This window comes from Massilia sp. 05N420, from assembly GCF_056397205.1.
On the sequence record NZ_JBFTMX010000046.1, the window covers coordinates 1 to 41972 of the forward strand.

Sequence of the window (41972 nt, forward strand, 5' to 3'; positions counted from 1 at the left end):
GGGCGGTGCGGGCGGTGCCGGCGGCGCGGGTGGGGAGAGGAGGGAAGTCGGCGCCGGCCGCGCGGCCTTGGCCGGTACCGCGGCCGGCACGGCTGGTGTTGCCGGAGCAGGCGGTGCGGCCGGCGGCGCCAGGGCTGCGGCTTCGCGTTCGCGCTGCAGGCGTTCCAGCTCGCGCGCGATCCACTGGCGCCGGCCGTCCGGCGCGGGCAGGAAGCGCCAGTCGCCGTGGCCGCGGTACTGGCGTGCCAGCGCGCCGGACAGCTCGTCGAGGCGATCGAGTTCGATCCCGACGGCGTAATCGCCAAAGCCCGCCAGCACGTTCTGGCGCAGCAGATAGACGGCACCCGCCGCCACCGCGAGGATCGCGAGCAGGACGGAGGCGAACAGGCGATGGCCGATCGAGATTTTCAAGGCGTTAAAAAAGGTTGGCGACAGTTCATTCTAAGGCAAGCATCAATCCCCGTCGTCCCCGCTTTCGCGGGAATGGCGAGTCGTCGGATTCGATTGACGGCAAACCACCCGCTCATTAGCATCGATGAGCCGCTACCTGGTGAAGATTGACGCGGCACAGGCCGCACGCCATTGAAGCCGGGCCTGCCCGCGCACGCGTGACAAAGCACGCATTTTCGGACAGTGAAATTTGTTACTGTGCCAGTCGTTCAATTTGACCATGACGGGGGAATGATGAAGCGGATCGTTGGCTTGCTCTTGATGATGTGCCTGATGGCAGCGTGCAGCGATCCGGACCAGGGTCCGCCACTGGGTCCGTTCGCGGCCATCACCAAGAAGGAAACCGATCCGGCTTTCGACATCGTGCCGCCGTCCTCGCGGAGCCCGGCCGCCTTTACTTTCACCAGCAGTAACGCCGCGGTCGCCACCATCGCCGGCACCCTGGTGACCATCAAGGGCCCGGGCGAGACCACGATCACCGCCTCCCAGCCGAGCATCGGCAGCTTTGGCCCGACCTCGGCGAGCACCACGCTCACCGTCAGCAAGGTCGATTGCGGCGCCGGCAGCGCGGTCGTCAACGGCGCCTGCGCCGTGGTGCCGACCTGCGTCGCGCCGGCGGTCCTGAGCAACAACCAGTGCGTCCCGCCGACGTCGGGCGCTGCCGTGGTGCATTTCGGCGGCTTTGCCTGGATGGGCGTGAGCAACGTCGACAACTTCAGCAATGCGGGCAATTTCTGCACCACGTCCACGATCGGCGGCGCGACCGGATGGAAGCTGCCGACCGCGGACCAGCTGATCGCCCTGCAGCAGTCCGGCGTCCTCGCCGGGCAGGGCTGGAGCCTTGGCGCCACCTGGTCATCGGCCATGCCCACGAGTTCCACGACCGCAAGCCACATGGTGGTCGACCTGTCCACCGGCGTGGCAACCGACCGGCCCGACGTCGGCATCGCCTACGTCAGCTGCGTGCGCTGAACGGACCAGCCGCAACAAATAGTGCATTGTGACAATTGGCGTAATTTAAGCGCCATGCATTTGCTATCGTGACGGGCTGTTCAGTAACTCCGCCCAGCCCTTCATGATCTTCCAGCATCGCCGTCTCGCCGCCGCCGTCCACCTCGCCTTGTCGACCCTGCCGGCCGCCGCGCTGGCCCAGACCGCGGCCCAGCCGGCCATATCGACGCAGACTGCGGCCGAACCTGTGCCCGCCAAGGAGGCGCCACCGAAAAAGGACGGCAAGATCTCGACCGTCGAGGTGAAGGGCGCGGCCAGCGACTACGATCCGCGCCGCGACGACACGGCCAGCAAGACCGTCATGAACGCGGAGGAGATCCGCAAGTACGGCGACGACAATATCTACGACGTCCTCAAACGCGCGCCCGGCGTGACCGTGACCGGCAAGACCCTGCGCATGCGCGGCCTGGGCGCCGGCTACACCCAGATCCTGGTCAACGGCGACCGCCCGCCGCCAGGCTTCAACATGGATGCGCTGACGCCCGACCAGATCGAGCGCATCGAGATCATCCGCGCCGCCAGCGCCGAGTATTCGACGCAGGCAATCGCCGGCACCATCAACATCGTGCTGAAGAAGGTGACCTCGAAGGCGGTGCACGACCTGCGCCTGTCAGGCTTCCGTTCGCAGCAAAGCCGTAACGCGAACGTCGGCATGAACCTGGCCGACAAGATCGACAAGCTCTCGTATTTCACCTACATCGGCCTGTACGGCGGCGACAACGACAATCATTCGACCGGCAGCGAGCTGTTCACGCTGCCGTCCGGGCAGGTGACGCAATCGCGCACCTCGCGCTACGACGGTGGCGGCAGCTACCGCGGCGCCGTGCTGTCCCCGCGCCTGAACTGGAAGTTCCCGGATGGCGACGAGCTGAACCTGTCGGGCATGGTGCATGCGAATCGCATGAACTGGGGCGGGCGCAGCCTGAACGACAACCTGGTCGGCAGCTTCGGCAATCCGGACTATGTCGAGACCCTGAGCGCGACGCCGTCGGGCGGCTGGATGGGACAGATGGAGCTAGGCTGGATCGCGAAGATCGCCGGCGGCAAGCTGGACCTCAAGGTATCGGGCGAGCGCAGCCGCAACTACAGCGATTCGCTGACCGACCTGTACACCGCCGGTCACGCCGGGAGCCTGCTGCGCGATTGGAACACCGTCAATCGTGGCCGCCGCACCAGCCTGCGCGGCAAGTACACGCGCTCGCTGTTCGACGGCCACTCGCTGGCGGCCGGCCTGGATACGAGCGTGCAGGCCAGCGACGAAGTCCGCAACCGCAACGACCGCCTGAACCAGGACGCACCGACCCACAGCGTCGAGACCTTCGAACCGAAGATCACGCGCCTGGCCGGCTTCGTGCAGGACGAGTGGAGCATCGACAAGCAGCTCTCGGTCTACCTCGGTGCGCGCTGGGAAGGCGTGCAGACCGACAGCGAAGCCACCGAGCCGGGCACCGGCAGACTGTCGACGAAATCGCGCAACCACGTGCTGAGCCCCGTGGCCCAGACCTTGTATAAATTCCCCGGCGACAGCGGACGCCAGCTGCGCCTGGCCCTGACCCGCACGTATAAAGCGCCGGAGGTCGGGCAGCTCACCGCGCGCCGCTTCGAAACCCCGGTCAACACCCGTTTCGACGCCGACTCCGGCGGCAATCCGGACCTGCGTCCCGAACTGGCGAACGGCATCGACCTCAGCTACGAGCACTTCCTGAAGGACGGCGCGATGTTCTCGGCGAGCGTGTCGCGACGCGCCATCTCGGACTATATCCGTACCCGCCTTGACCTCGATGCGGACGGACGCTGGGTCTACCGCCCGGTCAACGACGGCGACGCTCTGGTGCGCTCGCTGCAGCTGGAAGCCAAGGCCCCCGGCAAGCTGCTGGCCGCCGCCCTCGGCGGCTTCGACCTGCGCGCAAGCTTCAGCCGCAACTGGTCGCACGTTTCTGCCGTGCCCGGCCCCGGCAACCGCCTCGACGGCCAGACCCCGATGTCGGCCACCGCAGGTATCGACTACCGCAAGGGCGACCTGACCATGGGCAGCAGCCTGTCCTGGCAGAAGGGCGGCTGGGTGCGCATCTCCGACGGCCAGTTCCAGTACCAGCAGTCGCGCCGCGACCTCGACGCCTACCTGCTGTACAAGTTCAATCCGCGCTACCAGCTGCGACTGTCGGCCAACAACATCCTCGGCCAGGACAGCGCCTCGGACCGCTACTACCGGGATGTATCGGGCACCTCGCGCCAGACCAGCTTCAATCCGGCGTCCGTGCGAGTGGGGGTGAATCTCGAGGTGAAGCTATGAACGAAACGGCGCCGCCGCAGGACTCCCGCTGGATCGCGCGGCGCGCGGGCTGGTGCGTCATCGGACTCGGCATCGCCGACCTGGCCTACGGGGGCCTGTCTGCCCCGCCGGGCATGATCAATTTCAGGATCGTCGGCATCCTGGCCGGACTCCTGATCCTGTTCGGCGGCCTGAAGGTGCATGCCGTCGTGCGCTGGCTGGCGCTGCTGGTGATCGGCGGAATGCTGCTTGGGCCGATCCTGCCTTTCGTCGTCGTCCCCGCCAGCCTGACGCTCACCCAGATCCGCCTGTACCCGATTCCGTTCGCCCTGAGTTGCATTCCATGGCTGCTCTGGATGGCGATGATGGGCGTCGCGGCGGGCGCCCTGAGCCACCCCTTGCTGCTGGCGGCACGGGTACGCGCCGGCCGGCCCGTGCACAGCGCGCGCATCCCGCTGGTCATCGGCATCGTCCTCGCGGCGGGCGCCGCCGTGGTCCAGGTGCGCGTCCTGGACGGCGAAGCCGGCCGGAAGGCCAGCCGGCTGGTCGCGGAGCGCCTGGGCCCGGGATACCGGTACTACACCCAGACGCTGCAGTACACGAGGCCGATCACGGCGGCGTCCGCGAAGCCGGCGGTGGTGTCCGCGATGGTCCAGGCGTGGAACGAGCGCGAAGTGCTGAACGTTCCCGTCAGGTGGGAAGAGTAGGACGAAAAGTCAGCTTGTTGGCACGTGATTGGCCCCGCCGCACGTGACAAAGCGCGCATTTCGCGCCGCCGCGTCCTGATAAGCTTGTCCGGATTCCAGGCTGATAAGGATAGGGACATCATGGGTATTTCGCTGGCGTGGGTCGCGGTCAAGGGACTCGATGCGGACACCATCCTGGCCAGGCTCGACCTGGCGCCGACGGGGAGAGACTGCGACATCCTCGAGACCGATATCGCCGCGCATCCCCTGGCCGGCGGCGCCCAGATGGTCGCGGCCCTCGACTGCGCGCACCGCATCATCGAGGCCGACAGCATGGCCCGGCTGTCGGCGGGCTGCGAAGCGCTGGCCTGCTCGGTCGAGGAGCACGTGTCCTGGGCGATGTCCGAACTGTGGCGGGACGGCAGGCGGATCTGGCAGGTCTATTTTGCCGGCAGCGAAGACCCGTACGAGTTCGGCCACGAAGGCGAGCTGCCGCCGCGCTTCCAGGAACTGCTGGCGAACGTCACGCCGGAAGACAGCGAGGACCTGGACGGCTACTTTTTGGCGGACATCCCCCTGATCCTCGCGAAGGAGTTCGGCGGCTTCCACTACGCCGAGACCGACGCCGCATTCGATGCGGTCCCGTTCCAGGAGCTGAAGGACCTGCGGGCCAGGCCGAAGACCGGCTGGTGGAAAAAGCTGTGGGCCTGAGCGCCCGATATAGCGCTCAGTACACGTCGCGCCGGTAGCGGCCGTCGGCGCCCAGCTGCTCGAGCAGCTCCTGGCCGAGAATGCCGCCGAGCGCGTCGTGCACGCCGCCCGCCATGCCCTGCAGGCTGCCGCACACATAGATCGCCGCGCCGCGTTCGATCCACTCGCGCACGAAAGGCGCCTGGGCGCGCAGCGCGTCCTGCACGTACAGGCGCTCCTGCTGGTCGCGCGAAAACGCCAGGTCCAGCTTCTGCAGCCAGCCGGATTCGCGCCAGCCTTCCAGTTCGCCGCGCAGCAGGAAGTCGTGGGCGTTGTTGCGCTCTCCGAACAGCAGCCAGTTTTCCCTCACGCCGAGCTTGACGCGGGCGCGCAGCAGGCCGCGCAGGCCGGCCAGGCCGCTGCCGTTGCCGATCAGGAGCATGGGCCGGCGCGCGTTGTCGCCGAGGCGGAAGCGCGCGTGTTCGCGGATGCGCAGGCGGATCGCATCGCTGGACGCCGCGCTTTCGCACAGCCAGCCGGAAGCGGCGCCGGGGCTGCCGTCCTCGTGCCTTTGCAGGCGCACCAGCAGTTCCAGGCGGCCGTCGGATGGGATGGATGCGATCGAGTATTCGCGCGGGTGCCCGGGGTCGGCCGGGGCGCTGACCTGGGCCAGGTCGCCGGCTTCCCAGGCGGGCAGCTGGCCGTCCACGGGCGCCAGCGCCAGGCGGTACAGGGGAGCGCCCAGGCTGCCTGGATTCAGCAGCTCGCGTTCGGTGATGCGCCAGTCGGCGTAGGCCGGCGCTTCCCAGTCGGGGGCGTCGATGGTGCCGGCCAGGCGGCCGAGGTGGTGCTGCCAATCTTCCAGCGCCTTCGCGGCGCCGCGGTCGACCTCGATGCGGTCGAACAGCGGCGTGGCGCCGGCCTGCGCCAGCCAGGCGTCGAGGGCGCGGCCGAAGCCGCAGAAGTTGGCGTAGCTGCGGTCGCCCAGGGCCAGCACGGCGTAGTGCAGGTGGGGCAGATCGACGCCCTCGGCCATCAGGCGGGCGGCGAAACGGGCGGCGGTGTCGGGGGCGTCGCCTTCGCCGTAGGTGCTGGCGATGAACAGGATGCGCGTCGCGCCGCGCAGGCCTGCTTCGTCGAGGCTGGAGATGCAGGCCGCGCGCGCCGCCAGGCCGCCGGTGGCGAGCAGCTCGGCGCTGCGGCGCGCGAGGACTTCGGCGCTGCCGGTCTGGCTCGCGTAGACGACCAGCCAATCGGCCGGCGCGGCGCTTGCCCTGGTGCGGGCGCGGGCCGCGCGGAAATACGCGGCGCACATCGCCAGGTAGCCGCTGGACAGCAGCAGGGCGCTGCCCCAGCGCAGCGGTTCGATCGTCATCATGTTCATTGCAGCAGCGCGCGCCAGGCCGGCGTGTCGATTTCGCGCAGGCCCTCGTCGGTGCGCAGCAGGAAGCTGGCCGCCAGGCCGCGCTGTTCGGCGTAGGGCAGGCCGGCCGCAAGGCCCATCACGGTCAGCGCCGTCGAGAGGGCGTCGGCCGCCATGCAGGTCGGCGCCAGCACCGTCACCGAGGCGACGCCGTTGTCGATCGGGACGCCGGTGCGCGGATCCAGGGTGTGCGAGGCGCGCCGGCGCGCATGGTGAAAGTAACGGCGATAATCGCCGGACGTGGCGACCGCGAGCCCGTGCAGCGCCACCACCGATTGCGCTACGTTTGCGCCGGCGCCGGCGGTATCGGGCACGCCTTCCAGCTCGACCCACCAGGGCTGGCCATCGGCCTTGACGCCGGCGCCGCGCAGTTCTCCGCCGACTTCGACCAGGTAGTGGCGCACGCCCAGCGCTTGCAGGCGCTGCGCCAGGCAGTCGACCGCGTAGCCTTTCGCCACCGAGGACAGGTCGAGGATGGCGCCGCCCGGCTGGTACAGGCGCCGGCCTTCGCGGTCGAGCCGCGGCTGCTGGTCCCGGCGCCGGGCGATCACGGCGGCGACCGCTTCGTGGGCCGGGGCGTAGAAGCCGGCCTGATCGTAGCGGCCGGTCGGGCCGAAGCCCCACAGGTTCACCAGCGCGCCCGCGGCCGGGTCGTAGGCGCCGCCGCTGTCCTCATGCACCGACAGCGCGTAGTCCATCACCGCGAAGAATTGCTGCGGCAGCGGATGCCAGCTGCCCGCCGGCGCGCGGTTGTAGCGCGACAGCAGGGAGCCGCCGTCCCAGTGGCTCATCTGCGCGACGATCTCGTCCAGCTCCTGCTGCAGGACGCCCCGCAATTCGGCATCGACGCCGGGAGGCAGCAGCATCCGGGCCGACCAGTCGGTGCCCATCGAGGTGCCGGCCAGCCCGTGCGGGCGGCTGCCGGCTTCGGGCAGGACCGGGTCGATCTCCAGCGGAACGAGAACGGCGCGCATGCTGGACCGCTTACTCCGGCAGGACTTCGAGGGTCGCCGAGTAGCTGTAGCGCTTGGCGTCCGCCGGGCCTTCCGCGCCCGGGCCGCGCGGCGCATTCGCCGGCTCAGTTGCCGGATACTTGGCGCTGAGCCAGTACATGTTCGGCGCCGGCAGCGTGAAGCTGGCTTCGCCCTTGGCGTCGGTGCTCAGGCGCGCTTCGTTGATCGTGCCGCGGTACTTGACGCCGCCGGGGATCAGGCTGAAGGGGAAGTTCGGCAGCGGCTTGCCGTCCAGCTGGAAGCGGAAGGTGGCTTTCTCTCCGGCGCGCAGCTCGGTCGGATTGGTGACGGCCACCATTTCGAGGCCGGTGCCCAGCGGCTTGAGGGCGCCGTTGCTCGGCTTGTTCAGGGTGACGAAGGTGTCCTGGCGCTGGACCATGGTGGTGCGCTTGACCTCGGTGGCGCCGGCCGGGATCTCCTTGTCCGCCGTCTGTTCGGTGGCGCGGAAGCGCTTCATCTCGCCGTTCAGCTTGTAGCTGCCCATGACGTTGGTCGCGGCCAGGGTGATGCGGTAGGTGCCGTCCTTCGGCAGCTTGAGGTCGACGCTGGAGCGGAACTTGCCGACCGTGGCGGCCGGGGCGGGCGCGGTCTGGCCGTCCGGATCGGTGACGGTCAGGCCATCCATGCGCAGCGGCATGTGGTCGACGTTGAACAGGCCTTCCGAGACGGCGCCGTCGATCGTGACCCAGGCTTCGCGCTCGGTCTCGATGAAGGTGCTGGTCGGCAGCATCCACGGACGGTGGGCCTGGGCGGCGCAGGCGATGCCGGCGAGGGCGGCGGCGATGACGAACTGTTTCATGAATCGGGCTTGCATGCTGCCTCCTTATTGGACCGAGATCGATACCGCGCCCAGCTCTTCCTTGCCCGAGCTGCTCGCGGCCAGCTTGCCCTTGGCGGGCCAGGTGAAGGGCACGCGCACCAGTTCGCGGCCGCCGGCTTCGCGCGCGGCCTCGATGACCAGCTTGTAGTCGCCGGCCGGCAGCTTGTCCAGGCCGGCCCTGGCGGTCGAGAAGTTCATGGTCTGCAGGCCTGCCGGGCGGGTCGCGCCGGACACGCCATCCATCGGCAGCTCGACGTCGCGGCCGGCCTTGCGCCACCAGGTGCGCAGGTCCTTGACCCATTTGGTGCCGGCGTTGTCCTTCTTCTTGACGTCGTACAGCACCGCCAGGGGCGAGGCCACGCCCTGGTCGGCGCGCTCGATCCAGATCGCTACATAGGGCTTGTGGTACTCGGCCACGTTCAGCTGCGGCAGTTCGAACTTGACGGTCAGGTCGGCGGCCATCGCGCCGTTCGATACCAGGGGCAGAGCCAGCGGCAGCGTCAGCGCGAGCGATCGGGACAGTTTCATGGACTTTCTTTCGTAGTTGGTAGGAAGCAAACTCAGTGAACGAACAGCAGGGCCAGCACGATCGGCAGGACGATGCCGAAGCCGATCACCGGCCAGGTCGAGGGCCGGTTGGCGGCGTGGTATTTCAGGATCAGGAAACCGGTGATGCAGAACACCAGGCAGGCGCCGGCGAAAATGTCGATGAACCAGCTCCACACGGCGCCGGCGTTGCGGCCCTTGTGCATGTCGTTGAGCCAGGAGATCCAGCCGCGGTCGGTCTTCTCGTATTCGGCCTGGCCGTCGACGCCGATGCGCAGCCAGGCGTCGCCGCCCGGGCGGGGCAGGGCGACGTAGGCGTCCTCTTCGCTCCATTCGGCGTCCAGGCCGCGCACGTCGACCGGGAAGGCCTGGTTGGCCCAGCGTGCCACCTCATCCGGCAGCGGCAGCTTGGCGTCGGCATGGCTTTCGGCGAAGGCTGCCAGGCGTTCGCGCAGCGGGGCCGGCAGCGCGGCTTTCTGGCGCGTGACCTGCGGCTTCGCCTCGATCTGCGAGGCGTGGTTCAGTGTGAAGCCGGTGATGCTGAACAGGAGCATCGCCATCAGGCAGATGGCGGAACTGATCCAGTGCCATTGGTGCAGCTGGCGCAGCCAGACTGCGCGGCCGGGGCCGGGAAGGGAGGCGGATGGCTGGCTGGATTGAGGAGAGCTGGTCGTATGCATGGGCAAATGATAACGATTATCATTTAGCTGGTCAACTCGGCCGCTGAGATGGCACACTCGATGCCACACAGTAACAAATAAAAACAACTCTCCTCGCTGTCGTGCTGGGCCGCTTGCGTTACAATGTCGTGCGCAAATTGGCAGCACGCGGCGATGATCTGCTGCATTGATCCACCGCAAATGTCCCGCTTGTAGAGTCCTTCCCCCACAACTTGAGTAGTAAGTGCGATCCGCTAACCGGTCAGGCCGTGTCGCGGAAGGTTAGACTAACCCGCCCCAAACTCGCGAAGCGCGAAGAAAGGTGAGCAAGAATGATGCAACAATACGAAGCCAACTCGTATCTGTTCGGCGGTAATGCGCCGTACGTTGAAGAGTTGTACGAAGCATATTTGAACAACCCGGGCTCGGTGCCGGATAACTGGCGCGCCTATTTCGACGCGATGCAGCACATGCCCGCCGTCGACGGTACCGCCAAGCCGGACGTGGATCACTCCTCCGTGATTGCCTCCTTCGCCGAACGTGCCAAGCAAGGTCCGATCCGCACCGTCAGCGCCTCCCCGGATGCCGAACTCGGCCGCAAGCGCGTGTCGGTCACCCAGCTGATCGCCGCCTACCGCTACCTCGGTTCCCGCTGGGCCAACCTGGACCCGCTGCAGCGCCAGGAGCGCCCGCCGATCCCGGAGCTGGACCCCGCCTTCTACGGTTTCACCGAAGCCGACCTCGACACCAAATTCAACATCAGCAACACCTACTTCGGCAAGGAAGACGCATCGCTGCGCGACCTGCTGAACATGTTGCGCGATACCTACTGCCGTTCGATCGGCGCTGAGTTCATGTACGTCAGCGACCCGACCGAGAAGCGCTGGCTGCAGGAAAAGCTGGAATCGCTCCGTTCGACCCCGAGCTTCACCGCAGAAAAGAAAAAGCACATCCTCGAGCGCCTCACCGCGGCCGAAGGCCTGGAGCGTTACCTCCACACCAAGTATGTCGGCGCCAAGCGTTTCTCGCTGGAAGGCGGCGAGTCCTTCATCGCCTCGATGGACGAAGTCATCCAGCGCGCCGGTGAGCAGGGCGTGCAGGAAATCGTGATCGGCATGGCCCACCGCGGCCGCCTGAACGTGCTGGTCAACACCCTGGGCAAGGCCCCGTCCGAGCTGTTCGAAGAATTCGAAGGCAAGCACGCCGACGACCTGCCGGCAGGCGACGTGAAATACCACCAGGGCTTCTCGAGCGACATCTCGACCCCGGGCGGCCCGGTCCACCTGTCGCTGGCGTTCAACCCGTCGCACCTGGAAATCGTGAATCCGGTCGTGGAAGGCTCCGTCAAGGCGCGCATGGAACGCCGCGGCGACCGCAAGGGCAAGGAAGTGCTGCCGATCCTGGTGCACGGCGACGCCGCATTCGCCGGCCAGGGCGTGGTCATGGAAACCCTGAACCTGGCCCAGACCCGCGGCTACGGCACCGGCGGTACCGTCCACATCGTCATCAACAACCAGATCGGTTTCACCACCTCGGACCCGCGCGACGCCCGTTCGACCATCTATTGCACCGACGTGGTCAAGATGATCGAAGCACCGGTGCTGCACGTGAACGCCGACGATCCGGAAGCCGTCGTGCTGGCCACCCAGATCGCGATGGACTACCGCACCGAGTTCCATAAGGACGTCGTGGTCGACATCGTCTGCTACCGCAAGCTGGGCCACAACGAGCAGGACACCCCGGCCCTGACCCAGCCGCTGATGTACAAGAAGATCGCCAAGCACCCGGGCACCCGCAAGATGTACGCGGACAAGCTGGCTGCGCAGGGCACCATCGCCGCGGACGGCGGCGACCAGCTGGTGGCCGAGTACCGCAACGCCATGGACGCCGGCAAGCACACCATCGATCCGGTCCTGACCGACTTCAAGAACAAGTACGCCGTCGACTGGGCGCCGTTCCTGAACAAGAAGTGGACCGACGCCGCCGACACCGCCGTGCCGCTGACCGAGCTGAAGCGCCTGTCGCAGCGCATCACCACCGTGCCGGAAAACTTCAAGCTGCACTCGCTGGTCGAGAAGGTGCTGGGCGACCGCGCCAAGATGGGCCAGGGCGAGATGAACCTCGACTGGGGCATGGGCGAACACCTGGCGTACGCTTCGCTGCTGTCGTCGGGCTACGCCGTCCGCCTGTCGGGCCAGGACGCCGGCCGCGGCACCTTCGTGCACCGCCACGCCGTGCTGCACGACCAGAACCGCGAGCGCTGGGACCAGGGTATCTACCTGCCGCTGGCGAACGTGTCGGACAACCAGGCCAACTTCACCGTCATCGACTCCGTGCTGTCGGAAGAAGCGGTGCTGGGCTTCGAATACGGCTACTCGACCGCCGAGCCGAACACCCTGACCATCTGGGAAGGCCAGTTCGGCGACTTCGTCAACGGTGCCCAGGTCGTGATCGACCAGTTCATCGCGTCGGGCGAAGTCAAGTGGGGCCGCGCCTCGGGCCTGGTGCTGATGCTGCCGCACGGCTACGAAGGCCAGGGTCCGGAGCACTCGTCGGCACGCATCGAGCGCTTCCTGCAGCTGTGCGCAGACCACAACATGCAGGTCGTGCAGCCGACCACCGCCGCCCAGATCTTCCACCTGCTGCGCCGCCAGATGGTGCGCCAGTTCCGCAAGCCGCTGGTGATCTTCACGCCGAAGTCGCTGCTGCGTAACAAGGACGCCGGCTCGCCGCTGACCGACCTGGCCAAGGGCGGCTTCCAGACCGTGATCGGCGAACTGGACGACAAGATCGACGCCAACAAGGTCAAGCGCGTGCTGGTCTGCTCGGGCAAGGTCTACTACGACCTGGTCAACACCCGCAAGACCCGCAATGCGAACGACACCGCGATCGTGCGTATCGAGCAGCTGTATCCGTTCCCGCACAAGGCTTTCGTCGCCGAACTGAAGAAGTTCCCGAACGCGACCGAAGTGGTGTGGGTCCAGGACGAGCCGCAGAACCAGGGCCCGTGGTTCCAGATCCAGCACAACCTCTTCGAAAGCATGGAATCGGGCCAGCGCCTGTCGTACRCCGGCCGTCCGGCTTCCGCGTCGCCTGCCGTCGGTTACGCCGACAAGCACGTGGCGCAGCAGAAGGAACTGCTGGAAACCGCGTTTTCGAAGCTCAAGGGCTTCATTTTGACCAAGTAATAGATCGGTAGATCGCAAGCCCATGAGCACCCCGCGCCGTTTCAGACGGCGCGGGGTTTTCGCAAAGAATAAATAACGGAGTTTTAAATGGCACAAATCGAAGTCAAGGTCCCCCAACTGTCGGAATCGGTTGCTGAAGCGACCCTGCTGTCCTGGCACAAGAAAGTCGGCGAAGCCGTTTCGCGCGACGAGAACATGATCGACATCGAAACCGACAAGGTGGTCCTGGAACTGCCGGCCCCGAACGCAGGCGTGATCGTGCAACTGATCAAGGCCGACGGCGCCACCGTCGTCTCGGGCGAGACCATCGCCATCATCGATACCGAAGCATCGGCCCAGACCAGCCCGATCGGCATCAGCTCGACGCCGGTCGCCAACGCACCGGCCGCCGCACCGGCACCGCAGGCTTCCGCATCCACCGGCTCGAAAGGCGACGTCGCCATGCCGGCCGCCGCCAAGATCCTGGCCGACAACAACATGAGCACCGCCGACGCCACCGGCACCGGCCGTGACGGCCGCGTGACCAAGGGCGACGCCCTGGCCGCCGTCGCCAACAAAGGCGTTGCGCCGGCCGCTCCGGCACCGCTGCAGCAGCAAGCCGCCAAGCCGGCCCTGCAGCAAGTCGCTGCCCCGGCCCCGGCCAACCTGGGCGACCGTGCGGAAGAGCGCGTGCCGATGAGCCGCCTGCGCGCCCGTATCGCCGAGCGCTTGCTGCAGTCGCAGTCGACCAACGCGATCCTGACCACCTTCAATGAAGTCAACATGAAGCCGGTCATGGACCTGCGCGCCAAGTACAAGGACAACTTCGAGAAGCAACACGGCGTCAAGCTGGGCTTCATGTCCTTCTTCGTCAAGGCCGCCGTGCACGCGCTGAAGAAGTACCCGATCCTGAACGCCTCGGTCGACGGTAACGACATCATCTATCACGGCTACTTCGACATCGGTATCGCCGTCGGTTCGCCGCGCGGCCTGGTGGTGCCGATCCTGCGCAACGCCGACCAGATGTCGATCGCCGAAATCGAGAAGAAGATCGGTGAATTCGGCCAGAAAGCCAAGGAAGGCAAGCTGACCCTGGAAGACCTGACCGGCGGTACCTTCTCGATCTCGAACGGCGGCACCTTCGGTTCGATGCTGTCGACCCCGATCATCAACCCGCCGCAGTCGGCGATCCTGGGCGTGCACGCGACCAAGGACCGCGCCGTGGTCGAGAACGGTCAGATCGTGATCCGTCCGATGAACTACCTGGCCATGTCCTATGACCACCGCATCATCGACGGCCGCGAAGCCGTGCTGGGCCTGGTGGCCATGAAGGACGCGCTGGAAGATCCGGCCCGCCTGCTGCTGGACCTGTAATCACCCGCGGGTCGGAAAGGGCCGAAGGCCCGGTGTATTTTGTGCTGTTGAATGATGGAAGGGAGTCACCATGATTGCCGATGAAATCAAGCGCCTGCACGAGCTGCACCAGGCCGGCGCCCTGACCGACGCCGAATTCGAACAGGCCAAGGCGAAGATCCTGTCCTCGTCGACGGTGAACCTGAACAAGGGCACCGCATCGAGCGGCAACGGCAGCTTCGCCGACGAGCTCAACACCCTGCGCCGCTCGCGCACCGACCGCTGGATCAGCGGCGTATGCGGCGGCCTGGCCAAGGCCTCGGGTGTGGAATCGTGGGTGTGGCGGCTGGTCTTCGCGCTGTTCACCCTGACGTTCGGGTTCGGGGCGGTGATTTACCTGCTGCTGTGGATCTTCGTACCGGAAGAATAATTGCCAGCTCGTCGTCCCCGCGAAGGCGGGGATCCAAGTTTGTATGCGTATCGATAGTTCAAGCAGAACTTGGGTTCCCGCCTTCGCGGGAACGACGGATGAGTGGCCAATAAAAGGATTGAATAATGAGCACCGAAAAACAATTTGACGTCGTCGTGATCGGCGGCGGCCCCGGCGGCTACGTGGCCGCCATCCGCGCTGCCCAGCTGGGCTTCAAAGTCGCCTGCATCGACGAGGCGCAGAACGCCAAGGGTGGTCCGGCCCTGGGCGGCACCTGCACCAACGTCGGCTGCATCCCGTCGAAAGCGCTGCTGCAATCGTCGGAACACTTCGAGCACGCCGGCCACGCCTTCAAGGAGCACGGCATCAACGTGCAGGGCCTGGAGCTGGACCTGGCCCAGATGCTGAAGCGTAAGGATGGCGTGGTCAAGGCCAACAACGACGGCATCGTCTACCTGTTCAAGAAGAACAAGGWCACCTTCTTCCACGGCCGCGGCACCCTCGCCGGCAAGGCAGGCGAAGGCTTCACGATCAACGTCACTGGCCCGACCAACGACACCATCACCGCCAAGAACGTGATCGTCGCCACCGGCTCGAACCCGCGCGAACTGCCGGGCACCCCGTTCGACGAGAAGCTCGTCCTGTCGAACACCGGCGCACTGGCCATCGACGCCGTCCCGGCCAAGCTGGGTGTGATCGGCGCCGGCGTGATCGGCCTGGAAATGGGTTCCGTGTGGCGCCGTGTCGGCGCCAAGGTCACCGTGCTGGAAGGCCTGCCGGCCTTCCTGGGCGCGGTCGACCAGCAGATCGCCAAGGAAGCGCAGAAGGCCTTCGCCAAGCAGGGCCTGGACATCCACCTGGGCGTGAAGATCGGTAACATCACCAAGGGCGACAACAGCGTCACCGTGGAATATGCCGATGCCAGCGGCGCCGCACAGACCGCGACATTCGACCGCCTGATCGTCTCGATCGGCCGCGTGCCGAACACCATCGGCCTGGGCTTCGAGACCGTCGGCCTGCAGCTCGACGAGCGCGGCTTCGTCGCCGTCGACGACGAGTGCCGCACCGGCGTGCCGGGCATCTGGGCAGTCGGCGACGTCGTGCGCGGCCCGATGCTGGCGCACAAGGCGGAAGAAGAGGGCGTCGCGGTTGCCGAGCGCATCGCCGGCCAGCACGGCCACGTCAACTTCAACACGATTCCGTGGGTGATCTACACCTCGCCGGAAATCGCCTGGGTCGGCCGCACCGAAGAGCAGCTGAAGAAGGATGGCGTGGCGTATAAAGCCGGCACCTTCCCGTTCATGGCCAACGGCCGTGCGCGCGCGCTGGGCGACACCACCGGCATGGTCAAGGTGATCGCCGACGCGGCCACCGACGAGATCCTGGGCGTCCACATCGTGGGCCCGGTCGCTTCCGAGCTGATCTCGGAAGCCGTGGTCGCGATGGAGTTCAAGGCATCAAGCGAAGACATCGCCCGCATCTGCCACGCTCACCCGACCCTGTCCGAAGCGACCAAGGAAGCCGCGCTCGCCGTCGACAAGCGTTCGCTGAACTTCTAAGCAATACACGTGACGTGGGCACGGCTGCCCACCCTGCATGCCGGCCGTCGGCATCCGTAGGGTGGGCACTTTGCGCTTCGGGCATCTAGCCCGAAACGCTGCCCACGCTGCGTTAATCCACCGGTATTCCATGAACGTCCAAGAGTATTACCAGCACGCGCTGACCGAGCGCGGTTTCAAGTCCGATGCGGCCCAGCAGCGCGCGGTAGACCGGCTCCAGCAGGCGTACGACGACTGGGTCCACTACAAGGCCCAGCGGTCGTCCGCTTTCAAGCGCCTGATCAACCGTCCCGACGTCCCGCAGGGCGTGTACATGTGGGGCGGGGTGGGGCGCGGCAAGTCCTTCCTGATGGACAGCTTCTATTCGGTGGTACCGGTGGTGCGCAAGACCCGCCTGCACTTCCACGAATTCATGCGCGCCGTGCACCGCCAGCTCGACGAGCTGAAAGGCATGGAAGACCCGCTGATCGAGGTCGCCAAGCGCATCGCCAAGAAATACCGCCTGATCTGCTTCGACGAATTCCACGTCAACGACGTCGCCGACGCGATGATCATGTACAACCTGCTGTCCGCCTTGTTCGCCAACGGCGTGTCCTTCGTGATGACCTCGAACTACGATCCGGACAAGCTGTATCCGGACGGCCTGCATCGCGACCGCATGCTGCCGACCATCGCGCTGCTGAAGGACAAGCTGGACGTGATGAACGTCGACGCCGGCATCGACTACCGCCACCGCACGCTGGAGCAGGTGCAGGCCTATTACACGCCGCTGAACGCGGCCAGCGACCACGCACTGCGCGAGACTTACGCGAAGATCGCCGACACCGCCGACGAAAGCCCGGTGGTGCACATCGAACAGCGCGAGCTGCGCGCACTGCGGCGCGCGGGCGGCGTGATCTGGTTCGATTTCGCGACCCTCTGCAACGGCCCGCGCTCGCAGAACGACTACCTGGAGCTGGCCAGCCAGTTCCACACCGTGATCCTGTCCGGCATCCCGCGCATGTCGGCGTCGATGTCCTCGGCGGCGCGCCGTTTCACCTGGCTGATCGACGTCTTCTACGACCACAAGGTCAAGCTGATCATGTCGGCCGAGGTGGCGCCGGAGCAGCTGTACACGGAAGGCGCGATGGCGGGCGAGTTCCATCGCACGGTGTCGCGTATCATTGAGATGCAATCGCGCGAATACATGGTGGCCGAGCGCCGCGGCGCTGCCGACTCGCTCGCCTAAAGGAAAAAAAGAAGATGAAAGCTCATCCGTTCATGCGCCGCGCCGTCCTTGGCGCCCAGGGAGCCCTGCTGTGCGCCCTGCTGGCCGCCTGCGCCGCCAACCGCCCGGCGCCGCGCGAAGTGCCGCCGCCGCCGGTCAGCTCCGTGGACCAGGCCGACCAGCAACTGGCCGCCGTGGTCCGCGAACGCGCGATCATCGAGTCCCGCTTCGCCGAGCGCGAGCGGGTCTGCTACGACAAGTTCTTCGTGAACCGCTGCCTGGACGAAGCCAAGGAGCAGCGCCGCAGCGCCCTGGCGGCCCAGCGCGCGATCGAGGTGCAGGCCGAGCGCTTCAAGCGCCAGGCCGCGGTCGACGAGCGCGACCGCAAGCTGCTTGATGCCGACAAGCGCTACCGCGAAGAGGAAGCCCGCATGGCCACCGAACCGCCGCGGCCGCCGAAAACCGTCGAGGAAGCGCCGCCGCCGCGTGCGCCCACCGCGCCGGGCCGCATCGCCGAGCGCGACGCCCGCCTGAAGGCCGCCCAGGCCAAGGACGCCGCCGACGCATCGAAGCGCGCCCAGAGCGTGCGCGACTTCGAACGCCGCAAGGCCGAGTCGGAGGAGCGCCAGCGCGAAGTCGCGCGCAAGAAGGCGGAACGGGCGGCGAAGGCGAAGAAAGCCGAGGAAGACAAGGCCAAGGCGGCCAAAGCGCCGACCCCGACCCCGGCGCAGTAAGGCTAGGGTGGGCACACCGTGCCCACCCTGGGTCACACGGCGCGCCTGAGCTTTTGCACCGTGTAATTACCCACTTCCTGGGGCGGCTGCACCAGCTTGACGATCGCCATCGTGCAATTGCCGCCCTTGCCCTGGGCGCGTTCGCCCGCCTTGTTGATCAGCATCTCGGCCGCCTGGCGCGGCGTCGCCCGCGAGGTCGCGGCGCCCAGTTCGGCATCGGTGAAGAAGTGCCACAAGCCGTCCGACGCCAGCAGGAAGACGTCGCCAGCGGCCAGGCCCGTATGGCGGCCGACGGTGACGTAAGGATCCTTGCGGGCATTGCCCAGCACATTCAGCAGCAGCTTGGACTTCCGGTGGTTCTTTGCCGCGTCGAGCGGCAGGCGGTCGCTCGAGACCAGGTGTTCGATATAGGCCGCGTCCCCGGTGCGCGCCAGGCAGGCGCCGTTCTGGAAGTGGTAGAGGCGGGAGTCGCCGACGTGCGCCCAGACGGCTTCGCCGTGCGGGCTCAGGATCAGGCCGACGAAGCTGGCGTGGGCATCGAGTTGATGGCTGATCGCGTTCATCTTGATGACCAGGTGAGTCTCCTGCACGATGTCGCGCAGCAGTTGCTCCAAACGCTCGACGGCGGGACCGTCACCGGGCTTGAACAGGTCGAACACCTGCTTGGCCGTGTGCAACACCTGTTCCGAAGCGGCCGCGCCGGCGATGCCGTCGGACAGCACCGCCAGCACGTATCCGGGAGCGCGGGCGCCCGTCATCAGGGCGACCCGGTCGTTCTGCTGCGGACGGTTGCCGATGTGCTGCGCGGTTCCCGCTTCTAACTTGTATGAACTCATAAACGTGGCTTTCCGATACCGGCGTGCCGATCTTTGTTGGCGGCAACGTCGGCGTAGATTAAACTATGCACTGGTTTGCACTACAGTTGCAACTACAGTTGCAAGCCGTAACGAAGAATCACGACGATTCGCGTCTTCCCACCCAACATCAGCCCTTTAGTTCGGAAATGTCCACTATGATCGACGTCCAGGAGATCCATCGCCGTATTATTGAACTCGACGTGGAACATCGCGACCTCGACGCTGTCATCGACATGCTGACCCGCGACGGCCATTCCGACCAGTTGCAGCTGCGCCGTCTGAAGAAGCGCAAGCTGCAGCTGAAGGATCACATCACTTTGCTGAAAATGCAGTTGGTGCCGGACGTGCCGGCGTAAGCTGGCAGTTTTACCCTTTCCGACGACTTTGACCGATCACCTGCCCATGCCCGGCCTCGATGCCGAGGCCACTCCTGCCGACGCCGCCGCAACGCCTCCCGCCGATTCGTCCGCCGAGTCCGGCGCCGAGTCTCATGCACCTGCCGCGCCGGGTAAATACGACGCCGAGATCGACCGCATCTTCGGCCCAAACGGCCCGCTCGCGCCCGCCGTCGGCAGCTTCAGGCCGCGCCAGTCCCAGACCGAGATGGCGAAGGCGATCGCCGACGCCATCGGCAACCAGGGCACACTCATCGCCGAGGCCGGCACGGGAACCGGCAAGACCTTCGCCTACCTGGTGCCGGCCCTGTTGTGGGGCGGCAAGACCATCATCTCGACCGGCACCAAGAACCTGCAGGACCAGCTGTTCTCGCGCGACATCCCGAACGTGCGCCAGGCCCTGCGCGCGCCGGTCTCGGTGGCCCTGCTGAAGGGCCGCGCCAACTACGTCTGCCACTACCACCTCGAGCGCACGCTGCAGAACGGCCGCCTGACCTCGCGCGACGACGTCGGCCACCTGCGCGAGATCTCGCGCTTCATCAAGATGAGCAACTCGGGCGACAAGGCCGAGCTGGCCAAGGTGCCCGAGACGGCGTCCGTGTGGAACCTGGTCACCTCGACTCGCGAAAACTGCGTCGGCCAGGAATGCCAGTACTACCAGGACTGCTTCGTGATGAAGGCGCGCCGCGAGGCCCAGCAGGCCGACGTGGTCGTGGTCAACCACCACCTGTTCTTCGCCGACGTGGCGCTGAAAGAAGGCGGCATGGCCGAACTGCTGCCGTCGGCGAACACCATCGTCTTCGACGAGGCCCACCAGCTGCCGGAAGTCGCAACCCTGTTCTTCGGCACCACGGTGTCGACTTCCCAGGCGCTGGAACTGTGCCGCGACGTGCTGGCCGAAGGCCTCGCCCACGCGCGCGGCGGCCCGGATTGGGCCAAGGTCGTGATGGTGGTCGAGAAGGCCGCGCGCGACCTGCGCCTGACCTTCCCGGAAGGCGGCACCCGCCTGTCGCTGCCGCAGATTCCGCCGAGTTCGGATTTCTTCCCGGCCCTGGACAAGCTGAAGGAAGAACTGGAAGGCATGGTCGACGTACTCGAAGAAAACGCCGAGCGCGCCGAGACCATCGAGCAGTGCCGCGGGCGCGCGGTGGAACTGCTGGAAAACTTCAAGGGCTGGAAGCAGGCCCCGGTCAAGAAGGATCCGAAGGAAAAGGACAAGGATAAGACTAACTACAACGAGTTCGGCGGCGCCGACGCGGTGCTGTGGGTCGAGGCCTTCTCGTCCTCGCTGCAGCTGCACAAGACCCCGCTGTCGATCGCGCCGATCTTCGCCGGCCAGCGCGCAAGCACGCCGCGCAGCTGGATCTTCACCTCGGCCACCCTGGCCGTGAAGAGCGACTTCAAGCATTTCACGTCGCAGATGGGCATGACCGGCGAGCCGGCGCGCACCTGGCCCAGCCCCTTCAACTACCAGGAGCAGGGCATCCTGTACGTGCCGACCGGCCTGCCGGAACCGAACACCTTCGGCTACACCGACGCGGTGGTCGACATGGCGCTGCCGGTGATCGAGGCGGCCGGCGGACGCTGCTTCTTCCTGTGCACGACGATCCGCGCGGTGAACCGCGTGGCCGAGCGCCTGCGCGAGGAATTCGCCGCGCGCGGCCTGGAATTCCCGCTGTTCGTGCAGGGCGAGCGTGGCCGCACCGAGCTGCTGGATTCCTTCCGCAGCGCCGGCAACGCCGTGCTGGTGGGCAGCCAGAGCTTCTGGGAAGGCGTGGACGTGCGCGGCGAGGCGCTGTCGCTGGTCATCATCGACAAGCTGCCTTTCGCCCCGCCGGACGATCCGGTGCTGGCGGCGCGCATCGAGGTGATGGAAAAGAAGGGCATGAACGGCTTCGTCCACCACACGCTGCCGGAAGCGATCATCAACCTGAAGCAGGGCGCCGGGCGCCTGATCCGCGACGTCGACGACCGCGGCGTGCTGATGCTGTGCGACCCGCGCGTGATCAGCAAGCCCTACGGCCGCCGCATCTGGCAGAGCCTGCCGCCGTTCCGCCGTACGCGGGTGCAGGCGGACGTGATCGATTTTTTCAAGCAGCCGACACCGGACGCTTGATGTGAAACGTGGGCAGGCCGTGCCCACGCGTGGCGTCAGAACAGCGACCCCGTTTCCGGCACCACCACCTTCTTCGCCCGCGGCGCCGCCGGCGCCGCCCATGCCTTCATCCGCTCGGCCGGATAATGCCGCAGGAAGCTGCGCGCCAGTTCCGGATCGCGGCAGGCCAGCCAGGCATCCACGTCCTCGGGCGGCAGCACCACCAGCGCGCGTTTCTCGTCGCCCGGCTTGTGGAAGCGCTTCATCAGCGGGTGTTCGTCGGCGTTGATGGTGATCTGGGTAAACGAGGTCGCCACCTTGCCGTCCATCTCGCGCCACTCGCGCCACAGTCCGGCCACGAAGAAGGGCGCCTCGTCGGCCATGCCGATGCCGAAGCGCTCGGCTTTTCCGCTTTCGTAGTTCGGTTCGTAGAAGCAGGTCATCGGCACCGCGCACAGCTGGGTGCGGTGCCAGGCCGGCGCGAAGGAACGCTTCTCGCCGATCGACTCGGCGCGCGCATTCATCGTATCGAAGACCTTCACGCCGGCCGGGATGTGGCGGCGCGGGACCATGCCGTAGCTGGCCAGGCTCAGCATGCGCTGGTTGTTCGCATCCGAGCGCACGATGGGCGCCAGGTAGTCTTTCCAGGTTTCGGTGGGCCAGTCCCAGTCCTTGTACAAGTCGACCAGGGTGCCGAGGACCATGTCCAGCTGCTCGGGGAGGGGAGGGCGGTAATTGACGCACATGATGACGTCATCATAGCAGGCGCCGCGCCCGGCGGAAAAAGTGATAGGCAGGTTCAGGCGCTTCGGGTATCTTCTTGGAAATTGTTGCATATACAACTTTGTAAGCGACTTCACTCCAAGGAGGACATTATCGATGAATGAGTTGGTCAACGCCATCAACGGCTACGTCTGGAGCCCGGCCCTGATTGCCCTCTGCCTGGGCGCCGGACTGTATTTTTCGGTCCGTTCGCGCTTCCTGCAGGTCCGCCACATGCGCGAGATGACGCGGCTGATGATGGAAGGTAAGAGCTCTGAACAGGGCGTGTCCTCCTTCCAGGCGCTGGCGATGACCCTGGCGGGCCGGGTCGGCACCGGTAACATCGCCGGCGTCGCCACCGCCATCACCTTCGGCGGCCCCGGCGCCGTGTTCTGGATGTGGGCGGTCGCCTTCCTGGGCGCCAGCTCGGCCTTCGTCGAATCGACCCTGGGCCAGGTCTACAAGGAACAGATCAACCGCGAATACCGCGGCGGTCCGGCCTTCTACATCGAGAAGGGCCTGGGCATGAAATGGTATGCCTGGCTGTTCGCGGCCGTGACCGTGGTGGCCACCGGCGTGCTGCTGCCCGGCGTGCAGGCGAACTCGATTGCCGACGGCCTCAGGACCGCGGTCGGCATCGACCCGAACGTCACCGCCGCCGGCCTGGCAATCGTGCTCGGCTTCATCATCTTCGGCGGCGTCAAGCGCATCGCCCACTTCGCCGAGATCGTCGTGCCCTTCATGGCGCTGGCCTACATCATCGTGGCCGTGGTCATCATCTTCCTGAACATCGGCCAGCTGCCGCATGTGATGAAGCTGATCTTCAGCTCGGCCTTCGGCCTGGACGCCGGCTTCGGCGCCATCATCGGCATGGCGATCCAGTGGGGCGTCAAGCGCGGCGTGTATTCGAACGAGGCGGGACAGGGCACCGGCCCGCACGCCTCCTCGGCCGCCGAGGTCAGCCACCCGGCCAAGCAGGGCCTGGTGCAGGGCTTCTCGGTGTATATCGACACCCTGTTCGTGTGCTCGGCCACCGCCTTCATGCTCCTGATTACCGGCCAGTACAACGTCGAACGCGCCGACGGCAGCCACATCTACCAGGGTGTGCGGGGTGTGGCGGCCGGTCCCGGCTATGTGCAGACTGCGCTGGAAAACGTGCTGCCGGGCTTCGGTTCGATCTTTGTCGCGCTGGCCCTGCTGTTCTTCGCCTTCACGACCATCGTCGCCTACTACTACATCGCCGAAACAAATATCGCCTACATCAACCGCCACACGCCGCGTCCCTGGATGAACTTCCTGCTGAAGGTCGTAATCATCGGCGCGACCGTGTACGGCACGGTGRAGACGGCCGACGTCGCCTGGGCGATGGGCGACCTGGGCGTGGGCCTGATGGCCTGGCTGAACATCGTCGCCATCCTGCTGATGCACAACACCGCCTTCAAGTGCCTGCGCGACTACGAGGCGCAGAAGGCGCTCGGGAAGGATCCGGAATTCGATCCGGTGGCGCTGGGCATTCCCAACGCCCACTACTGGGAAAAGCGCGCCGCCGGGCTGCATCAGCGCGAAGGCCGGGCCCGCGAGGCGGCCCCGGCAGATTAAGCGATGGCGCGAGCCCTCAGGCCTTGAGGGTGCGCACGTGGGCGAGCAGCTCGTCCAGGCGGCCCTCGTTCACCAGCTGGGCCGGCGTACGGCCCTCGAATGCGGCGAGCGGCGCCTCCATCCAGGCGCCGGCCGCATCGTCGCCGCCGAGCACGGCGCGCACCGCGTGCATGGCCGTGTAATAGGCCTGGGCCTTGCGCGACTGCTGCTCGAAGCGGGCGCGCAGGGCGGCCAGGCCGTCCGGGTTCAATTGTTCGTCCTTGCTCATTTTCCTTCTCCCGGTACGATCACGACCTTGCCCGTGACCTTGCGTTCGGCCATGTCGTTCAATGCCGTTGCGGTATCGGCCAGCGCGTAGCGGCGCGATACCAGCGGACGCAACTTGCCTTCCGCCATCCAGCCCAGCATCTGGCGCATCGCCGCCAGGTTCGCCTGCGGCTCGCGGCGCACGAAGTCGCCCCAGAACACGCCGACCACCGAGGCGCCTTTCAGCAGCATCAGGTTCCACGGCAGCTTCGGGATCTCGCCGTTGGCAAATCCGACGACCAGGTGGCGTCCGCGCCAGGCGATCGAGCGCAGCGCCGGCTCGCTGTAGACGCCGCCGACCGGATCGTAGACCACGTCCGGGCCCTTGCCACCGGTGGCCGCCTTGATCGCTTCGCGCAGGTCTTCCCTGCTGTAGTCGATCAGGACATCGGCGCCGTGGGCCTTGCACACCGCCAGTTTCTCGGGGCTGGAGGCGGCCGCGATCACACGTGCGCCGAGGGCCTTGCCGATCTCGATCGCCGCCAGACCGACGCCGCCGGCCGCGCCCAGCACCAGCATGGTCTCGCCGGGCTGCAGGGCGCCGCGGTCGACGATCGCGTGGTGCGAGGTGCCGTAGGTGAGGGTGATGGCGGCGGCGACGTCGAAGTCCATGTCGGACGGCATCGGCATCAGCATCTCGCTCGGGGCCAGGGCCTGCTCGGCGAAGGCGCCGGTGCGGGTGAAGCCGATCACGCGGTCGCCCGGCTTCCAGGCGGTGACGCCGTCGCCGGCCGCGCGCACGATGCCGGCAAATTCATTGCCCGGGGTGAAGGGCAGTTCCGGCTTCACCTGGTACTTGCCCTGCACGGTCAGCACATCCGGGAAGTTGACGCCGGCCGCCTTCACGTCGACCACCACCTGTCCCGCTGCCGGAACCAGGTCCGCACGTTCTTCCACCACCAGGCTGTCCGGTGGGCCCCACGCCTTGCAGACGACGGCTTTCATTTGATTCTCCTGTTCGATGCCACTTCAAAGTCGGGATTATGCCGCAAGGCACGACGGCCGAGCCTGGCGGGGCGCTTGTGCTTCCACAACATGCGGGATGCATGGCTTGCTAGAGTCAGCAGGGTCCGCTGCCGGTGGCGGCGATGAAAGGGAATAGGGAATGTCGATCCGTTACGGCTGTTTCTTCAGCTATGCCCATGGGCGGCACGAGCTCATGCAGCGCTTCAAGGCCACCCTGGTGGACGCCTTGCGCTGCTATCTGGAACCCTACTTCGACAACGAAGATGAACTCTTCGTCGATACCGAACAGCTTGGCGGCGGCGACGACCTCGACCGCAAGATCGCTCGCGCGATGTGCGAGAGCGTCTGCATGATCCTGATTTACACCCCGAAATACGAAGCCCACGCCTACACGCGGCGCGAGTACGCCGCCATGCGCCAGCTGGAGATCGAGCGCGGCAAGTGGTATGCGCTGCCCAGCCACCTGATCATTCCCGTCATCATGACCCAGCATCCGGAGCAATTGCCCCGGCAGATCATGGAATCCAGCTTCTACGTCGATTTCTCCCGCTTCACGATGGCGACCGGCGACCTGAAATCGAATCCCGACTTCCTGCCCGACATCGACAAGATGGTCCGGCGCATTGTCGCGCATTACCAGTGCCTGAAAAAACACATGCCGCAGGAGCATGACTGCAACCATTTCATGCTCCCCGATGTCCCACCCCCATGGCGCGAGATCACGGATATCACCTTCCCCAAAAAATGAGGAGAAACATGGATACCAACCGCATCACCGCTGCGCCGGCCGTGGCCGGCGAGGTGACGACGTTTTACGCCTATGATGGCGCGGACGCGCGTAGTCGCGCGCTTGCTCATGCCGCATGGCTATTGTCTGGAAGAAATCATGCAAAAACACCTGTGCTGATGATCGACTGGGACCTCGAAGCGCCGGGCCTGCACCACTATTTTTCCGGCGGCCGGCCGCACCACGAACGCCATGGCGTACTCGAGCTGTTCGAAGCGTGCCGCGAGCAGCTGCGCGTTCTCGGGCGAGCGCCGTCCGACGAGGCCCGCGAGCTGGCCGAGCGCGTGCTCGACGGCCTCGACTGGGACAGCTACCTCGAAAGAGTCGACGACAGCCGCCCCTTGTACCTGATGCGCGCCGGCCGCTTCGACGACAGCTACGGCGAACGGGTCGACCGGCTCGACTGGGACGCGCTGTTCTGCGCCTGCCCGGCCCTGTTCCGCGGCTTCGCCGCCCACCTGACGCGACGCTTTGCCCACGTGCTGGTGGATTGCCGCAGCGGCCGCTCGGCCGCCACCAGCGTCTGCACCGCGCTGCTGCCCGACAGGATGGTCGGGCTGTTCACGCCCGAGCCGCGCAGCCTGGAAGGCCTGGAGGGCGTGGTGCGGCGCGCCCTCGACTACCGCTGCAGCCACGAGGACGAGCAGCGTCCGCTGATGGTTTACCCGCTGCCCAGCCCGCCGGACGGCGGCGTCGAGGAACGCCTCGGCTGGCGCCATGGCGATGCCCGCCAGGACGGCGCCGGCTACCAGGCGGCGCTCGAAAAGCTGCTGGGCGAGTGCTACGGCCTCGACGGCGTCGCGCTCGACAGCTATCTCGACGAGGTGCAGCTGCCGTCCGCCAGCCTGGGCGAGGCCCGCCTGTTCGCCGGGCGCGGCGCCGAACGCGACCGGCTGGGCCCGGTGCGCAGCATCGAGACCCTGCTCGAGTGGATGGAGCCGGGCCATGTTCCGTGGCGGCCGCTGGCCGAGGTGCGCCTGGTGCAGGCGGTCGAGGCCCTGCGCGAGCGCGCCGGCGATACCCAGGCGGCGCCGCTGGCGCGCGAACTGGCGCGCCTGGGCCAGCTCTACCTGGGCCAGCAGGGCGACGAACTGGAAGCGGCGCGCCGCTTCGAGCAGCATGTGATCGCGCTGGAAGAGGGACTGCATGCGATGGAAGAGGGCAGGCGACCTGTCCGTCACTGAGTCCGCCACCGGGTCCGCGAGCGGGTCCGCGGCCGGGCCGGCCGGGCGCGGTTGTGGCGCTTGCGCGACGGCAAGCCGCGCCGGCGCCGGGCCGCCGCCGCCGCGTGCATCCCGATGAGCAATAAATGTGCAGCCGCGGTCGTCGATACCCCCGTTGCTTCGGGTAAAATCGCACGCATGCGAATCCTTATCAGTAACGACGACGGCTATCTCGCGCCTGGCATCCAGGCGCTGGCCGATGCGCTCGCCGGCATTGCCGACATCGTGGTGGTCGCTCCCGACAGCAATCGCTCGGGCGCGTCCAACTCGCTGTCGCTCGACCGGCCGCTGTCGGTGTCGAAAGCTGCGAACGGTTTCTATTTTGTCAACGGCACCCCGACGGACTGCGTGCACATCGCACTGACCGGGATGCTGGACCAGCGTCCGGACCTGGTCGTTTCCGGCATCAACAACGGCCAGAACATGGGCGACGACACCCTGTATTCCGGCACCGTGGCGGYCGCGACCGAGGCTTATCTGTTCGGTATCCCGGCGATCGCCTTTTCCCAGGTCCACTCCGGCTGGTCCGAAGTCGAGTCGGCCGCGCGCGTGGCACGCGACATCGTGCTGCGCCGCTTCGAGACCCTCGAAGCCCCCTTCCTGCTGAACGTGAACATCCCGAACCTGCCGTATGAGCAGATGGGGCCGCTGACCGCGACCCGCCTGGGACGCCGCCACCAGGCCGAGCCCGTGATCCGCGGCCAGGATCCGCGCGGCCGCGAGATCTTCTGGATCGGCGCGCCGGGCGCCTGCCGCGATGCCGGCGAGGGTACCGATTTCTTTGCCACCAGCCAGGGACGGGTGTCGATCACGCCCCTGCAGGTGGACCTGACCCACCGCGAACAACTGGCCGCGCTGCGAGGATGGCTGGAATGAGTGAAAAGCGCAGCAATTTCCCCCTGCCGCTGTCTTCCGTGACCAGCCCCGCGGCCCGCAAGCCGGTGGCGCCGGGGCCGATGGCGACGCCGCAGACGGCCACCCAGAATGCCCGCACCAGCCAGGCCCAGACGCGCCCGGCGCCGGCGCCCGCGCGTCCGGCCCAGGCAGGCACCGCGCCCCAGGCCACGCCCCAGCAGCCGCTGGCGCGCTCCGACCTCGCCGCCACCGAAGCGCCGCGGCGGGCGATGGCGGGCCACGTCGCGCGCCAGGGCGTCAAGGACCGGCAGGTGCTGGCCGCGCTGGAAACCATGCCGCGCCATATGTTCATCGAGCCGGCCCTGATGGGCCAGGCTTATGCGGACGTTTCGCTGCCGATCGGCCATAATCAGACGATTTCGCAGCCGTACATCGTCGCCCGCATGATCGAGTTGCTCAAAGGTAGCGGCCAGCCGCTGCGCCGCATACTCGAGATCGGCACCGGCTGCGGCTACCAGGCGGCGGTCCTGTCCTGCGTGGCCCAGGAGGTGTATTCGATCGAGCGCATCAAGCCGCTGCACGAGCTGGCCAAGGCCAATCTGCGGCCCTTGCGCATCCCTAATCTGCGCTTGCACTATGGAGATGGTATGCTTGGGCTCCCGCAGGTTGCTCCCTTTAATGGCATCATCCTGGCGGCGGCCGGTCTCGAGGTGCCCCGCGCACTGCTCGAGCAGCTGGCCATCGGCGCCTGTCTGGTGGCGCCCGTCGGCGCGCAGGTCCAGCACCTGCAGCGCATCACCCGCACCGGCACATCGGAATGGGCCAGCGAGACGCTGGAAGCCTGCCATTTTGTCCCGCTGCGGCCAGGCATCGTATGAGAATGCCAGAAAGTCGTAACAGAATTAGATGAGAATGAAACCAACAACCCGCCTAGCCCTGCTGACCGTCAGTATCGTGCTGAGCGCCTGCAGCACCGAAACCCGCCAGGCGCCCGTGATCGACCGTCCGGCCCCGGTCGCCGCCAACAAGAATCCGCGTCCGCATCCGGCAACCCCGCCGGCGCCGGCCTCCGACGAACCGAAGGCCGACGCCCGCGGCACCTATACCGTGCGCAAGGGCGACACCCTGCTGCGCATCGCGCTCGACTTCGGCCAGAACTACCGCGACCTGGTCGCCTGGAACAACCTGGCCGATCCGGACGACATCAAGGTCGGCCAGGTGCTGCGCGTGACGCCCCAGGACCGCAACGGCAGCGCCATCGCCGGCACCAACCCGATCACCATGCCGGGCGCCGACAAGACCCCGGCGCCGCCGAAGAAGACCGCCCCGCGCGGCGACAAGAAGGCCTACAGCGAAGGCGGCCTGGCCGATGCCAAGGACGACAATCCGGGCGTGAATCCGAAGGCGGCCGAGCGTCCGTCCGGCCCGGTGACCGGAAGCACCGTCACCGCCAGCGACGACGAGAAGCTGAGCTGGATGTGGCCGTCCGACGGCAAGATCATCGCGACTTTCGACGAAGGCAAGAACAAGGGCATCGATATCGCCGGCAAGCTGGGCCAGCAGGTGATGGCGGCCGGTTCCGGGAAGGTGATGTACGCGGGCAGTGGTATCCGCGGATATGGTAATCTCGTGATTGTTAAGCACAGCAACAGCCTGCTGTCGGCGTATGCGCACAATCGTACGATCGTGGTCAAGGAAGGTCAGAGCGTGACCAAGGGCCAGGTGATCGCCGAGATGGGCGATTCCGATGCCGACACGGTCAAATTGCATTTCGAGATACGCCAGCAGGGCAAGCCGGTCGACCCGTCGAAGTTCCTGCCCAGTCGTTAGCGAGGACCAATGACGCTGCCGCCCAACCCGATGGACCAGGAAATGCCGGACAATGCGCCGGAAGAGGTGCCGGAGGAAGCGCTGGGCGACAGCGATTTCGGCGCCGAGGGCGACGAACACCCCGGCATGCGGGCCGAAGGGCCGGCAGCGGCGCCGGCCGACACGACGGACGAGCTCAAGAGCGTGCTGCAGGCCGAACTCTCCACCGATACCACCCAGCACTACCTGAACCGGATCGGCGCCAAGCCCCTGCTCGGCGCCGAGCAGGAGGTGCATTACGCGACCCTGGCCAAGGCCGGAGATTTTGCCGCGCGGCAAAAAATGATCGAACACAACCTGCGTCTCGTGGTCTCGATCGCCAAGCACTACATCAACCGCGGCGTGGTCCTGCTCGACCTGATCGAGGAGGGCAACATCGGCCTGATGCGCGCGATCGACAAGTTCGAGCCGGAGCGCGGTTTCCGCTTCTCGACCTACGCGACCTGGTGGATCCGCCAGAGCATCGAACGCGCCATCATGAACCAGGCCCGTACGGTGCGCCTGCCGGTGCACATGGTGCGCGAACTGAACCAGGTGCTGCGCGCCAAATACCACCTCGAAGCCCAGCACCACGACGGCAAGGAGGCCAGCGCCGAGGACATTGCCAGCCTGGTCGGCCGCCCGGTGGAAGAGGTGCAGGACATCCTGGCGCTGTCCGAGCACGCGGCCTCGCTCGACGCCCCGCTCGACAACGATCCCCAGACCAGCCTGATGGACATGCTGCCGGACGAGGGCGACGTCAGCCCCGACGCCCGCGCCGAACACCACGAGATGACCGTGCTGGTGCGCGACTGGCTGCAGAAGCTGCCGGACAAGCAGCGCGTGGTCGTGATGCGCCGCTTCGGCCTCGACAACGACGACCCCGCGACCCTGGAAACCCTGGCCGAAGAGATGGGCGTGACGCGCGAACGGGTGCGCCAGATCCAGCAGGAAGCCCTCGTCAAGCTGAAGCGGGCCATGGCCGCCCGTGGCGTGGTGCGCGATTCCTTGCTATGATGTCCGGCTTTCCCTGAACTGCCGGCGGCCGTGTTCCCGTCGTTCCCGCGAAGGCGGGAACCCATGCTGAATGTCACGAAGCCGTGATGCCGGCGTATCGACTGCGGTTGCTCAGTATGGGTCCCCGTTTTCACGGGGACGACGTTGCACTTTGCTCTCTTCCATCCCCATGCAAGAAACCTTCATCAACATCAAATCCCTCGACATGGACGCGCGCGGCGTCGGCCACCTGGAGAACGAGGACGGCACACCGGGCAAGGTGATCTTCGTCGAAGGCGCGCTGCCTGGCGAGACGGTCAGCTTCGAGACCCTGCGCAAGAAGAAGAACTGGGAATCGGGCCGCATGGTCACCCTGCAGAAGGCCTCGTCGATGCGGGTCGAGCCGAAGTGCCCGCACTTCTGGCATTGCGGCGGCTGTTCGATGCAGCATCTGGAGCCGAGCGCCCAGGTGGCGATGAAGCAGCGCGTGCTCGAAGATAATCTCTGGCACATCGGCAAGACCAGGGCCGAGAACATCATGCGCCCGATGTACGGCCCGACCTGGGGCTACCGCTACCGCGCCCGCCTGTCGGTACGTCACGTGGCGAAGAAGGGCGGCATGCTGGTCGGATTCCACGAACGCCATTCGAGCTACGTGGCCGACATGACCAGCTGCGAGATCGTGCCGCCGCATGTGTCGAAGATGCTGGTGCCGCTGCGCGAGCTGATCGCTTCGCTGTCGATCTACCAGCAGATGCCGCAGATCGAGCTTGCCGTGGGCGAAGAGAGCACCGTGCTGGTGCTGCGCATCATGGCGCCGCTCGACGCCAACGACGAAAAGCTGGTCAAGGCCTTCGCCGACCAGTGGAACGTCGAATGGTGGCTGCAGCCGAAAGGGCCGGACACCGCCTATCCCTATTATCCGAAGAAGAAAGAGCTGTACTACACGCTGCCGGAATTCGGCATCCGCATGCCGTTCAAGCCGACCGACTTCACCCAGGTGAACCACCAGGTCAACCGCCTGCTGGTGCACAAGGCCCTGACCCTGCTCGACGTGCAGAAGGAAGACCGCGTGGCCGACCTGTTCTGCGGCCTCGGCAACTTCACGCTGCCGCTGGCGACCCAGGCGCGCGAAGTGGTCGGCATCGAAGGCAGCACCGCGCTGACCACCCGCGCGCTGGAGAACGCCCGCGCCAACGGCCTGGACGCGAAGACCAGCTTCTCGACCCGCAACCTGTTCGAAGTCACCAGGGACGACCTGGTCGCGCTGGGCAAGTTCGACCGCATGCTGGTCGACCCGCCGCGCGACGGCGCGGTAGCGCTGGCCATCGCCCTGGCCGAGCTGCGCCTGACGCATCCGGAGCTGATGCCGAAGCGGATCGTGTACGTGTCATGCAGCCCGTCGACCCTGGCGCGCGACGCCGGCATCCTGACCCACCGCGCGGGCTACAAGATGAGCAAGGCGGGGGTGGCGAACATGTTCCCGCATACGTCTCACGTGGAGTCGATCGGGGTGTTCGATCTGGTCGAGGATTTTGTGCCGCGGGAGTTTCAGGTAGCTGAGTAGGCTGCGCAGGCGGCTCAGCCGGAAGCCTGAACCAAGGTCGTCCCCGCGAAGGCGGGGACCCAAGTCCGTCGCGGGCTACGTGCGCTTTTCTTGGCTACGCACGCAAACCTGGGTTCCCGCCTGCGCGGGAACGACGGTGGTTGCGCGCGACGATCGACGGATCAGCGCCTCGCCGTCACCCCACCCAAGGCCCCCAGCAACTCCTCCGCATCCACCGGCTTGACGAAGTAGCGGTCGAACCCCGCCCCCTCGGCATCCTCGCGGTCCGACTGCTGGCCGTAGCCGGAAATCGCCATCAGCACCACGTGCTCGTTGCCCGGCACCCGGCGCAGGCGGCGTGCCAGTTCGACGCCGCTCATGCCCGGCAGGCCGATGTCGAGCAGGAAGGCGTCGAAGCGTTCGTCACCGGCGCGTACCAGCGCTTCCAGCGGGTCGTGCATCACCGTTACCGCGTGGCCGCTCGATTCCAGCAGCAGGCCCAGGGTCATGGCCGCGTCCTCGTTGTCGTCCACCAGCATCAGCCTCAGGCCGCGCGCCTCGTCGTCGCCGGCCGCGGCGGGCACGCCGGGCAGCTCGCCCGCAGGCGATTCCTTGCATTGCAGGCGCGGCAGCCGCACCGTGAATTCCGTGCCCATATTGCGGCCCTCGCTGCTGGCGGTCACCATGCCGCCGTGCAGTTCGACCAGGCTCTTCACCAGCGCCAGGCCCAGGCCCAGGCCGCCCTGGGAGCGGTCCGGCGTGCGCTCGGCCTGGGAGAACAGGTCGAACACGGTCGGCAGCAGGTCGGCCGGGATGCCGATGCCGTTGTCCTTCACGCTGACCAGCACGTGCTCGGCGGAGGCGCCCATCCACACGCCGACCACACCGCCTTCGGGCGTGTACTTGGCGGCGTTGTTGAGCAGGTTGGCCAGCACCTGCACCAGGCGCTTGGTATCGCCTTCGACGAAGGCGGGGCCGGTGTCCGGCGCCAGGTCGAGCGTCAGCCGGTGGCGGCGCGCCTCGATCAGCGGGCGCACCTGCTCGACCGCGTCGTCGATCACGCAGCGCAGGTCGACCTGGTCGCGCGCCAGCACCACCAGGCCGCGGGTCACGCGCGAGACGTCCAGCAGGTCGTCGATCAGTTCGGTCATGTGCGCCACCTGGCGCGCGATGATGGCGCTGGTGCGCTCCACGCGGCCGCTGTCGGGCGGCCCCATGTTCAGCAGCTGGGCGGCGGCCGAGATCGGCGCCAGCGGATTCCTCAGTTCGTGCGCCAGCATCGCCAGGAACTCGTCCTTGCGGCGGTCGGCCAGGCGCAGCGCCTCCTCGGCGCGCACGCGCTCGAGCGCGCTCCAGGAGCGTTCGGCCACGTCCTCGATCAGGCGCACGATGTCGGCGCTCCAGACCCGCGGCAGGTTGTCGTTAATGAACAGGCAGGTGGTCAGGGCGCCGTTGCGGTGCACCGGCACCACCACGGCCGAACGGATCTGCAGCGACGCGTAGGTGGGCCAGGTGTCCGCTCCGCCGGTGCGCGGGTCGCGCTGCACGTCGCTCGCCACCATGGTCGATCCCTGCACCAGCGGGGCGAAGTTGGCGGCGCCGAACAGGGCTGCCGGAAACGTGCCGCTGAGTTCGGGGACGATGCCGTCGGTATAGTTCGAATGGAAGGTGACGAGCTGGCGGTCGGCGTCGTAGTCGCCGTACAGCACCCGGCTGGCCTGCAGGAAGCGGCCCAGCATGGCGCTGGTCTGGACGAAGATCTGGCCCGGGTCGTCGAGGCGCCGCAGCAGGTCGGCCAGCTCGAGCCGGAACTCGTTCATGTCCAGCAGCGTGGTCTGGCGCGCCACCGCGTTGCGCAGGGCCTGCTCGGCCGACATGCGGTCCAGCGCTTCCCAGCTGCGCTCGGCGATGTCGGCGGCCAGCTTGCATTCTTCCTCGTCCCAGCCGCGCTCGCTGGAGGAATAGCCGACCAGGGCCGCCTGCAGTTGGCCGCGGCGCAGGCGCGGCAGCGCCAGGATCGCGCGCGCGCCGGCGGCCGCGTAGCGCGCCCCGCTCTCGGGCACGCGCGGGTCGCTGGTGGTGTCGCGGATCGCCAGCGGCGCGCCGGTGCGCAGCAGGGCCAGCGCGGCCGGGCCGAAATCGCGGATGCGGGCGCGCCTGCCGCCGAGCGCGGAGGCGCCGTCGCGGGCCCAGTCGTGCACGACCTCGAAGCCGGCCCCGGTGCCGTCGCCTTCGACATAGCAGGCGTGGTCGAGCTCGAGGTGCTTGCCGAGCATCGCGCAGGCGCACTCGACGATATCGGAGGGGTGGTGCAGGCGGCGCAGGCTGTCGACCACCTGCAGCTGCACCGCGTGGCGGCRTTCCAGCTGCACGCGCGGCGTGGTCTCGCTGATCACGCATAGGAAGCCGCGCACCGCGCCGGCACCGTCGCGCACGGGGGAATAGGCGAGCGTGAACCAGCCGCGGTAGGGCTTGCCGGCGCGCCGGATCGTCAGCGGCAGGTCTTCGCCGTAGGTGGAATGGCCGCCGAGGGCGCGTTCGGCCAACGGCTTGATGGCCGGCCATTGATCGGGCCAGACCTCGAGCAGCGGTGCGCCCAGCGTGGACGGATGCCTGCCGTCCAGCAGCGAAATATAGGCCGCGTTGTACAGCATGATGAGGCGTGGGCCCCATGCGATGTACATCGGAAATTCGGATTCCAGGATCAGGCTGACCGCATTGCGCAGGGCCGGATCCCAATGGTCGGGCCAGCCGAGCGCCGAGCCCGACCAGTCATGCAGGTGGTACCCGGCGCGTACGGCGCCGGAGGTGTCGAGGAGATGAAAGTCGCGCGTAGCCGCTTCCATGCTGATCGCCTTCGAGTCCGAAAGTGGTCATTCTATGCGCAAATGCATTAGCTGGAACGCGGCTGAGAAAAAATACATTTTCCGGCAACTAAGAAAAATTTCCCTTAGAAATGTGCCCGCACGCCGAACACCAGGTTGCGGCCCGGCAGCGGCGAAATGTCCTTCAACAGCGAAGTCGACAGGCGAACGTCCTGGTTCAGCAGATTCTTCGCCAGCACGAACCAGGTCAGGTCCATCTTGTCGAGCTTCTGGGTGTAGGAGAGGTTGGCGTCGACCAGATTGTAGGCCGGCGTCGGCGTATTCTCGAAGGCCGCCAGGCGGTCCTGGCCGCGCGCATGCGTCCACGACAGTCCGGCGCGCCAGTCGGCCTGGCGGTAGCCGATGCTGGCGCCGATGCGGTCGGCCGGCTGCAGCGGCAGGTTCTCGCCGTTGTCGAGTTTGYCACGCGAGCCGTCGGCGAACAGGCGGCCGTTCCAGCCCATGCCCACCGCGTTCCAGGTCAGCTCGGCTTCCGCGCCCTGGATGTGGGCAGGGGCCTGCTGGAACAGGCGCTGGCGGAATTCGCCGCCGGGCAGGCCTTCCTCGTCGAGTTCGAGGCCGGTGATGTGGCCGTAGATGAAATCGGACACATTGTTGCGGAACAGGTTGGCCTTCCAGCGCAGCAGGCCGGTGTCCTTCTGCAGCGAGAGTTCGATGTTGCGCGAGACTTCCTTCTTCAGGTTGGCATCGCCGACGTCGAAGGTGAGGGTGGCGTCGTGCGGGCCGCCCGAGTACAGCTCGTCGGTGGCCGGTGCGCGCTGGGCATACGACAGGGTCGCGCCGGCGCTGTAGCCTTTCACGAAGGGCCACAGGGCGCCGACCGAGCCGGAACCCAGGTTGAAGCTGCGCTCGGCGTTGCCGACCGGTTCGCGGCGCACGTTCTCGTAGCGCGCGCCGGCGTTCACGCGTACCGGGCCGATCGCGGTCTCTTCGACCAGGAAGGCGGCCTGGGAGGTCGAGTGGGTGACCGGCACGGTGTCCGGGCCGCCGGCCGCCGAGAGCGCCGAGAAGTGGGTGTTCTCGGTCTGTACGCCGAAGGTGCCGTGGAAGCCGAGGCCGCCGACATCGAGGGGCTTGTGGGTCAGCTCCAGGCGCGACTCGAAGGAGCGGTTCTTGAAGATGACTTGCGGCGCCATGTTCACGCCCAGCTCGGCGTGGCGGTAGTCGGTGAAGCCGGCCTTGAAGCGCGCCGTCTCGAAGCCGCTGAAGGGCTCGTGCACCAGGCTGTCGACGTCGTAGCGGTTCTGGCGCTGGTCGATGCGCGAGCCGTCCGCGCTCGGGATGCCGTAGTTGTTCGACAGGTGGTTCGCCGACACGCCCACATAGCCCCAGTCGCGGATATACGAAGCGCCGGCGCCGATGCTGCGCTCGCTGGTATCGCTGTCCGGCAGGCGGCCGCTGGTGGACGCCGGGTCGTTCAGCACGCGGTTGCCGGGAATCTTGTAGTCGTTGGTGTCGCGCCAGTTGCCGTCGATGTGCATGCCGACGTGGCCGACCGCACCGTCCATCGAGCCGGACACGTTGCGGCCGTTGTCGACGCTGCTGTAGCGGGTCTCGGCCTGGCCGGTCGGCTTGTCTTCCAGCGCGGTCGGGATGCGCTCGTTGACGACGTTGACCAGGCCGCCGATCGCGCCGGAGCCGTAGAGCAGGGCGGCGGGGCCGCGCAGGATCTCGATCTGGCGCGCCACCGCGCCTTCGGAAGCGACCGCGTGGTCGTTCGACAGGCCGGACACGTCCGAGGTGGCCATGCCGTTTTCCAGCATCTTCACGCGCGAGCCTTCCATGCCGCGGATGATGGGGCGCGAGGCGCCGGCGCCGAAGGCCGAGGCGGACACGCCCAGCTCGTTCTGCAGGGTCTCGCCGAGCGAGCTGCCGACCTTGTCGCGCAGTTCGTCGCCGGCCAGCACCTTGGCCGGGGTCAGGATCTGGTCGCCCTCGCCGTTGCGCAGCGGATTGGCGGTGACCACCACCTGCTGGACCTTGCCGTTATTGATGGCCTGGCCGCCGTCGGGCGTTTCCTGGCTCTGGGCTTGAGCAAAAGCGGGGGAATAGGCGAACAGGATCGCGCTGGCGATCAGCGTCGGTTGAATCTTTTTCATTGTTTAAAACCTCGAGCAAATGGATAACGGTCCGCGCTGCCGGGCGCAGGCGCGGCAGGACGGTTGAAGCAGGGCGTTATCAGGCTCGGGGTGGGCCGCGCTGCTGGAAGGGGCAGGCCGCCAGCAGGCAGATGCCGGGCGTCGGTGCGAGGCTGGGAACCGCGTACGCGAGCTCGGCGGGAACGAATTGCCGGACCGTGGCCGGCAGTGCGAAGGCGACCTGGGCGCTGGCCGCGCACTGGCCGCACTGGTCGTGCAGGACCGGTTTGGTCGGCTTGCCGCCGTTGCCGTCGGGGTCGTAGGCGCTCTGCTGCGCCAGCGATTCCTTGACGTCGTTCCAGTGTGAATAGGCATGGCCGAGCGACAGCTGCTGCGAAACGAGCAGCAGCAGCGACAGTAATACATGGACCAGGCTACGTGACATCCAGCTATTGTACAAAAAAAGACCGGCCCTGGGCCGGTCTCCTTTCAGGTGATCGGGAAGACGATCAGTCGCGGCTGCCGAAGCCGATGCCCAAAAGTCGCAGCAGGGCCGTGAAGATGTTGTACAGATCCAGGTAGATCGACAGGGTGGCGCTGATGTAGTTGGTTTCGCCGCCGTTGATCACGCGCTGCACGTCATAGATCAGCCATGCCGAGAAGATACCCATCGCCATTACCAGTACCACCAGCTGCAGCGCGCTCAGCTGCAGGAAGATGTTGGCGACCGAGGCCAGGATCAGCACGATGGTGCCGGCGAACAGCCAGCTGCCCATGCCCGAGAAATCGCGCTTCGAGACGGTGGCGATGGTCGCCATGCCCGCGAAGATGACGGCGGTGCCGCCGACCGCGCCCATGATCAGGGCGCCGCCGTTGGCGAAGCCCAGGGTGTAGCGCAGCAGCGGGGTCAGCATCAGGCCCATGAAGAAAGTGAAGCCGAGCAGCACCGGCACGCCGGCCGCCGAGTTCTTGGTCTTCTCGATGGCGAAGATGAAGCCGAAGGCGACTGCCAGGAACAGCAGGGCGCCGAGGCCGCCGCCCATGATCGGCATGTGGGTCGTCAGGCCGATGAAAGCGCCGAACACGGTCGGGACCATCGACAGCGCGAGCAGCCAGTAGGTATTGCGCAGTACGCGGTGGCGGACGGCGCGGCCGGCCGAGACGTCATAGGTTTTCTGCAGATTGGGAATCATATTGCCTCCGGGTGAAGAACTTCTGTCGTGTCCAAGATGAGGACGTTTCCTGTCCGTTAAAGACCTTACCGGGCGCCGCTTAAGGCCGGGTTAAGGCCGCGATATGGACGAGTATTTATTACCGCCACTGTAACACCGGCGATGCCGGCCTCGCAATATCGGCCAGCCTCCGGATATATGGTAAAATCGAAGGTTGATTGAGTTCCGATGTTCTCGCGAATTTCTTTATCTAAACCTTTATTTTTATTGGAGTTTATATGGCAATCGAACGCACCCTGTCGATCATCAAGCCGGACGCAGTTGCAAAAAACGTTATCGGTCAAATCTATAGCCGTTTCGAAGGCGCCGGCCTGAAGATCGTCGCAGCCCGCATGGCCCAGCTGTCGCGCRCTGAAGCGGAAGGCTTCTACGCCGTCCACAAGGAGCGTCCGTTCTTCAAGGATCTGGTCGACTTCATGATCTCGGGTCCGGTCATGATCCAGGTGCTGGAAGGCGAAGGCGCGATTGCCAAGAACCGCGAGCTGATGGGCGCTACCGACCCGAAGAAGGCCGACAAGGGCACCATCCGCGCCGACTTCGCCGACTCGATCGATGCCAACGCCGTGCACGGTTCGGACGCTGCCGAAACCGCCGCAGTCGAAATCGCCTACTACTTCCCGGCGCTGAACGTCTACTCGCGTTAATGGTGCTGCCCCGCGCAGGCGGGGAAGTTTGTAAGGACGCGAAATTTTTTTCGCGCTCAGGCGGTCTGCTGCGTTAAGCTGCATACCCACCCGTAGCAACCCGCTCGCCCAAGCTCGCCCGCCACTGTGTGGCGGGCCCCGGCGGGCGGGATTCATTTAGAAGATACAGGATTTAAAGATGGCAACTCTCACCAACCTGCTGGACTTCGATCCCGCGCAGCTCGTCGCTTACTGCGCCGAGTTGGGGGAGAAGCCATTCCGCGCCAAGCAGCTGCAGCGCTGGATCCACCAGTTCGGCGTGTCGAATTTCGACGACATGACCGACCTCGCCAAGTCGCTGCGCGAAAAACTGAAAACCCGTGCCGAAGTCCGCGCGCCGGCCATCATCAGCGATCACACCTCGAGCGACGGCACCCGCAAATGGCTGGTCGACGTCGGCAACGGCAACGCGGTCGAGACCGTGTTCATCCCGGAAGAGACGCGCGGCACGCTGTGCATCAGCACCCAGGCCGGCTGCGCCGTCAACTGCCGCTTCTGCTCGACCGGCAAGCAGGGCTTCAACCGCAACCTGACCGTGGCCGAGATCATCGGCCAGCTGTGGATGGCCGAGTTCGAGCTGCGCAAGACCAAGGGCATCGAAGGCGGTCCGAAAGGCGAGCGCCAGATCACCAACGTGGTGATGATGGGCATGGGCGAGCCGCTGCTGAACTTCGAGCCGACCGTCACCGCGCTCAAGCTGATGCTGGACGATAACGCCTACGGCCTGTCGCGCCGCCGCGTGACCGTCTCGACCTCGGGCGTGGTGCCGAACATGGACAAGCTGAGCCAGGAATGCGCGGTGGCGCTGGCCGTCTCGCTGCACGGCTCGAACGACCCGCTGCGCGACATGCTGGTCCCGCTGAACAAGAAATACCCGCTGCGCGAGCTGATGGCCGCGTGCAAGCGCTACCTGGAGTTCGCGCCGCGCGACTTCATCACCTTCGAATACTGCATGCTCGACGGCGTCAACGACACCGACGAGCACGCGCGCGAGCTGATCGCCCTGGTCAACGATCCGGTGGTCGGCGTCTCGTGCAAGTTCAACCTGATTCCGTTCAATCCCTTCCCGGAATCGGGCCTGGTGCGCTCGAAGAACCCGCGCATCAAGGCCTTCGCCCAGATCCTGATGGACGCGGGCCTGGTCACCACCATCCGCAAGACCCGCGGCGACGACATCGACGCCGCCTGCGGCCAGTTGGCAGGCGAGGTCAAGGACCGTACCCGCGTCAACGAGCGGATGAGCAAGATGGCGGAGTACCAGCAGAAGTTCGGTCCGAATTTCGGCAAGATCGTGGAGATCCCTTCTTGAAGCCGGTGCTGGCCGCATCCGTCAACGCGATTGCCGGCGCGCTTGCGTTGGCCCTGCTGGCCGGCTGCGCCGGAGCGGGCGGCGATGCGCCGCGCGAACTCAAGACGGCATCCGACCAGACCGCCGCGGAAAAGCGCGCCCAGATCCGCCTGCAGCTGGCGGTCGGCTATTACCAGGACCGCAAGTACGAGATCGCCCTCGACGAGGTCAAGCAGGCGATCGCCGCCGCGCCCGAATTTGCCGACGCCTACGGCTTCCGCGCCCTGATCTACACGGCGATGGGCGAGAACGCGCTGGCCGACGAGAACTACCGCCATGCCCTGCGCCTGGCGCCGCGCAATCCCGACCTGGCCAACAACTACGGCCTGTTCCTGTGCGATGCCGGCGGCAGGCCCGACCAGGCGCTCGGCTTGTTCGAGTCGGCGCTGAAGAACCCGCAGTACCGCTCGCCCGCGAAAGCGCTGACGAATGCGGGCAACTGCAGTCTGAAACTGAAGAATACCGACACGGCCGAACGCTACCTGCTCGAGGCCCTGCGTTACGAACCCGAGCTGCCGGCCATCCAGGCCGGCCTGGCAAGGGTCTATTTCGAGCGGCGCGACTATACCCGCGCCGGGTTTTTCATCAACCGCCTGACGGACGCAGCGAAGCTCGAGTCGCTGTCGGCCGACGTGCTGTGGCTGGCCATCCGGGTCAAGCACATGCTGGGCGACCGGGCCACGGAAGCCACCCTCGCGGCGCAGCTGCGCAAGCGCTTCCCCGGCTCGGCCGAGTACGCAGCGTTCGAGCGCGGTGCATTTAACGAGTGAGATGACGACGATGAGTTCCGAGCGCGCAGAAGAGCCGACGACGCCCGCCAGCCAGCATGAGATTCCGGGCAAGGTGCTGGCCGCCCAGCGCGAAGCGATGGGTTGGACCGTGGAGCAGGTGGCCGACCAGCTGAAACTGGCCGTGCGCCAGGTGGTGGCGCTGGAGGCCGGCGATTACGCATCGCTGCCGAGCCCGGCCGTGACGCGCGGCTTCGTGCGCGCCTATGCCAAGCTGATGAAACTCGATCCGGCGCCGCTGGTCGCGCAGATCGCGATCGACACGCCGGCCCCGGCCGAAGCCAACCCGGCCGCGGTGCGCCGCCCGAGCCCGGCCTCGTTCTCGCAGGCGAAATTCCCCTCGCACGGCAAGCGTTCCTCGCTGCCGCTGGGCTGGATCGCCGGCGCCGTGGCGGTGGTCGCCGTCGCCGGCGCGGCCTGGCACTTCGGCCTGATCCCGGGCGGCCAGCGTGCCGAATCCGGCAGCGTGGCCAAGCCGGAAGCGGCGCATGGCGCTTCCGCCGATGCCGCCAGCGGCAGCTCGACCGAGACCCTGCAGAACCCGTCGGTGCCGCTGATCTCGGTGCCGGGCTCGGCCGGCAGCCAGGCCGAAGCGCCGGCCGCCGCGCCGGGCGCCGTCGTGAATGCGCCGGCCAGCACCGCCACCGGCGCGCCGCCGACCACCAGCTCGACCGCCCAGCTGAGCGCCCCGCCGGCCAACCCG

At 66.7% G+C, this 41972-nt stretch carries 37 protein-coding genes and 1 pseudogene; 24 read left to right on the forward strand and 14 right to left on the reverse strand.

The genetic code is table 11. From position 1 onward, the window contains the following. Positions 1–411 (reverse strand): annotated as a pseudogene (locus AC1DIX_RS23165) (hypothetical protein); the annotation flags it as partial. 312 nt (positions 412–723) lie between these two features. Between AC1DIX_RS23165 and AC1DIX_RS23170 the strand changes: the two are divergent. The 4 genes from AC1DIX_RS23170 to AC1DIX_RS23185 all read left to right on the forward strand — a co-directional run bounded on the left by AC1DIX_RS23170 (position 724) and on the right by AC1DIX_RS23185 (position 5130). Next, complete coding sequence (locus tag AC1DIX_RS23170) at positions 724–1422, forward strand: hypothetical protein (protein ID WP_477327738.1); 699 nt, start codon at positions 724–726, stop codon at positions 1420–1422. 103 nt (positions 1423–1525) lie between these two features. Further along, positions 1526–3754, forward strand: a complete 2229-nt coding sequence (locus tag AC1DIX_RS23175) for a TonB-dependent receptor plug domain-containing protein (RefSeq protein ID WP_477327740.1) — start codon at positions 1526–1528, stop codon at positions 3752–3754. 113 nt (positions 3755–3867) lie between these two features. After that, on the forward strand, positions 3868–4440 hold the full coding sequence (locus tag AC1DIX_RS23180) for a hypothetical protein (protein ID WP_477327742.1): 573 nt from the start codon (positions 3868–3870) through the stop codon (positions 4438–4440). Positions 4441–4560: 120 nt separating this feature from the next. Next, positions 4561–5130: a hypothetical protein gene (locus AC1DIX_RS23185; protein ID WP_477327744.1), complete on the forward strand. Its 570-nt coding sequence runs from the start codon at positions 4561–4563 to the stop codon at positions 5128–5130. 16 nt (positions 5131–5146) lie between these two features. On the opposite strand, the gene AC1DIX_RS23190 is transcribed toward AC1DIX_RS23185, so the two are convergent. The 5 genes from AC1DIX_RS23190 to AC1DIX_RS23210 are packed head-to-tail and all read right to left on the reverse strand — an operon-like array spanning position 5147 to position 9591. Continuing rightward, positions 5147–6487, reverse strand: a complete 1341-nt coding sequence (locus AC1DIX_RS23190; protein WP_477327746.1) for a sulfite reductase subunit alpha — start codon at positions 6485–6487, stop codon at positions 5147–5149. A gap of 2 nt (positions 6488–6489) precedes the next feature. After that, positions 6490–7506 (reverse strand): FAD:protein FMN transferase, encoded by a 1017-nt coding sequence (locus AC1DIX_RS23195; RefSeq protein ID WP_477327748.1) that lies wholly within the window; start codon positions 7504–7506, stop codon positions 6490–6492. 10 nt (positions 7507–7516) lie between these two features. After that, the gene (locus tag AC1DIX_RS23200) at positions 7517–8359 is read right to left on the reverse strand and encodes a DUF4198 domain-containing protein (RefSeq protein WP_477327750.1); all 843 of its coding nucleotides are present in this window, start codon (positions 8357–8359) and stop codon (positions 7517–7519) included. 9 nt (positions 8360–8368) lie between these two features. Next, the gene (locus AC1DIX_RS23205) at positions 8369–8893 is read right to left on the reverse strand and encodes a DUF2271 domain-containing protein (RefSeq protein ID WP_442121915.1); all 525 of its coding nucleotides are present in this window, start codon (positions 8891–8893) and stop codon (positions 8369–8371) included. A 32-nt stretch (positions 8894–8925) separates the two neighbouring features. Further along, positions 8926–9591, reverse strand: a complete 666-nt coding sequence (locus AC1DIX_RS23210) for a PepSY-associated TM helix domain-containing protein (protein ID WP_477327752.1) — start codon at positions 9589–9591, stop codon at positions 8926–8928. 311 nt (positions 9592–9902) lie between these two features. Between AC1DIX_RS23210 and AC1DIX_RS23215 the strand changes: the two genes are divergently transcribed. The 6 genes from AC1DIX_RS23215 (at position 9903) to AC1DIX_RS23240 (ending at position 18020) form a co-directional block, all read left to right on the forward strand. Further along, positions 9903–12758: a 2-oxoglutarate dehydrogenase E1 component gene (locus AC1DIX_RS23215; RefSeq protein ID WP_477327754.1), complete on the forward strand. Its 2856-nt coding sequence runs from the start codon at positions 9903–9905 to the stop codon at positions 12756–12758. Positions 12759–12845: 87 nt separating this feature from the next. Then, on the forward strand, positions 12846–14111 hold the full coding sequence (gene odhB / locus AC1DIX_RS23220) for a 2-oxoglutarate dehydrogenase complex dihydrolipoyllysine-residue succinyltransferase (RefSeq protein WP_477327756.1): 1266 nt from the start codon (positions 12846–12848) through the stop codon (positions 14109–14111). Positions 14112–14181: 70 nt separating this feature from the next. Continuing rightward, positions 14182–14520: a PspC domain-containing protein gene (locus AC1DIX_RS23225; RefSeq protein ID WP_442121911.1), complete on the forward strand. Its 339-nt coding sequence runs from the start codon at positions 14182–14184 to the stop codon at positions 14518–14520. 125 nt (positions 14521–14645) lie between these two features. After that, the gene (lpdA, locus tag AC1DIX_RS23230) at positions 14646–16079 is read left to right on the forward strand and encodes a dihydrolipoyl dehydrogenase (protein ID WP_477327758.1); all 1434 of its coding nucleotides are present in this window, start codon (positions 14646–14648) and stop codon (positions 16077–16079) included. Positions 16080–16209: 130 nt separating this feature from the next. After that, a complete protein-coding gene (gene zapE / locus AC1DIX_RS23235) occupies positions 16210–17307 on the forward strand; it encodes a cell division protein ZapE (protein ID WP_442121909.1) in 1098 nt (365 codons plus the stop codon). Between the two features lie 14 nt (positions 17308–17321). Next, positions 17322–18020, forward strand: coding sequence for a hypothetical protein (locus AC1DIX_RS23240; protein WP_442121908.1), 699 nt, complete (start codon positions 17322–17324; stop codon positions 18018–18020). 32 nt (positions 18021–18052) lie between these two features. On the opposite strand, the gene AC1DIX_RS23245 is transcribed toward AC1DIX_RS23240, so the two are convergent. Beyond that, positions 18053–18856 (reverse strand): PP2C family protein-serine/threonine phosphatase, encoded by an 804-nt coding sequence (locus AC1DIX_RS23245; RefSeq protein WP_477327760.1) that lies wholly within the window; start codon positions 18854–18856, stop codon positions 18053–18055. A 176-nt stretch (positions 18857–19032) separates the two neighbouring features. Here AC1DIX_RS23245 and AC1DIX_RS23250 point away from each other — a divergent pair, with 176 nt between their 5' ends. Together AC1DIX_RS23250 and AC1DIX_RS23255 are read left to right on the forward strand one after the other, a co-directional pair. Further along, the gene (locus AC1DIX_RS23250; protein WP_442121906.1) at positions 19033–19233 is read left to right on the forward strand and encodes a YdcH family protein; all 201 of its coding nucleotides are present in this window, start codon (positions 19033–19035) and stop codon (positions 19231–19233) included. A 46-nt stretch (positions 19234–19279) separates the two neighbouring features. Next, complete coding sequence (locus AC1DIX_RS23255; protein ID WP_477327762.1) at positions 19280–21388, forward strand: ATP-dependent DNA helicase; 2109 nt, start codon at positions 19280–19282, stop codon at positions 21386–21388. Between the two features lie 35 nt (positions 21389–21423). Here AC1DIX_RS23255 and AC1DIX_RS23260 read toward each other — a convergent pair whose 3' ends face one another. Then, complete coding sequence (locus AC1DIX_RS23260) at positions 21424–22113, reverse strand: SOS response-associated peptidase (protein ID WP_477327764.1); 690 nt, start codon at positions 22111–22113, stop codon at positions 21424–21426. Positions 22114–22246: 133 nt separating this feature from the next. Between AC1DIX_RS23260 and AC1DIX_RS23265 the strand changes: the two genes are divergently transcribed. After that, positions 22247–23728 carry an alanine/glycine:cation symporter family protein gene (locus tag AC1DIX_RS23265; protein ID WP_477327766.1) on the forward strand — a complete coding sequence of 494 codons (1482 nt, stop codon included), beginning with the start codon at positions 22247–22249 and terminating at the stop codon, positions 23726–23728. Positions 23729–23744: 16 nt separating this feature from the next. Here the strand turns inward: AC1DIX_RS23265 and AC1DIX_RS23270 are convergent, their stop codons facing one another. Both AC1DIX_RS23270 and AC1DIX_RS23275 read right to left on the reverse strand, forming a co-directional pair. Then, a complete protein-coding gene (locus tag AC1DIX_RS23270; RefSeq protein WP_477327768.1) occupies positions 23745–23996 on the reverse strand; it encodes an MbcA/ParS/Xre antitoxin family protein in 252 nt (83 codons plus the stop codon). Further along, positions 23993–24979, reverse strand: coding sequence for an NADPH:quinone oxidoreductase family protein (locus AC1DIX_RS23275; RefSeq protein ID WP_477327770.1), 987 nt, complete (start codon positions 24977–24979; stop codon positions 23993–23995). The genes AC1DIX_RS23270 and AC1DIX_RS23275 overlap by 4 nt, the downstream gene beginning before the upstream one ends. Positions 24980–25139: 160 nt before the next feature. On the opposite strand from AC1DIX_RS23275, the gene AC1DIX_RS23280 reads away from it, so the two are divergent. The 7 genes from AC1DIX_RS23280 to rlmD all read left to right on the forward strand — a co-directional run bounded on the left by AC1DIX_RS23280 (position 25140) and on the right by rlmD (position 32276). Further along, positions 25140–25748, forward strand: coding sequence for a toll/interleukin-1 receptor domain-containing protein (locus tag AC1DIX_RS23280; RefSeq protein WP_442121900.1), 609 nt, complete (start codon positions 25140–25142; stop codon positions 25746–25748). 8 nt (positions 25749–25756) lie between these two features. Then, entirely contained in the window at positions 25757–26971 is a 1215-nt protein-coding gene (locus AC1DIX_RS23285) for a hypothetical protein (protein ID WP_477327772.1), read from the forward strand. Positions 26972–27148: 177 nt separating this feature from the next. Beyond that, positions 27149–27886, forward strand: a complete 738-nt coding sequence (gene surE, locus AC1DIX_RS23290; RefSeq protein ID WP_477327774.1) for a 5'/3'-nucleotidase SurE — start codon at positions 27149–27151, stop codon at positions 27884–27886. Then, positions 27883–28743 carry a protein-L-isoaspartate(D-aspartate) O-methyltransferase gene (locus tag AC1DIX_RS23295; RefSeq protein ID WP_477327776.1) on the forward strand — a complete coding sequence of 287 codons (861 nt, stop codon included), beginning with the start codon at positions 27883–27885 and terminating at the stop codon, positions 28741–28743. The genes surE and AC1DIX_RS23295 overlap by 4 nt, the downstream gene beginning before the upstream one ends. 34 nt (positions 28744–28777) lie before the next feature. Further along, positions 28778–29695 carry a peptidoglycan DD-metalloendopeptidase family protein gene (locus tag AC1DIX_RS23300; protein ID WP_442121896.1) on the forward strand — a complete coding sequence of 306 codons (918 nt, stop codon included), beginning with the start codon at positions 28778–28780 and terminating at the stop codon, positions 29693–29695. A gap of 9 nt (positions 29696–29704) precedes the next feature. Further along, entirely contained in the window at positions 29705–30730 is a 1026-nt protein-coding gene (rpoS, locus tag AC1DIX_RS23305; RefSeq protein ID WP_442121895.1) for an RNA polymerase sigma factor RpoS, read from the forward strand. A gap of 169 nt (positions 30731–30899) precedes the next feature. Further along, entirely contained in the window at positions 30900–32276 is a 1377-nt protein-coding gene (rlmD, locus tag AC1DIX_RS23310) for a 23S rRNA (uracil(1939)-C(5))-methyltransferase RlmD (protein WP_477327778.1), read from the forward strand. Positions 32277–32437: 161 nt separating this feature from the next. Here the strand turns inward: rlmD and AC1DIX_RS23315 are convergent, their stop codons facing one another. The 4 genes from AC1DIX_RS23315 to AC1DIX_RS23330 all read right to left on the reverse strand — a co-directional run bounded on the left by AC1DIX_RS23315 (position 32438) and on the right by AC1DIX_RS23330 (position 38411). Further along, complete coding sequence (locus tag AC1DIX_RS23315) at positions 32438–35101, reverse strand: hybrid sensor histidine kinase/response regulator (RefSeq protein WP_477327780.1); 2664 nt, start codon at positions 35099–35101, stop codon at positions 32438–32440. A gap of 104 nt (positions 35102–35205) precedes the next feature. Then, entirely contained in the window at positions 35206–37239 is a 2034-nt protein-coding gene (locus tag AC1DIX_RS23320; protein ID WP_477327782.1) for a TonB-dependent receptor, read from the reverse strand. Positions 37240–37318: 79 nt separating this feature from the next. Continuing rightward, positions 37319–37663 (reverse strand): DUF2946 family protein, encoded by a 345-nt coding sequence (locus AC1DIX_RS23325; RefSeq protein ID WP_442121891.1) that lies wholly within the window; start codon positions 37661–37663, stop codon positions 37319–37321. Between the two features lie 64 nt (positions 37664–37727). Next, positions 37728–38411: a Bax inhibitor-1/YccA family protein gene (locus AC1DIX_RS23330; RefSeq protein ID WP_442121890.1), complete on the reverse strand. Its 684-nt coding sequence runs from the start codon at positions 38409–38411 to the stop codon at positions 37728–37730. A 257-nt stretch (positions 38412–38668) separates the two neighbouring features. Between AC1DIX_RS23330 and ndk the strand changes: the two genes are divergently transcribed. From ndk to AC1DIX_RS23350, 4 genes are all read left to right on the forward strand, one after another. Next, positions 38669–39094 (forward strand): nucleoside-diphosphate kinase, encoded by a 426-nt coding sequence (gene ndk, locus AC1DIX_RS23335; RefSeq protein WP_477327784.1) that lies wholly within the window; start codon positions 38669–38671, stop codon positions 39092–39094. 178 nt (positions 39095–39272) lie between these two features. After that, on the forward strand, positions 39273–40442 hold the full coding sequence (rlmN, locus tag AC1DIX_RS23340) for a dual-specificity RNA methyltransferase RlmN (RefSeq protein ID WP_477327786.1): 1170 nt from the start codon (positions 39273–39275) through the stop codon (positions 40440–40442). Next, a complete protein-coding gene (gene pilW / locus AC1DIX_RS23345; RefSeq protein WP_477327788.1) occupies positions 40439–41251 on the forward strand; it encodes a type IV pilus biogenesis/stability protein PilW in 813 nt (270 codons plus the stop codon). The genes rlmN and pilW overlap by 4 nt, the downstream gene beginning before the upstream one ends. 1 nt (position 41252) lies before the next feature. Continuing rightward, on the forward strand, positions 41253–41972 hold a 720-nt coding region (locus AC1DIX_RS23350; RefSeq protein ID WP_477327790.1), incomplete at its 3' end, for a helix-turn-helix domain-containing protein.

Coding starts and splice junctions, on each gene's coding strand:
- AC1DIX_RS23240 (WP_442121908.1), top strand. CDS start 17,322: ATGAAAGCTCATCCGTTCATGCGCCGCGCCGTCCTTGGCGCCCAGGGA.
- AC1DIX_RS23190 (WP_477327746.1), bottom strand. CDS start 6,487: ATGATGACGATCGAACCGCTGCGCTGGGGCAGCGCCCTGCTGCTGTCC.
- AC1DIX_RS23210 (WP_477327752.1), bottom strand. CDS start 9,591: ATGCATACGACCAGCTCTCCTCAATCCAGCCAGCCATCCGCCTCCCTT.
- rlmN (WP_477327786.1), top strand. CDS start 39,273: ATGGCAACTCTCACCAACCTGCTGGACTTCGATCCCGCGCAGCTCGTC.
- AC1DIX_RS23270 (WP_477327768.1), bottom strand. CDS start 23,996: ATGAGCAAGGACGAACAATTGAACCCGGACGGCCTGGCCGCCCTGCGC.
- AC1DIX_RS23200 (WP_477327750.1), bottom strand. CDS start 8,359: ATGCAAGCCCGATTCATGAAACAGTTCGTCATCGCCGCCGCCCTCGCC.
- AC1DIX_RS23195 (WP_477327748.1), bottom strand. CDS start 7,506: ATGCGCGCCGTTCTCGTTCCGCTGGAGATCGACCCGGTCCTGCCCGAA.
- zapE (WP_442121909.1), top strand. CDS start 16,210: ATGAACGTCCAAGAGTATTACCAGCACGCGCTGACCGAGCGCGGTTTC.
- AC1DIX_RS23260 (WP_477327764.1), bottom strand. CDS start 22,113: ATGTGCGTCAATTACCGCCCTCCCCTCCCCGAGCAGCTGGACATGGTC.
- AC1DIX_RS23250 (WP_442121906.1), top strand. CDS start 19,033: ATGATCGACGTCCAGGAGATCCATCGCCGTATTATTGAACTCGACGTG.
- rpoS (WP_442121895.1), top strand. CDS start 29,705: ATGACGCTGCCGCCCAACCCGATGGACCAGGAAATGCCGGACAATGCG.
- AC1DIX_RS23280 (WP_442121900.1), top strand. CDS start 25,140: ATGTCGATCCGTTACGGCTGTTTCTTCAGCTATGCCCATGGGCGGCAC.
- AC1DIX_RS23245 (WP_477327760.1), bottom strand. CDS start 18,856: ATGAGTTCATACAAGTTAGAAGCGGGAACCGCGCAGCACATCGGCAAC.
- rlmD (WP_477327778.1), top strand. CDS start 30,900: ATGCAAGAAACCTTCATCAACATCAAATCCCTCGACATGGACGCGCGC.
- AC1DIX_RS23295 (WP_477327776.1), top strand. CDS start 27,883: ATGAGTGAAAAGCGCAGCAATTTCCCCCTGCCGCTGTCTTCCGTGACC.
- AC1DIX_RS23325 (WP_442121891.1), bottom strand. CDS start 37,663: ATGTCACGTAGCCTGGTCCATGTATTACTGTCGCTGCTGCTGCTCGTT.
- AC1DIX_RS23225 (WP_442121911.1), top strand. CDS start 14,182: ATGATTGCCGATGAAATCAAGCGCCTGCACGAGCTGCACCAGGCCGGC.
- AC1DIX_RS23175 (WP_477327740.1), top strand. CDS start 1,526: ATGATCTTCCAGCATCGCCGTCTCGCCGCCGCCGTCCACCTCGCCTTG.
- AC1DIX_RS23180 (WP_477327742.1), top strand. CDS start 3,868: ATGATCAATTTCAGGATCGTCGGCATCCTGGCCGGACTCCTGATCCTG.
- AC1DIX_RS23255 (WP_477327762.1), top strand. CDS start 19,280: ATGCCCGGCCTCGATGCCGAGGCCACTCCTGCCGACGCCGCCGCAACG.
- AC1DIX_RS23205 (WP_442121915.1), bottom strand. CDS start 8,893: ATGAAACTGTCCCGATCGCTCGCGCTGACGCTGCCGCTGGCTCTGCCC.
- AC1DIX_RS23275 (WP_477327770.1), bottom strand. CDS start 24,979: ATGAAAGCCGTCGTCTGCAAGGCGTGGGGCCCACCGGACAGCCTGGTG.
- AC1DIX_RS23300 (WP_442121896.1), top strand. CDS start 28,778: ATGAAACCAACAACCCGCCTAGCCCTGCTGACCGTCAGTATCGTGCTG.
- AC1DIX_RS23170 (WP_477327738.1), top strand. CDS start 724: ATGGCAGCGTGCAGCGATCCGGACCAGGGTCCGCCACTGGGTCCGTTC.
- odhB (WP_477327756.1), top strand. CDS start 12,846: ATGGCACAAATCGAAGTCAAGGTCCCCCAACTGTCGGAATCGGTTGCT.
- AC1DIX_RS23185 (WP_477327744.1), top strand. CDS start 4,561: ATGGGTATTTCGCTGGCGTGGGTCGCGGTCAAGGGACTCGATGCGGAC.
- AC1DIX_RS23330 (WP_442121890.1), bottom strand. CDS start 38,411: ATGATTCCCAATCTGCAGAAAACCTATGACGTCTCGGCCGGCCGCGCC.
- AC1DIX_RS23285 (WP_477327772.1), top strand. CDS start 25,757: ATGGATACCAACCGCATCACCGCTGCGCCGGCCGTGGCCGGCGAGGTG.